The organism is Paraburkholderia sp. (assembly GCF_004298475.1).
Classification (GTDB): domain Bacteria; phylum Pseudomonadota; class Gammaproteobacteria; order Burkholderiales; family Burkholderiaceae; genus Paraburkholderia; species Paraburkholderia denitrificans.
Genome location: NZ_SCRP01000007.1, coordinates 113,484 through 154,406 on the forward strand (window position 1 = coordinate 113,484; position 40,923 = coordinate 154,406).

The window sequence follows — 40,923 nt, forward strand, 5'->3', positions numbered from 1 at the left end:
CGCACGGATGCGACCGCGGACATGCGCTCGCTGCTGACCGCTTCGCTGATCGCGCTGGTCGTGATCGCGGTGGCGGCGGCCGCGGTGGTGGTGGCGGCGACGGCGGTGACCTTCAAACGGCTCTCGAACGTGCGCGATGCGATGGACGGTATCGGCGCGGGCGAGGGCGATCTCACGCACCGCCTGCCCGACGAGGGCAACGATGAAGTCGCGCAGATCGCGCGCTCGTTCAACGCGTTCATGGACAAGATGCGCCAGGTGATGCGCCAGATCCGCGACGCGAGCGAGTCGGTGCGCACCGCGAGCGACGAGATCGCCGCGGGCAACATCGATTTGTCGAGCCGCACCGAATCGGCGGCGTCGAACCTGCAGCAGACGGCCGCGTCGATGGAGGAGATCACCTCGACGCTCGCGCAGTCGGCCAACGCGGCGCGGCAGGCTGACCTGACGGTGGCGTCGGCGTCGCAGGCGGCGTCGCGCGGCGGCGTGGTGATCGGCGACGTCGTGCGCACGATGGACGCTATCGAAGAAGCATCGGTGAAGATCGCCGACATCATCGGCGTGATCGACGGCATCGCGTTCCAGACCAACATCCTCGCGCTCAACGCGGCGGTGGAAGCGGCGCGCGCGGGCGAGCAGGGCCGCGGCTTCGCGGTCGTGGCGGGCGAGGTGCGCAGCCTTGCGCAGCGCAGCGCGCAGGCCGCGCGAGAAATCAAGGAACTGATCGAATCGACGGTGACGAGCGTGAAGTCGGGCTCGCAACTCGTGCACGATGCGGGCGACACGATGGACGAAATCCTGCGCAACGTCGCGAACGTCACGAGCATCATCTCCGAAGTGACGGGCGCGGCAGCCGAGCAGACGCGCGGCATCGAGGAGGTGAATCGCGCGGTGAACCAGCTCGACGAGATGGTGACGCACAACGCGTCGCTCGTCGAAGAATCGACGGCGGCTGCCGCCGCGCTGCGCGGCCAGGCCGCGAATCTCGCCGATTCGGTGGGGCAGTTCAAGCTCGACTGAGCGGAGCGGAGCGGCGCAGGCGGGACGGCGCACGATAACGGCGCACGATGCGCGGCCTGTCGTTCAAGACGACCATGGGCAACGTGCTGACGCTTACGCCGCCCCTGACCGTTACGCCCGGGCAGATGCTGGAAGCGCTGGCGGTGATCGAAGAAGCGATGGTGGCCGGGACATCGGCTGATGGAGGAAAACGGCAGAAAACGGCAGAAAGCCGGACGTGCGCTCGCGAAGCCGCGTGGGAAGGATCCGTGGCGTCGCGCGGAATCACGGCAAGCGCCTGGTATATGATCGCGTCCTAACGTACTGGAATGATCTTCATGCAAGTGCTGGTCGACGCCGACGCCTGTCCTGCCGTCATCAAAGACATGTTGTTTCGGGCCGCGCGGCGTGCCGAAGTGCACGTGACGCTGGTTGCCAACCAGTATTTGCGCACGCCGCCGTCTCCGTTTATCAAGTCGATCCAGGTGCCTGCGGGTTTCGATGCAGCCGATGCGCGCATCGTAGAACTTGTCACAGCGGGCGATCTGGTGATTACCGCGGATATCCCGCTCGCCGCTGCGGTAATCGAGCGCGGCGGACACGCGCTCGATCCGCGCGGAAACTGGTTCACGCCGGACAATATCCGCGAGCGCCTGACCATGCGCGACGTCATGGAGCAACTGCGCAATTCGGGCGTTGAAACGGGCGGGCCGACGCCCTTCAGTGCGCGTGACAGCAAGGCGTTTGCGGGCCAGCTCGACCGGTTTCTCGCACGCCATAGCGCGCCGCCTCGAGGGGCGGCCTAGTTTCCGCTCGGTCGTCGCTCAATTGCCACTCTGTTGCCGCGCGGTTGCTACGCAGTTGCCGCGCAGTTGCACGCAGTTGCCGCGATCAGACGCGAACGCGTGCGCTCAGGACCACGGAACGTTTATCGGCGGTGCATGCCGCTGCGCGGCTGTCCAGCCGGCGCGCGCTCGTCCTTGTGGCGGAAGTTGATCCGTCCTTTCGTCAGATCGTAGACCGACAACTCCAGCGTGACCCGGTCACCGGCGAGAATGCGAATGTGATTCTTGCGCATGCGGCCCGATGCATACGCACTGACCACCACGCCGTTTTCGAGCGTGACGCGGTATTTGCTGTCCGGCAGCACTTCGTCGACGACTCCGTCGAGTTCCAGCAGTTCTTCCTTTGCCAAATCAATGCCTCCAAAGAGCGTCGTGTCGCGTCGATGCAAGACGTCGGCGCATACGGCCGGTTACTGCATCGCTTTCGCGCAGGGTGATGTTGAGCGTTGTCCGGCGCAATTCGCCGATACGCGCCAAAGCGCACGGGCGCGAACCGGGCCAGGGAGCAACGATGTTCGTGGCGGCGAAATCCGGCAATCCAGAAGAGCCTGGGATTTTCCGGGGAATGCGCCTGAGTGATGCCGTCGATCAGTACCCGGTTCTCAGCCAGCTGGCGTGAACCCGTTATCGACCGGTAGACGCGAAGACGAGCAAACCATGAACACCACACCTTTCACCTGCAGATGCGGCGCAAACAGGAATGCCGGAGAAGAGGGATGCCTTGCCGTAGCGCGCGAGCGCCACGGCAAGGCAAGAGAATCGCGCCGCCCCAATGGGCGAACGCCATCAGACAGCTTTACAGCGGCGTGATGTTCGAAGCCTGCAGACCCTTCGGGCCACGCTTCGTTTCGTAGCTGACCTTCTGGCCTTCAGCCAGCGTCTTGAAGCCCGTGCCCTTCACTTCGGAGAAGTGGGCGAACAGGTCGTCGCCGCCCTTGTCCGGGGTGATGAAGCCAAAGCCCTTGCTATCGTTGAACCACTTAACAGTACCGGTTTCCACTAGTAAATCCTTAAACAAACGAACAAAAATTCACGCCCCGGAAAAGAAGGCGAATGAAAAATCAAAAAAGAAGAGGTCAACGAGAGCCGCATGAAGCGGCAAAAGATGAGCAATCAAGCATTTTGGCGATTTTGCCCGGTGACGGTACCCGGTGTCCAGTGGCACGTCAAGCGCTTTTTTCGGGCAGTAGGGTTAATTTCCTGCTTTTTCCGCAGCAAGCACGCGTCTTTTTATGCGCTGTGATCGCCAGGCGCTCGGGGCAACGATTGCCGGATTCGCACGCCGTGCGAGGTTGCGCGAGGTTGTGAGCAGCGAAGGCACGGCAACCGTGGCGTGCGCCTTCAGCGTATGCATTTCGCCTGTGCGATCGATCAGTCGCGGAAGTTGTTGAAGTCGAGCGGGGTGTCGGTGACGTCCTTGCGCAGCAGGGCGATCACGCTTTGCAGGTCGTCGCGCTTTGCGCCGGTCACGCGCACGGCGTCGCCCTGGATGCTCGCCTGAACCTTGATCTTGCTGTCCTTGACGAGCCTGACGATCTTCTTGGCGAGGTCGCCCGACACGCCCTTTTTGACGGTGATGACCTGCTTGAGCTTGTCGCCGCCGATCTTCTCGATCTTGCCGTAGTCGAGGAAGCGCACGTCCACGTTGCGCTTGGCCATCTTCGAGATCAGCACGTCTTTTACCTGGCCGAGCTTGAAGTCGTCGTCGGCGAACGCGGTCAGCTCGCGTTCCTTTTGCTCGACACGCGCATCCGAGCCCTTGAAGTCGAAGCGCGTCGAGATCTCCTTGTTGGATTGCTCGATGGCGTTCTTCACTTCGATCATGTTGGCTTCGCTGACGACGTCAAACGATGGCATTTGTTTCTCCCAGTAGTGCGGGTGCTGTAGCTGCGGGCAGCGGCCATCCAGACGGGCGCCGCGCCGCACACTCGCTATAATCACGGACCGACGCCATTCTACCGGCGCCATTGCGTTTGCCCAAGGCCGCGCGGCCGCGGGCGCGTTACCGGGTGTCTGGCCGGTTGGCGGCCTGGTGATGAGCCTGGTTGGTGGCCTGATCCGTCCTGCCGGCGCAGTCCGCGTTTTGTCCCGGGTTGTCCGTTTTCGTCCGTCTCGTCCGCTTTTGTCCGCTTTTGCCTGTCTCTCCGTTGGCTGCGATGTCCGCCCCTGACCCGATCACCGTCGATTTGTCCACCGTCTGGTTCGCCGCCGGATATGCGCTGCGCGCGCACAACACCTTCGGTTTCGACGTGCGCGCGCGCCTTGCCTGCCGCATCGACCGCGAAGCGGACCTGATCGAAGCCGTGCGCGACCCGCGTGCGGCGGGGCTGCCGATGCTCGTGCTCGGCGGCGGCAGCAACGTGGTGCTCACGCGCGACTACGACGGCCTCGTGCTGCTCATGGCGCTGCATGGCCGCCGCGTGGTGCGCGAGGACGCCGACGCCTGGTACGTCGAGGCCGCAGCGGGCGAGAGCTGGCACGAGTTCGTTTCGTGGACGCTCGAAGCGGGCATGCCGGGCCTCGAAAACCTCGCGCTGATTCCGGGCACGGTGGGCGCGGCGCCGATCCAGAACATCGGCGCCTACGGGCTCGAAATGGCCGATCGCTGCGCATCGGTGCGCGCCATCGAGACGGCGACGGGGGCGGTAACCGAATTCGATGCCGAAGACTGCGCGTTCGGCTACCGCGACAGCTTTTTCAAGCGCGAAGGGCGCAATCGCTACGTGATCACGTCGGTGACGTTCCGGCTGCCCAAGGCGTGGCAGCCGAACGCCGGTTATGCGGATCTGTCGCGCGCGCTCGCCGAGCGCGGCGCCGATGGCGCACCCGATGCGCGCGCCATCTACGACGCCGTGGTGGCGGTGCGGCGGGCGAAGCTGCCGGACCCGCTGCTTGTCGGCAATGCGGGAAGCTTCTTCAAGAATCCGGTGATCGACGCGCCGCAGTTCGACGCGCTCTTCGCACGCGAGCCGCAAATCGTCTCGTACCGGCAGGCGGATGGGCGCGTGAAGCTGGCTGCGGGCTGGATGATCGACCAGTGCGGCTGGAAAGGCCGCGCGCTGCGTGCGGCAGCCGTTCACGACCGCCAGGCGCTGGTGCTCGTGAACCGGGGCGGCGCGACGGGCGCCGATATTCTCGAACTCGCGCAGGCGATCCAGCGCGACGTCGCGGCGCGCTTCGGCGTGGCGCTGGAGCAGGAGCCGGTGAGCCTCTGAGCCTCTTAGCCTCTTCTGCGCAGGCTCGCCGCCGAACTCCGAACTCCGACCGCGGCGGTGCAATACCGCCCGCGCGTCACCTCACACCGTCTGGTTCCCGGCCGCGAATACTGGCCCTTGCACGAACCGCACGTCGTATTGCAGCAACTGCTCGAACTGCGCGGCATCCGCGACGCGGTTGAAAATGAGCGGAATCCGCAGCCGCGCCGCGTAGCTCACGAGCGGCTTGACCATCGAATCGCGCAGCGCCGCGCTTGCGTCCATCTTCACGAAATCGAGCCGCGCCATATCGGAGATCGACAGGATCTGCCCGGCGTTCGGCAGGTTGCCCGCCACTTTGAATCCATAGTGCTGATAGCTTTTCGTCAGGTAGCCGACGAACGTCCGGTGCGCGACCGCCGCAGCCGGCAACTCGATCACGATGCGCCCGGGGTTGAGCCCGAACGACACGAGCACGTTCGAAAAATGGTGTCCGTGGTCGTATTTCACGCTTTTCAACAGCCGTTCGTGTACGCGCAGGAACAGCAGCCCGTGCTGCTGCGCGCCGAGGAAGTTGATCGTGTGCAGCGCGCGCACCATGCGGTCGAGCGCGACGAGTTCCTGGTCGTCGCGTGAATCCTCGAACGGGTTGAACGGCACAGTGCCGCCGTTCTGCTCGCGCAGCGTCACGGCCTGGAAGCCCAGTTCGTCGCCGAAGCGCGACGCGTTGGCGAGATCGGCCGTCAGCGACTGCACGCCGCTGTGCACGGAAATGTCGTAGATCGGCTCATAGGCCGAGAGCAGTTCGATGCCGTGGCACGTCGCGACGGCCTGGGCCGCGTGCGGGCCGGTTCCCATCGCGAGATGGTCGGCAAGAAACGGATATTCGGTCGCACGGGCGACAAGCTCGGAAATGGTCGGAGCAATCATGGTGGCGTCAATGGCGGCGCTGGCCCCCAGGCGCTGGAGCGGGGCCGCATGACGCGATGTTAGCAAGTCGGCGCGCTCGCGGCTTCTACTTCCTCAGCATATCGATATGGTTGCCGCGCGCGGGCGCGGTTTTGGAGGGAGGTTCAGGGCCGCAAAAGGCCGGAGCGACGGCACGACCGTTCGGCCTTTGGGGGAGTTTCGCTGCGCAGCGCGTATCCTGCGGCGCTTTTCAAGGCTCGGCGGGGTGCGGCGCCGGATAATCGCGCGCCACGTCAATGGATGCCGTATGCGGCGAATTCCACCACACCTGGTGCAGTTCGTGTACACGCTGCGCCATCTTCGGATCACGCATCACGACTTCAAGGTTGCGCGAGTGGTCGAGATAGCCGCCGCTCCAGTTGCTTGTACCCACCCAGGCGATCTCGTCGTCGATCGACATGATCTTGCTGTGGACGACGCGCGCATACGGAATGAAACCGCTCGCCGCCGGCGGCACGGTGACGACCCGCACCTCGACATTCGGCACAAGCGCGAGACTCTTCAAGTAGCTCACGTCGGGCTTTTTCAGATTCCAGTTTGCGACCAGAAGCTGTACGCGTACGCCGCGCGTGGCTGCGGCTCGCAACGCCGTGTCGATCACGGGGTAGTACACGCGCTTGTGCGTCTCGCTGTATTCGAGCGGGGCATAGGTCATCACCTGCACCTGGATCGAGCGCTTTGCCGAGCCGATCAGTTGCGGCAGGACCTTCTCCGAATCCGCCACGCACGCGGGGTTGTAGGCAGCCGGACTCGCCACGAGGAACGATGCGCGGCTTTCGCACGCGCCGCTGCGAGCCACTGCCGGGTGCGGCGGAACGCGTCCTGCCGCGAGCGCCTCCTGTGCCTTCCAGTCTCGCTCGAAGATCGCCGAGATCTGGCGCACCGTCACGGGATCGCCGATTCGCAAGCCCGTTTCGTCGATGTGTTCCAGCGCACGCCAGTCGAAGTTCTGGCTGCCGAGGAACGCCGTACGCCGGTCAACCACGAAATACTTCGCGTGAATGATCCCGCCGCTCAGCCTGCTGAAGTCCATCGTGCGGAATGCCAGGTTCGGAATGCTCCGAATCCGCGCGAGCGTCGGCGCATCGGAGATCTTCAGACCCTTCTCGTCCATCAGGAAGCGAATCGTTACGCCGCGTCTGCCGGCGGCTTCGAGACTGTCCAGCACCTTGTCCAGCTCGCTGCCCGGCTGGCCCGCTACGTAGAACTGCCCGACGTCGATTGTCTTGCTGGCCTCGTCGAACATCCGGGTCCACACGGTGACGGGGTCGCGTAAATCCGGACTGTCCGCGTTGCTGTTCGTTGGCGCGTTGTGGACCAGTTCGAAGCCGGGGATCGTGAACGGATCGACTTGTGCGCAGTGGGCCGCGGCGCTGCATAAAAGCAGGGCGAGGCAGGACAGGTGCTTGCGCATGGGGCGTTTTCTCCAGGGCTTTCGATGGCATTGCATTCTGCATTCGGTTCTATTTCATCGAGCTATGGAACGATGTTGAATTCGTTCAATTCCGAAATGTTCGCGCTCGACTTCCAACTGCGCACTGGAAGTGCAGCACGCATAGAAATCGTCCTATCGCTGCTGCTTGCCTTTCACGCTCCTTTCATTTCCTGTTCATGGATATTTCGTTTAGCTAACGAATAATGCGGGCTGCATCCAATCCGGAGCAGCCATGATCCACTTCGAAGAGTCTCAACAGCGTCACGCCCGCATCGAAATCATCCCGATGATCGACGTGATGATGTTCCTGCTGGTGTTTTTTGCACTGCTTAGCATCAACGTGATTTCCGCGCGCGGCGTGCAGACCAACCTGCCGCAGTCGTCGACATCGACCTCCATCGATCCCGAAAAGCCCCTGGTCGTCACGGTGACGCGCGAAGGTCCGTTGCAGGTCAACGGCGCCGACACGACACTCGCCGCGCTCGCCGAGGCTGTGCGCGGCGAAGCGCGGGGCAATCCTGCGCCGGCCGTGACGCTCAGGACGGACGAGGCGGCCACGATGCAACGCGTCATCGATGTGATGGACGTGCTCAAGCACGCTTCCATCACCAAGGTCGCGATTGCCACGCGCAGCAAGCCGGAGTAATGCGCGATGTCGACGTACCGTACGCATGACGCACGGCGCGATTCGATCGCGGCCGGGCTGACCGTCATTCTCGCGCTGCTGTTTCAGGCCGGACTGTCCAGCTGGACGCTGAAGCCGCCTGCGGTCGGACAAAAGGCGGAGGAGCGGTTCGAGCTTTCGCTTGTCGATTTGCCGGAGCCGAAGCCGAAGCCCGCGCCGCCCGCGCCTGAAATTACGCGTCCGCCCGAGCCGGCGAAGCAGCCGCCGTCACCGCGGATGCAGAAGCCGCGGCCGCAGCTACAGACGCCAATAAGGACACCCGCGCCAGCGCCTGTGCCGACGGCAACGGAGGCGAACCCGCTTCCGCCCGTCACGGCGCCCGCCGCACCGTCAATCGACGCGGCGCCACAGAAGGCGGCGCAAGCTCAGCCGAGTGTCGCTGCGCGCGAGGCGCCAAAAAATCCCCATGCCGATCAGGACTACGAACAGCGTGTGCGCACGCTAATCGAGTCGAGAAAGCGCTACCCGACGAGCCGCCAGGCGTCGATCGAGAAACCCGCCGGCACTGTTGGCGCTTGCCTGACGCTCAGTCGGGACGGCGCCGTCAAGGGATCGAGCATCACCATCAGCTCCGGCTCGGTGTTGCTCGACTCAGCAGCGACACGCCTGATTGAAGGCGTGTCGTATCCGCCGTTCGACGAGGCTCATTTCAAGGGGCAACCGTCCCGTGTTTTTTGCATGAGCATCGATTACCAACTCCCATCAAGCTAGACATACCAAAGTGACCCACGCTACTTCTCGCTCCAGACGGAGCGTGCACGCGCTGCGCGTGACCGTCGTTGCTGTAAGCCTGCTTTTTGAAGTCGCCGCCGCTCATGCACAGGAGGTCAACGCTGCCGAACCGGCCGCCGCGTCGTCGTCGTCGAATATCGGCACCGTCACGATTACCGGCGAAGGCGACAAGCTCGGCAATGGCCTGCTCATCCGCGACGACGAGCCGAAAACGCGCAGCAACATCACGCGCGCGGAATTAGAAAAAGAACGTCCGACTGGCAATCCGTTTCAGTCCATGAACATGTTGCCGGGCGTCGTCGCCTGGAGTCACGACGGCACCGGTCTGTTCGGCGGCGGCCTGTCCGTGCGCGGTTTCAAAAGCGACCAGATGGGTTTCACCGTCAACGGCGCGCCGGTCAACGATTCGGGTGCCTACGAGGTTTACCCGCAGCAGCTTGGCGATATCGAGAACACCTGCTCGCAGTCGGTCACGCAAGGCGCGACCGATCTCGACGCGCCACACATCGGCGCGTCCGGCGGCAACATCAGCCTCGTGACGTGCGAACCGGAAGACAAACACCGTCTGCGCCTGTCGCAAACCGTCGGTGGCCTGAACCTCCTGAGGTCGTTTGTGCGGGTCGATTCGGGCCGCTTCGCCAACGACATGGCCAAAGTGTTCCTGTCCTACTCGCATAGCAGTGCAGACAAGTGGAAGGGGCCGGGCAAGGCCGACCGCGATCACCTGGATTTTGGCGTGCGCTTCGACTTCGACAAGGCGAACTACATCACCGGTACGCTGAATTACAACCGTGCGATCAACAACACCTTCCTGTCGCAGTCGCTCGCGCAGCTGAACGAGTACGGCTACTACTACGACTACGCGCCTACCTTCATCGGGCACCTGCCGCCGGGCAGCGGCACCGCGCAGAACGAGGGCGCACCGAAAAAGGGCGAGCAGCCGTACTACAAGCTGGCGCTCAACCCGTTCGAAAACGTGCTGGCGTCGGTCACCGGCGTGTTCCGGCTGACGCCGACCACGACGCTCAAGCTGCAGCCGTACTACTGGTATGGCTATGGCTTGGGTGGCAGGCAGCAACAAAGGTTGTGGGAACAAGGTTTCCTGCCGGTCAATCCAGACACCGGAAAGCTGGGCGGTGCGGTTGATCTGAACGGTGACGGCGATACGCTCGACACGAGAATCGTCGCCAGCGGCCGCGTGACGCGCACCGATCGCCCGGGTATAACGGCCACCGTGACCCAACAGCTTGCCAATCACCAGATCCAGGCCGGCGTGTGGGTCGAGCGCGCGGTACACCGCCAGACCGGTCCGGCAGTGCGCGTCAACGAAGACGGCACCTCGTCCAATGTGTGGCTCGACAGCGGCTTGATTACCGGCCCGACCGGCAACCCGTTCCAGTCGCGCAACTGGAACACGGTCACCACGGCGTGGGAGTTCTTCGTCCAGGATTCCGTTTCGATGCTGGCCGACAAGCTGAACGTGCAGGGCGGCTTCCGCATCCCGACCGCTCGCCGCGATTTCACCAACATCGCAAGCGAAGGCGATTTCGCCTCGCCGACCTCTCAGCCGAATTCGCTCAACTGGCGCACGTATAACGTCAACAAAAGCTACACGGCCTTCCTGCCGCAGCTCGGCGTTCGCTACTCGATCAACGACGCGTTGCAGATCTATGCCAATGGCGCGCGCAACTTCCGTGCGCCGCCCAACTTCGCGTTTTCGCCGACTAACGGCAACATGTCGCTCGTTGACGGCAACGTGGTCATGACGGGTAACGTCGAGGCCGAAACCTCGAACATCTTCGATATCGGCGCGCGCTACGAGACGAACTGGGGGATGCTGTCGGGCTCGGTGTTTTACGTCGACTACCAGGATCGTCAGGCCACGTCATTCGATCCCAACACCAATAAATCGAGCTACATGAACGTGGGGGCGGTCCGTAACTTCGGCTTCCAGCTCGAAGCGGGTATGGCGCCGATCCACGGGTTCTCGCTCTACGGCTCGCTGACGAATAACCACAGCCGGATCAAAGAAGACCTGCGCGTGTCGAAAAAGGTCACGGCGCCGACCGCCGGGAAGAAGTACCCGCTGGACCCGGACTGGATGCTGGCGCTGTCCGCGCAGTACGCGCGCGAGCGCTGGTACGCGCGTGCGCAGACGAAGTTCATGGGGCGCCAGTTCGCGACGCTGACCAACGACGAACCGGTGCCGTCGTACACCACGGTCGACCTCGATGCCGGTTATCGCTTCGACGGCAACACGTTCCTGAAGAATCCCACGCTTCGCATGAACATCAGCAACCTGTTCGACAAGCGGTACCGCAACGCGTCCAGCGTGCAAACCGGCAACGGCAACGGCACCGTGTATTACTACCTTGGCGCGCCGCGTCTGATTTCGGCGACGCTGACTGCCGACTTCTAAACGCCGACTGTTGAACGCACAAGGGTACAGACGAATTTCTCTGGAGTCAGAACATGACCTCGCAACTACTGCATGAATCGACCTTTTACCTGATGTACGGCTGCCTCGCGCTTACCGTGTTTATCAGCGTGGAACGGATCATCTTCTATCGCTACACCGGCCGCCACGCGCGCGAACTGAACCAGATGCTGTCCGGCGACACAGCATCGCTCGACGACCTGGCCATGCATCTCGAGAGCAATGACAGCGTGCCCGCAGCGGCGCTGAAGTCGCTCGCGCGGGCGCGCCGCAAGGCGCGCACGGTGGCCGAGATGGAAAACCTGTCCCAGGCGCTTTATCTCGCGATGAAGACCCGCCTCAAGCGACGCCTGTGGATCCTCGATACGATCGTCACCGCAGCGCCGTTGCTGGGTCTGCTGGGTACGATTCTGGGCATCATCGAGACGTTCACCTCGCTCGCCGCGTCTGGCATCTCCGATACGAAGGGGGTGTCGTCGGGCATCGGCACCGCGCTGTACGCCACGGCCCTCGGTATCTCGACGGCGCTCTTCGTGCTGCTGTTCCTCAACCACTTCAACGACCGTATCGAGCGCATCGGCGATCACCTCAAGATCCTGCTGCTGCGTGCGAACGTCGGATATCAGACGCCTGAGGGCAGCGGCGGGCACGACAAGGCGGCCAGCGCGCTTCGCGCCGTACACAGCACGGTCGCGACGGAACTCGCCAACTAGACACGCCAGCTTCCGTTTCGGCTGCCACGGGTGGTGACATGCATCGACCCGGCCCCGGCGCTTTCGCTTGAGAGGGCGTCGGGGCGCAGCGATGGCGCGCATTTTCAGGCCAACCCGGTAACCTGTCGCAACGACCCACCGCCAGGCATTGTCGAGATCTGCATCGGATGAAGCATGGGCCTTCACCGCGCCGTATTTCACGGATCGGCTGAATCCACCGCGTTTTGGAGCCAAACGACGATCGGCGCATACTCTCTCTTGCCCGGCCGTATCGGAAGAACAACGCGAGCGAGAAGCCAGCCATGAATGCATCCCAGCGGCACCATAACGAAGCCGTCGACGCCGAGCGCGGCGACGCGAACGACACCCGCATCGGCCACACGCACGGACAGATCAGCAGCAACACACGCGACTACATGAGCGGCTTCGCCAACGAATTCGCAACGGAAGCGCTGCCCGGTGCGTTGCCCGAGGGCCGGAATTCGCCGCAGCGCGTCGCTTACGGCCTCTACGCCGAGCAGCTTTCGGGCACCGCCTTTACCGCGCCGCGCTCGCACAATCGGCGCTCGTGGCTCTATCGCATCCGTCCGGCCGCCGTGCATCGGCCGTTCACGCCGGTTGTTGCGCCGGCTGTTGCGCCGGTCGTTTCACCATCGCCGCGCCTCGTTGCCGACTTCAGCGCCAACCTCAGCGCCGTGCCGCCGACGCCGCCCAACCAGCTCCGCTGGGATCCGCTGCCGATGCCGAAAGCGCCCACGGACTTCATCGACGGCTGGGTGACGATGGCGGGCAACGGCTCGGCTGCGTCGATGAGCGGCTGCGCGATTCACCTCTACGCGGCGAACCGCCCGATGGCCGACCGCTTTTTCTACAACGCGGATGGCGAATTGCTGATCGTTCCACAGCATGGCCGCCTCGCGATTGCCACGGAGATGGGCCGCCTCGATGTCGAACCGTTCGAAATCGCCGTGATTCCGCGCGGCGTGCGTTTTACCGTGGCGCTGCCCGACAGCGAAGCGCGCGGCTATATCTGCGAGAACTTCGGCGCGCTGCTGCGTCTGCCCGATCTGGGCGTGATCGGCGCGAATGGTCTCGCGAATCCGCGCGACTTCCTCACGCCGTGCGCGGCCTATGAGGATCGGGAAGGGCAGTTCGAACTCGTCACGAAGATGAACGGCGAACTCTGGCGCGCGGATATCGGCCATTCGCCGCTCGACGTCGTGGCCTGGCACGGCAACTACGCGCCGTACAAGTACGATCTGCGCCGCTTCAACACGATCGGTTCGATCAGCTACGACCATCCGGATCCGTCGATTTTCCTCGTGCTGCATTCGCCCACCGACACGCCGGGCGTCGATTCGATCGACTTCGCGATCTTTCCGCCGCGCTGGCTCGCAGCCGAGAACACGTTCCGTCCGCCCTGGTACCACCGCAACGTCGCGAGCGAGTTCATGGGGCTCGTGCACGGCGTCTACGACGCGAAGGCCGAAGGCTTCGTGCCGGGCGGCGCGAGCCTGCACAACTGCATGTCGGGACACGGACCGGATGCGCGGACGTTCGAGCGCGCGTCGCAGGCCGATACCACGCAGCCGCACAAGGTCGCCGATACGATGGCGTTCATGTTCGAAACGCGCACGCTGATCCGCCCGACGCGCTACGCGCTCGAATCGCCGCAGCTTCAGGCCGACTACTACGCATGCTGGCAGGGTCTCGCGAAATATTTCGATCCCGACAAGCGCTGACCAGGCCGATTGCATCGCCTGCGGCGCGCCTGCTTTTGCGCCTCTCTTGCGCCTCTTTTGAGGGTGACTTGTTCGCAGGCATCTACCGGTATCGACGCATATTGGCCTGCATCGGCAGGCTGCCCGGCCAGCGATCCTCCACGATTTCTTCAGCTTGCGTCCATGGTGCGGGCAAACGGCGCGTCGCACGATCCTCCTACGATCCAGTCCGTGCCCGCCGGGTGCGGTACGCCCCGATCGTCCGCTATGCGCATGGCGGCCGCGTTCATGCGTAACCCTTCCGGAGCGATGAGATGAACAAGTCACGTACAGCACGTATCGCGCTGGCCTGCGCGGCTGCCAGCTTCGCAGGATTTGTCTTTGCCGCCGATTCGCAGTCCGACCCGTCGCAGGCCACGAGCCCGCAGGCGGCACAGGACGTAGGCGGTGCGCCGATGTCGACTGGCGCCGCCGGCGGCCCGATGGCCGTTACCCATGCACAGGTCTATCAGGACCTTATCCGTTCCGAGCAGAACGGCGAACGCGATCGTCTCGACAGCACCATTTATCGCGGACAGTAAGTGTCGTGCCTGCGCAGCGACGCGTGTCCGAGCTCGCCGCTGCGCCGGGATGCGCGATGTGGCCAGCCACGGCTGGATACCGTGAGCACCATCGGCACCATCGGCACAATGAAACACGATGAAGCACTAAGCCTGCCCGGTGCCGATGTGCTTTTCGATCATGCGCATGCGGCCCGTGGGCCGATACGGCTGGAACCACGGATTCGAGCGTAGCTCGCACAGTCGCGAGCTGCGCTCCGCGAGCGCGGCTTCGAGCCAGTGGAACATTTCATGCGGTTGCGCGAGCCGCGCATAGGCCTCGGCAATCACGAGCGGCGACGTGTAGCGGCTGCGCCGCCGCACGAGCAGGTCGTCCAGATACCAGCGCAACACCGCGTCGTAACCGCCCGCTTCCCATTGCGCGCGAATGGCCGTTGCCCGCGTTTGCTGTCCGCAGCTTACGAGCGCTTCGACGGTTGCATCGACGGCCTCGGCAAAGAGCTTCTTCACTTCGAACGCCGTGGCGAGCAACTGATAGACGAGCGGCGGGTGTTCCAGATGTCCCGGTGACAGATATTCGCTAACGACCTGGGCATGCTTGCCGGAAAGCACCATGCCGAACGCACGCGCGCCCTGGAACGCGAGCGGATCGATTCGCTCGGCGCGCTCCATGGCAGCATCGCCCTCGGTGCGGCGGCCCATTGCGGCCAGCAGGCGCGCATAGAGGCGATGCGAGTCCGCGTAGGTCGGATTGCGTCGCAACGCTTCCTTGAAACCCGCTTCGGCCTTGCTCCAGTCCCATTCGAAAAAGTAGTGGACCGCAGCGAGCGCGTGGTGCGCTTCGGGCAGATCCGGGTCGAGTTCCAGTGCGTTTTCGGCCAGCTCGCGTGCAAGCGGCCAGCCTTCGATCGGCGCAATCAGGCCGTGAACGACCGTCGCTCCGTAGTAGTTCGAAAGGCCCGTGTAGCCGAGCGCGCAATTCGGATCGCGCTCGACAGCGGCTTCGAAATACGTGCGGCTGCGGAAGAAATCTTCGCCGTCGATGGCGTGATGTGCGCTGAAACCCGCGTCGAAGTGCACGCGGCGGTACCAGTAGAAGCGTCCGCGCAAGTAGGCGTCGTGTGCGGCCGGATCGACCGGCAGGCGGCGCGTGAGCGTGATGCGGCGCTGCTCGCATAGCGTCGGCGCGAGATCCAGTGCAAGCGCGGCGGCCACTTCCTTGGGCATGTCGAGCGCGCCCGGTGCGACGGGCTCGTGCGCGCAGCTCCAGATCTGAGCCTCGTCGACGCAGCGGATCAGGCGCGTGAGGACACGCATCCGGCTCGCTTCCTTCGTGAGCGAGCCTTCGAGCACGTAATCCAGTTTCAGCTCGTGTGCGATTTCGCTGATGCTTTTTCGCGCGTCGCGATAGCGCGCGGCCGTGGTGCGCGCAAGCAGCAGGAGCCGCTCGGGATGGAGTGCGCCGAGCGTCGCCGAAATTTCGTCGGCGAGCGCGTTGCACAGGCTGTCCTGCGCCGCGTCGCCGGTGAGGTTTGCAAACGGCAGCACGAGCGCGCGTGCCGCTGCGGGCAGCGGCGTCGCGGGATCGGCGACGGCGGGTTCGGGCGCGGCCCGCTGTGCGCCGTCGAGCCGATAGCCCTTGCCCTTCACGGTGATGAGATGGCGCGGCTGCGCCGGGTCTTCTCCAAGTGCGATGCGGATCTTGCGGATCGCCGTATTGATGCCGTTTTCGGTGTCGCGAAACAGACTGCCGCCCCACAGACGGTCGACGATATCCGTGCGCGCGACGAGTTCGCCATGGCGCGATGCGAGCATGATCAGCAGATCCATCGGCAGGCGTTCGAGCCGGATCTGCTGGCCCGCGCGCCGCAATTGATAACGTTCGACGTCGAGTTCGTAATCGGCGAACCGGATAAGTCGATCGGTCGGCATGGACTCCCCCGTGATGCCGATTCAAGAGCGCGCGATAGTGCGGTTCATGAGAGGAATGCCGCCGTATCGTGCGGTATTGCGCGCAATGCGCAAGGGCGGAGCGGCGCAAGCGTGGGCGACGTCATCCTCGTTTCAATCTAGTGGGTCGCGCGGGCGCCTTCAACCCGAATCAGTCATCGAATGCGCTGCCGTGACGGCCTTTACCCAATACGAATAATCCGGCGCCCGCGAGTCCTTCGTCGAGCACTGCGCGATAACCTGCCGCGCCTTCGCGGCGCAATGCTTCAGACATGTCGTCGAGCGCACTGTTATCGAGTGCCGAGCGGCGATCGGCGAGCAGCGCGGCCTGCGGAAAAGCCGCGATTTGCGCGGCCAGTTGTTCGGCTTGCGTGCGCGCCTCGCCGCGCGCGACGACCCGGTTCGCGAGACCGAACGCGAGTGCTTCATGCGCGTCGATGGGACGGCCCGTGAGGATCAGATCGAGCGCACGCGAGAGGCCGATCAGACGCGGCAGCCGCACGGTTCCGCCGTCGATCAGCGGCACGCCCACGCGGCGGCAAAACACGCCGAGCACCGCGTCTTCCTCCACGACGCGAAGATCGCACCACAACGCGAGTTCAAGCCCGCCTGCGACGGCGTATCCTGTAATCGCCGCGATCACCGGCTTGCTGAGCGTCATGCGTGTCGGGCCGAGCGGGCCGGGCCCGCTGCCGTCGGCGTGCATTTCGTTGCGGCGGTTCTCGTCGCCGAGCGCAGTCAGGTCCGCGCCCGCGCAGAACGTTCCGCCCGCGCCGAACAGCACTGCGGCGCGCCAGTGCGGATTCGTTTCGAAACGCGTAAAGGCGCCTGCGAGTGCGTTCGCCGTTGGCCTGTCGATGGCGTTGCGCCGCGCGGGACGGTCGAGCACGATGGTCGCGACGTGGCCGTTTGCTTCGATGCGCACCTCTGTGCCGGAATCGGCGCCGAACCTTTCGATTTGCATGGCGGGTTTCCTCGATGGCCTGCAATAGCTTCAAGTCACAATCAGGTCACACGAAATTCACGATTCACCCGTAGCGTAAGCCACTTTTAGCTCGGGAAGCTGTTCCCTCAATTGCATGCAGTCGCTGCCCATGTTCGCGCCCGCTTCCAGTCTCTCGCCGCCGTCTGTTTCCGGATCGCTGTGGGTCGTGCAGCTGCATGCCCATCCTGCTTACGATCATGTCTGCCTTCAGCGCGTCTTCACGGCGGACGGCCCGCGTCACGAGGTGGTGATCGTCGATCTCTACAGACTGCTCCAGTGCGCCGACCGCGACGACACCGACTACGTGCTGCGGCCCGTGGGCGACTGGCACGCAGGCAAGGTGCGCGGAATCCGCGAATTTCTCGATCCGCACAACGAGCAGGTGCCGCAGATGCCGTATGTGACGATCTCGACGCGCCGTGCAACCGGCCTCGCGGGCTGGCTGCGGCTCGCGCACGTGGGTGTCGTGGCGTTTCACAACGGACAGCACCGGGCGCGCTATCTGGCGTGGGCGGGCGCGGAATGTCTGCCGGTCGAGGTGGACGAGCGCGAAGCGCCGCTGCTGCGCGCGCTGTGCGGCGTGAGTGACGCTGACGAAGCCGTCACCGTGCAGTATGCGGGCGGCGTGTAAGCGCCGGATCTCGCGTACTCCTACGCGAAATATTCCGGCGCGAATGGCGGGCCTATTCGGCCGTTGGCGCGGCTGTGCTGGCAGCCAGCGTCGCTGCGCGCCGGTGCAGCGATACGGAGAGCACGACGGCGGCAGCCGCCGCGAAGGCCGCGAACAGGAACACCGAACCGAAGCCGAAGCGGTTCGCCACATAACCCGCGAGCGGACCGGTGATGCCGAGCGACAGATCGAGGAACACCGAATACGCGGAAAGCGCCGCGCCGCGGCTCGCGGCGGGCACGAGCCCCACGGCTTCGACGCCGAGCGCGGGGAACACGAGCGCAAAGCCGAAGCCGGTGAGCGCCGCGCCTGCGAGCGCGATGCTGGGTACGGGCGCGAGCCATAGCAGCAGCAGACCGGCGCACTCGCACGAGAACGAGGCGATGGCGACGCGAAAGCCGCCGAATCGTTTGATCGTGTGGGCAAAGAGGAGGCGGGCGCCGATGAACATGAGGCCGAACACGGTCAGCGTGAATGCGGCGTTGGGCCAGTGCTGCGCGGCGTAGTAGAGCGTGATGAATGTGGCAATCGAGCCGAAGCCTGCCGAGCCGAGTGCAAGGCCGAGCCCGTGCGGGAGGACGCGCGTGAACACGCTGCGGTACGACATGCGCTCGCCGTGGACGACGGGCACGGCCGGGACGGGCTTCGCGAGCCAGTAGCCGAGCGCGGCGAGCGCGATGACGGCGACGCCGAGCGTCCAGTAGCCGACGAAATGCGCGAACGCGACGCCGAGCGGTGCGCCGAGCGCGAGCGCGCCGTAGGTGGCGATGCCGTTCCACGAGATCACGCGGGCGTTGTGCGTTGCGCCGACGCGGCCGATGCCCCAGAGAATCGCGCCCGTGCCGCACAGGCTTTCGCCGCAGCCGAGCACGAGACGGCTCACGACGAGCAGTGCGAGCGAGAGCGCGGGCCAGCGGGCGACGAGCGTCGCGAGCAGGAGCAGCACGCCGCTGGCGCCGCAGCCGATCAGGCCGAGGGCCACGGTGCGTTTCGGGCCGATCGTGTCGGCCGAGCGTCCCGCGAGCGCGCGCGAGGCGAGCGTTGCGAAATATTGCACGCTGATGGCGCCGCCCGCCACGACGGTGCTGAAACCGAGGTCGGTGTGCACGAAGCCCGGCAGCACCGCAAGCGGAATGCCGATGGTGAGGTAGCAGAGGAAGGTGAAAAAGACGACCGGAATGATCTGCAGGGTCGCGGCGAATGTGCTGCGCTCAGGCGCCGTGTCAGCGGACATGGGGAAAATGCGGGTGGAAGACGGCGAGGCGTGATTCTCCCACGGAACCGGCGTTTGTGCAGATGCCCATCAACCGGTTCGCGCAGCAGCGCGGCCCCGAGCGGTGCGCCGCGCCGGGCCGGGTTTCAGTCAGTCGGGAAATCAGGACATCATGCTGCGTCGGCGTTCGCGAGTCCCGAAGGCAGCGCGCTGATGCGCTCGACCTCGTGCGACTCGAGCCAGCTTGGCGAGCGCGCACAGTAGAGCACCATCGGCAGCGCGTCTTCGCCCCAGAACAGTTGCCTGTTCATCAGGAAAGTCGGTACGCCGAACACGCCGAGCGTAATGGCGTCGTTGGTGTTGCGGCGCAACTGGGCCCGCACGGCTTCCTGCTCGATCAGCGCTTCGCCGTGCGCGATCCCCACGTGCGCACACAACTGCTCGAAGCCTTCGTCGGTCGACGGATCGCGGCCATCGCGCCAGATGAAACGGAATATCTCGCGCACGAACGTGATGTCCGCGCCGCCCGCGACGGCGAGCAGCAGCGGCTTGACCGAATCGAACGGATGCGCGGGCGGCATCTTGAACGGAATGCCGAGCTGTTCCGCGCGAAAGAGCGCATGACGGTACGTGAAGACGCGCTTCGCGCCAATGCGATAGCCGAGCGGCTGGCCCCAGTGGCGGTACAGGTCGGTCAGCAGCACCGGGCGCGGTTCGAAGTCGATCCCCGGCCACTTGTCGTACTGCTCGAGCAGCAGGTACGAGAAGGGCGACACGAAGTCGTAGAACCACGTCGGCTGGTTGGCGTCGATGCCGCTGATCATGTTGTTCCTCCCGTTCTGTTTTTCATGCGGGCCGCCTGGTGAGCGGCCCTTCGTTTCGATTGTGTTGTCGCCTGCATGCGGGTGCTCTGCCGGGTGCCCGGGTGCACAGCCGGGTGCGGATGCCCGATCTTGCGCGTGCTTCGCGGCGTGCGCCATCGGTGTCACTCCGGGCTGCCCGCGCCTGCGTGCCCGCTGGCGGATTGCGTCGCCTCGCCACCGTGTTCGCCGTGCTCGCCGTGTCCCCCGTCTGCCGCGGCTTCGTCGCGCTCGCTCCTGCGCACGCGCGCGTGGGCCAGCCGGGCGCGCACGAAACCGATGTGCTCGCGCAGCACGTAGAACTGGTCCGCGTAGGCGAGCGGCATTTTCATGGCGTTCACCGAGTCTTCGATCGCGTCGACCTGGCGTACGAGCGCGTGGCGCTCGGCTGACGTCGGGTCGTTCATCGAGGCCCGTTCCAGTGCGATGAGCGAGCCGTACCAGCGGTAGATCCGCGATTTGACCCGCCACGCATAGAGCGACGGCACGAGCCGCAAGCCCGGAATCAGCACGACGATGATCGGCACCAGCAGCACGATCAGGCGGTCGGCGAGGCTCGCGAGCCAGAACGGCATCATGCGGTAGAGGAAGCTCTTGCCCGACTTGTAGTAGCGCGCGGCGTCGTCGCCGATCGGGAAGTCGTGCGAGCGCGGTGCGGGGAATTCGCCCGCTGTCTGCAGGAGCGTCGCGCCGCCGTGCACTTCCTTCGCCGCCTCGATCAGCAGATCGGACAGCGCCGGATGCAGGGAGTCGCGTGCGATCAGCTCGACCGTGGGGGCGATGATGCGGATCGGCGCGGGCGGCAGGTTGTGGCCGAAATCGAACGCGCCCATCGGGATCGTGAGCGCGGTGAGGTAGGCGAAGCGCCGCGCGTAGGCATCGGCCTGGGTGAAGTCGAAGAAGTGCACGCCGGGCATGTGCACGAGGCGCGCCATCACCGGCGGCTGCGCCGAGTCGCCCGTGAGGAACGCCGCGTCGATCTCGCCTTTGACCAGCGCACGGGCCGCGTCGTCGCCCGAAAGCGGCAGGAGCGTGGTCGCGCCGCCCGGCTCGATGCCGTTGGCCTTCAGGAGCGCGAGCGCCAGCTCGCGCGTGCCGCTGCCTTCCTGGCCGATGGCAAGACGCTGGCCTTCGAACTTCGAGAGGCGTGTCACGACCGGCCCGTGATAGAACACGGCGAGCGGCACATACGCCACGCTGCCAAGCGATACGAGCCCTGCGGGCGCCTTGCCCGTCTTGGTCGCGAGGCCGTCCTGCACGAACGCGACGTCGACCGTCGATTTCGGATCGGCGAGACGCTGAAGGTTCTGTACCGAGCCTTGCGATTCGAGCACGTCCAGCGTGATGCCGTTGCGCGCGAGGATTGTCTTGTACTGCTGTGCGGCGTTCCAGAAGGTGCTGCCCTGCGGCCCCGCGCTGATCGTGAGCGTTCCGGGCGGCGCGGGCTGGATGAGCCGCACGGCGACCCAGATGGCGGCGATGCTCACGAGCAGGATCGGACCAAACGATACCGCCAGGTCGCGCCACGAAATCGCGACGAATCGCGCGACGAGACGGCGAGGAGGTTTGCGGCCGGTGCGTGGCTTCATCTGCGAAATGCGTGCCTCGGAGTTCCGTGGGTGGGCGGCGCGAGCGCCGGATTTGAGTGCAAGTCCAACTGCGGATCTGACAGCCGATGGTACATGAGATTGGCCGTGGCGGCGCCGCGTCACGGGCCGCTGCGCATGGCCGCCGGGCTGCCGCAGGGCCGTCTCGTTAAAATTTTTGCGCTTGGTGTCCTGCCAGGCTAAATTGATTTTCGCCGCCGCGGTAAACGTAGAAGCACGTAAAAGCAGGTAAAAGCACGTAAATGCGCCGCACCGTCACGCGGACTGCGGGACTGGCTCGCCTTGCCGGCCCGCGCTCTTGCGCGTGTCTCTCATCTTTGTCTCTCGCACGTCGTGTCCCGACCACGGCAGTCCGCCCGCGCCGCGCGCGTGCCGGACGCGCTGGCGGAAGTCGTAACGAAGCCGCCACACCGTGACCGGCCGGCGACCCTTGTGTCGTCCGGCGGCACCGGCAGGCGGTCCTATCCAGAGCAACGAGGAGGGAACATGAGATCGGTCGATTTGCTGAAGGTGCTGGGGATGGCGGTATGCGTCTCGGTGGCATGCAGTGCGTATGCGCAGGACAACGCGGCGCAGAGCGCCTCGCCTGCCGCCGCCACCACAGCGCAGGCCAAGCCGGCCAGGGCGGTGAGGCGGGCGGATCGCAAGCTGGGTTTCCAGGTGCGCCACGCGCTCTCGCGGGCCCAGGGCCTCAACGTCTCGAACATCGTCGTGCGTGCGCGTGGCGGCGCTGTCACGCTGACCGGTTCGGTGCCGAGTCAGGGCCAGGTCGATGAGGCGGGGCAGGTCGCGCAGGGCGTGGCAGGCGTGACCTCGGTGACGAACAAGCTCACCGTGGTTCAGCAATAACGGACGCCGCACTCGCTGGATGGCGTGCGGCAGCAGGACGAACGGGCTGCGGCCGAGCGCCGCAGCCCGTTTTTTCGTCTGCATCGCGCACCGCGCGTGTGGATTGACACACAGATTTCTGCGGAAACGGCGTATACCTTAAGGGTGCTGTGCAAGAACCCGAGGCCGCCGTTGGCCTCACTGCCGGACTACTGCCATGGCCATCCGCACCTACACCGATCTGCCGCTCGACGACCGCGCCGCCTTCGAGCTTGCCTGCGCCCGGCACGGCTTCACGCCGGTTCACTTCGACATCAGCGGCCTGGCCGATCCCGACGATCCCGCGCACAGCGAATTGCTGGTCGTGCGCCGTGGCGCCTGGGCCCAGGCTTACCGTGTCGACTCGCGCGGGCAATGGCTGCGTCAGTTCGAGGTCGATCTGAACGGCCGCTTCTTCCGTCTCGCGCCGCACGCATAAGCGGAATTAAGCGGATATAAGCAGCGGATCGCCGCAGCGCCGGGCGCCGGGGCGAATGGCTCAGGCCATGACGAGGCGCACGCCGACGATCGAGAGCGTTGCCGCGAGCAGCATGCGCAGCAGCCGTTCGGGCGCGCGCGTGGAGAGCAGGCTGCCTGCCACGACGCCCGGCAGCGAGCCGCACAGGAGCGAGATCAGCATCGACCAGTCGATCGAACCGAGCAGCCAGTGGCCGGCGCCCGCGAGCAGCGTGAGCGGCACGGCGTGCGCGACGTCCGAGCCGACGATGCGCACGGTCGGCAACGCGGGATAGAGCAGCAGCAGCACCGTCACGCCGATCGCACCGGCTCCGACAGAAGTGAGCGAGACGAGCACGCCGAGCACGGCCCCCGTGAGCACGGTCAGCAACAGCGTGCGCGCCTCGCCCGGCGCGTGGCGGTGGCGCGTCGCGAAGGCCGTGAGCTGCTTGCGGAAGATCAGTGCGGTGGCGGTGACCAGCAGCGCGATGCCGAGCACCAGCTGGATCAGATGACCGGCGCGCGGCGTGTCCATGCCATAGCGGTGCAGCAGGATCAGCGTGATCGTGGTGGCCGGCACGCTGCCGGTCGCGAGGCGCAGCGTGACGCCCCAGTCCACCGTTTTCTTGAACCCGTGCACGAGCGTGCCGACCGACTTGCTGGCGGCTGCGTAGAGCAGGTCCGTGCCGACGGCTGTCGCCGGGTGAACGCCGAACAGCAGCACGAGGATCGGCGTCATCAGCGAGCCGCCGCCGACGCCGGTCAGCCCGACCAGGAAGCCGACGAACAGGCCGGAAAGCGAATACAGCGGGTCGATATGAGGTAGAGACATCGCTTGCACACCGGGCCGGTTCAGAGTTGTTGTCCGCCACGACGGATGCACAACGATCGCAACGATCGTATATGCGCCACTCGATGCACCTTACGGTGGACAGCGGCAAAGTCGGACGGCGAAAATCGGCTATTGTCGCAAAACCGGCGAATCGGCGCAGCGTCAAACAAATCCGGATTCGTCGCGAATTGCGTTTCGAGGCTCGCGGCGATCCGTTTGTCCCGTCACGGAGAATCATGAATCCCGGCATCCTCTACGCCTTTTTCGCCTTCGTCATCTGGGGCCTCTTTCCCGTCTACTTCAAGACGCTGCATCAGATTCCCGCACTCGAAATGCTTGCGCACCGCATGGCGTGGTCGCTGCTGTTCGTGCTCGCCGTGCTGCTCGTGCGCCATCACTGGCGCTGGCTCGGGCCGGTGCTGCGCGACCGGCGCCTCGTCGGCCGTTTTGCGGCGAGCGCCGTGCTGCTCTCGGCGAACTGGGGCACCTATATCTGGGCCGTCAATGCCGGACACATCGTCGAAGCCAGCCTCGGCTACTTCATCAATCCGCTCATCAACGTACTGTTCGGCTATGCGTTTCTCCACGAACGGCTGCGGCCGGTGCAGTGGACGGCCGTCGGCATCGCCGCCGCCGGCGTCGCGTGGCTCACCTGGCAGAACGGCGCGCCGCCGTGGATCAGCTTCGCGCTCGCCTTGACCTTCGGCGGCTATGGACTGCTGCGCAAGACCGCCCAACTGGGCGCGCTCGAAGGCCTCGTGCTCGAAACGCTATTGCTCTTTCCCGTCGCGCTGATCTATCTGACGATGCTCGGCATGAGCGGCGCGAGCCACTTCATGCATGCCTCGCTGCCTCTGCAACTGCTGCTGGTCGCCGCCGGTCCGGTGACCGCCATTCCACTGCTTCTGTTCGGCTCGGCGGCGCGGCGCATCCCGCTCTCGACGCTCGGACTCATCCAGTACGTCACGCCCACGCTGCAACTGCTCACGGGCGTGCTCGTGTATCGCGAGCCGTTCGGCGCGGCGAATGCCGTGGGTTATGGCGCGATCTGGGTTGCGCTCGCGCTCTATTCGCTCGAAGGGCTGCGCAGGTCCGTGGCCACGCGCCAGGTGCGCGGCGCGCCCTGATTGCTGGCTTCCGCGTAAGTGTTGCACCGACGGTGGCCCTGAGAGTGGCTCTGCCGATTATGGCGCGGTAGCATGTTCGGACGACTGGCGACGGGCTTCGCGATGACCTGTAACCGCAGGCCGCGCCCTCAAGCGCGCGCGGCTGCGGCTGCACGCTGTTGTGCCGTTGCGCTGTCGTGCCGTCGTGCCAGCGTGCTGGTGACGACCGTCCCGGCCGGAACGATCCGTGGAGTGAGTCACGCATGAGCCATGAGGTTGTCCACCGCTTCGAGGTGGAATTCGCCCCGCGCATCGCGGCGAAGCTTGCGAGCCAGTTCGGCCCGGCCGTGCGGGTGGAGGTCGTGCCGCGCGAAGGACGCGGACATCCCACGCGTGTGCGCCTCGTCGGCGCGACGCACGGGCCCCGGCATGTCTATCCGTATGCGCTGAACGTCTCGCTGACGTGGGATGTCGACGAAATCGAGCGTCTGATGGAGCCTGGCGGCGAGGCGCGTTTCGAGCACTATCTGGAGGCGACGGTGCGCAAGATGGCGTCGTGGGAGTCGGCCCGTTCCGTGGATTTCGCTTCGTGCACGCAAAACGAGCCGGAAGTACTGATCGGCGGGCTCGATTTCGAAGGGTAAGTTCGGCGCTGTCGCGCCTGGGTACGCGCCCCAGGCGTCCATCGCGAATCCAGCAAGGGACGGTTTGAACCGCGCGCCGCCGATGGCCCGGCGGCGCGCTTCACGCTCTGCGCGTGTCAGTTCCGCGTTAATCCCGCATTAATCCCACGTTAATCCCACGTTAATCCCGTCCAGCCCGCGTGAGCCACTCGCGGCCCTTGAGCACGCCGAACCAGTAGAAACGCGGCAGCACGCTGGCCTTGAGGAACCACATGAGCCGGCTCGGGCGCGCCGGGTTCAGCGGGAACGTGGGCAGCAGCTTGCCGCCGTAGCCGAATTCGGCCAGCACGACCTTGCCGCGCTCGACCGTGAGCGGGCACGCGCCGTAGCCGTCGTAGCGGTACGCGAGCGGCTTGCCGCCGCGTGCGGCGAGCAGGTTCTCGGCGACGATCACGGCCTGCTTGCGTGCCGCCGCGCCCGTCTTCGCGTTCGGCGCGGAACACACGTCGCCGAGCGAGAACACATTCGAAAAGCGCGGATGCTGCAGCGTCGCGTGATCGACTTCACACCAGCCGCCGTCATCGGCGAGTTCGCTGTCGCGGATGAAATCGGGCGGCACCTGCGGCGGCACGACGTGGATCATGTCGAAGCGTTTCTCGACGCGCGCGACCTTGCCGTTTGCGTCCTTGGTCTCGAACGTCGCCGTGCGCGACGGGCCGTCGATGGCTACCAGGTTCGACGAGAACGCGAGCTTTGCGTTGTAGCGCTCCACGTATTTCATGAGCGGCGGCACGAAGACCGCGACGCCGAAGAGAACCGCGCCCGCGACATTGAACTCGACATTCACCTTCGACAGCACGCCGGTGCGCCGCCAGTAGTCGCACGCGAGATACATCGCCTTTTGCGGCGCGCCCGCGCATTTGATCGGCATGACGGGCTGCGTGAAGAGCGCGGTGCCCGCCTTCATCTGCTCGACGAGCTGCCACGTATAGGGCGCGAGGTCGTAGCTGTAGTTCGACGTGACGCCATGCTTGCCGAGTGTTTCCTCGAGCCCCGGAATGCGCTCCCACGCGAGCCGCAGCCCCGGCGTGACGATGAGGTCGCGGTAGGCGACGGTCTCGCCGTTGTCGAGGCGCACGAGGTTGTTGTGCGGCTCGACGCGCGTCGCCGCCGCGCGGATCCATTTCACGCCCTCGGGAATCACGCTCGCCATCGGACGGCGCGTCTTCTTCGCGTCGTAGACCCCGCCGCCGACGAGCGTCCAGGCCGGCTGATAGTCGTGATGGTCGGCCGGCTCGACGATCGCGATATTCAGGTAGGGCTGGCGGCGCAGCAGGCTCGCGGTGACGGTGATGCCCGCGAAGCCCCCGCCGATCACGACGATGTCGAATCCCGCGCCGTCCCAGTCGCAGGCGGGCACGACGGCCGGCGCGCTCGGCGCCTGCGCGGCCGCTGGCGAAGCTGCGAGTTGATAGAGCGTCGTCGCCCGGTTGCCGCTGCGGCAGTACGCAAGGATCGGGTCCGGCAGATCGTCGAGCAGCTGTGCGAAGCGTTCGGCATCGCTCGCCGTGATCTGGCCCGGCTTCACCGGCAGATAGGCGAACTGCAGGCCGTGCTTCAGCGCGGCGGTGCGCAGATCCTGCGACGTGGGCTGATCCGCGCCGCTTTCGCCATCCGGGCGGGTGCAGATGATCGAACGGTAGCCTGCACCGGCAATGCGGGCGACGTCGTCAGGGGTGATCTGGTCGGCGCTGGCGAACCGGTCGCTGTGCGGGACGATTTGCATGGTGGGGAAGGCTCCTGATCGAAACGAAAGCTAGGATCGGTGACGACGGCGTTCGAGGACAGTGTAGAGCGCCATCCCGGCGAGCATGGCGGCCACGAAGAGCCACGCGCCGGGCTGACCGCTGCCCGCGTTGACGAGCGCGGGGCCCGGACAGAAGCCCGCGAGTCCCCAGCCGGCGCCGAATAGCAGACTGCCGCCGACGAGGCGGAAATCGACGTGGGTGGCCGTGGGCAGATGCATGGGCGCGCCGAGCACGCTCATGCGGCGCGTGCGCGCGAAACGAAAGCCGAGCGCGCCGAGCGCGATTGCACCCGCCATCACGAAGGCCAGCGACGGGTCCCAGTGACCGGCCAGATCCAGAAAGCCCAGCACCTTCGCCGGATTCGCCATGCCGGAGAGGATCAGGCCGACGCCGAACACGAGGCCGCTGACGAATGCGTTGACGACCTTCATTTCAACCTCCAATCAGGTGGCGCACCACGAAGACCGTGACGAAACCGGCTGCCATGAAGCTGCTGGTCGCAACGAGCGAGCGCAGCGAGCCGCGCGACAGACCGCACACGCCGTGGCCGCTCGTGCAGCCCGAGCCGTAGCGCGTGCCGACGCCGACCAGCAGTCCCGCGGCGATCAGCGTGACGGGCGTGGATTCGATCACGGGCGCGGGCAGCGGGGCGGCGAGCCGCCAGAGCCAGGGCGCGGCGACGAGGCCGGCGATGAAGGCCGCCCGCCACGCGCGCTCGCCGCGCACGGCGTTCAGGAGGCCGCCGACGATGCCGCTGATGCCCGCCACGCGCCCGTTGCCGAGCACGAGCAGCACGGCGGCGGCGCCGATCAGCAAACCGCCCGTGAGCGAGGCGACTGGTGTGAAGTGTGCCAGATCGAGACTGAAATTCATGAATTCCCCTTGGGCGGGCTGCAATAGAGGTCCGAGAGTGTTTGCATGATGCGGACGATGTCGGAGCCGGCGAGGCTGTAGTAGATGTACTTGCCTTCGCGGCGCGTCTGCACGAGGCCTTCTTCGCGCAGCACGCCGAGGTGCTGCGAGAGGCTCGGCTGATGCACGCCGACAAGCGCTTCCAGCTCGCCGACGTTGCGCTCGCCTTCTGTGAGCTGGCAGAGCAGGACCAGACGGTCTTCGTGTGCGAGCGCCTTCAGGAGCGCGCAGCATTTTCCGGCGGATTCGCGCAGGGCGCCGAGGGCGTCGGGTGTGAGCTGGGGGGGCTTTCGTTGCACGGATCGATCACAGAGTACTTTGTCGGCAAACATTATATATATTTATAAAATGTTGCTCAATTTCGCCCTGGCGGCGGCACGGGTACAGAACCGCATCGCCGCATCTGAAGTCCGCTCCGCGCCATTCAACGCGCCTGCGCGCGCGTTTGCCCTGCCGGCCCGGCACGCGAAGGCAGCCTGCCTGCACGGCTAGCGGCACTCCGTTTAGACTTCGTTGCAGATCGACGCTGCAGTTCGACGCCCATGCGAGTGCGTCGCCGCCGCGTGCAATCCGCCCTCGAGGAGTCGTGCCATGAAAGCCATCCAGTTCAAGTCCTTCGGCAACCCGGACGTGCTCGAATACGTCGATCTGCCCACGCCTGTCCCGGCCGCGGGCAATGCGCTCGTGCGCGTGCTCGCGGCATCGGTGAATCCGAGCGATGTGAAGAACGTGTCCGGCCACTTCGAACACACGGTCCTGCCGCGCGTGCCGGGGCGCGATTTCAGCGGCGTCGTCACGGCGGGCCCCGACGACTGGATGGGCGCCGAGGTCTGGGGCACGGGCGGCGACATCGGCTTCACGCGCGACGGCACGCACGCCGGGTTCATCGAGATCCCGGTGGCCGCGCTGGCGCGCAAGCCCGCGTCGTTGAGCCACGCGCAAGCGGCGTCGATCGGCGTGAACTTCGTCGTGGCGTGGCTGGGCGTCGTCGACTATGCGCGCGTCGCCCAGGGCGAGACGGTCGCGGTGATCGGCATTTCGGGCGGGGTGGGCGGCGCTGCGGCGCAGATCGCGCATGCTCGCGGCGCGCGCGTGATCGGCATCGGGCGCGAAGCGCCGCACCCCGAGTCGCCCGCGGCGCGCGTGATCGACGCGTTCGTGCCGCTCGACGGCGGCACCACGGCGCGCGTGCGGGAACTGACGGGCGGTGCGGGCGTGGAGGTCGTCTACGACGCGGTGGGCGGCGTCGCGTTCGAGCTTGCGCTGTCGCTTGCGAAGCGGCGCGCGCGCGTGATCGAGATCAGCGCGACCGGCAAGCGTCGCGTGGAGTTCGATCTGATCGACTTCTATCACAACGAAACGCAGCTTTTCGGCGCGGACAGCGCGAAGCTCGGCGTCGCGGACTCTGCACCGATGATGGCGGCCATCGCCGAAGCGTTCGACGCAGGCCACTTCGAAGCGCCGGTCGTCGCGCTGCGGTTCCCGCTCGAACGTGCGCGCAAGGCCTACGAGGCCGTGGCGGGCGGCACGCGCGGACGTGTCGTGATCGAGATGGCCTGACGTGATGGTTTGAACGCACGACGGCCCGTGCGGCGGCATCGGTCGTGGATGCGCGCCGCCGCCGATCCTGCTTGCCGGTCTATCAGGTTTCTCTGCGCACGAGCCGCTCGGGCAGGCGTGCGCGCAATGCGCGCGCGTCGAGGTGCGCGAGATCCTTGTCGAGTTCGAGCGTCACGGTGTTCTGCGTCTGCGCATCGAGCGCCTTGCGCAGCACGCCGAGAAATGCGGGCGGCGCCGCGATCACGAGCGTCCCGTAGCGCGCTTCAGTACGTGCCCGCGCGAGCGTCGCCGCGATTTCGGCGGCGAACAGGGCGGCTTCGCGCGCGTGCTGTGTGGTGTCGGGGTCGCTCGATTGGCGGCCCGGGCCCGCGCGGTCGGTCGTGCGGCCCGGCTTGTCGCTCACGAGGCTCTGCTCGGGCACGCGGCTTTCGGGGTGCAGCAGCGTCTCGACTTCATCGATTGCGCCGAGCGGATTGTCCGCCGCGAAAATGCGCGCCGTCACGCGGTTGGCGACGACGATCCAGATCGTTTTCGACATGGTTTCCTCCCTGCCTCGGCTCGCTTGCATGTTCCGTGAACACGCGCCGCTGCGCGAATTTAAAGGGTAGCGCGATCGGGTCGCACGCGTTCAGGAAGGTGCGGGAGGCTCGCCGTGCGCCCTTCGGGCAGGCCTCCCGAAAACCAGGAGCATGATTCCCCGCTTTGACGGATATCGAAGCGCAGACCCGCGTGTTCCTTGCCACCGCGAATGCCGGGAGGCAGCCGGATATCCAGGCATCGCGGCGGCCCGGCTGGCTTCCTGCCGGGGCGCTTCAGCCGCGCCGATGGGACTTGCGCACGACGAGCCACTTCGGCGAGCGAAAGCGCACGATGCTCACGTAGAGCCAGACGTAGGTGATCGCGAACACCACCACGAAGCAGAACAGATGGAGCGTGTGCCGCCAGAAGAGCGTCGCGGGGATGACTGCGAGCAGGCACAGCAGCCACAGGTAGGGCGACGTGAGCGAGTTGCGGCGCGTGAGTTCGTGTGCGGTGCGCGCGCCCACGGCCCAGCGCATCAACCGCTTGTAGACGAGCATGTGCAGGTGCACGCCATCGGGAATGCCCGGCGACATGCCGCGCACGAACTTCTTCCGGTAGATCGAGAAGCAGGTCTCGAAGATCGGGTACATGAAGAGCAGCACGGGATACCAGGCCGACACGTCGCGGTTGCGCATCACGAGCAGGATCGACAGCTCGGCGAGCATGAAGCCGATGAAGTACGCGCCGCCGTCGCCGAGGAAGATCAGCCCGGCGGGGAAGTTCCAGATGAAGAAGCCCATGACCGCGCCCATCATGATGAGCGACGCGGAGAGCACGACCGGATCGTGGACCTGGAACGCCACGTAGGCGAGCGAGGCGAACATCATGAAGGCGACCATCGAGGCGAGGCCGTTGAAGCCGTCGATGATGTTGACCGCGTTGGCGAGCGCGGCGACCGCGAGCACCGTGACCGCGAACGAAACCGGCGCGTAAGAGAGGAGAAAATCGAGCGGCGGCACGCTGATGCGCATGACTGCGATGCCGAGCAGGAACCAGGCGAGCGCCGCGGCAGCCATCGTGCAGATGAGGCGCGCGAGCGGCGAAACCCGCTTCGTGAGGTCTTCGGTCAGGCCCGACGCGAACGCGGGAATGCCGCAGGCGGTGATGCCGAGGATGCCGCCCGAAACGGCCGGATAGGCGCCGTGCAACTGCACGGCGGCCACGATCAGCCCCGCGACGATGCCGGTGCCGCCAATGCGCGGCACGGGTCGCGCGTGGAATTTCTGCACGCCCGCGAGATCCGAATCCACGGAAAATTTTTCATGCAGGTGCGCGTACCGCACGATCAGCAGCGTGACCAGCAAAGAAACGAGGAAACCAAGCGCGAAGCTAAGCATGAAAGCGGGCCGGGCACGAAGAAGGGATGCGCGATTATACAAAGCTGGCGGGGCGTCTTTGCGGCGCGACGGGCTCATGCCATTACAAAACGCCGACATTCGCGCCGGATTGCAGTGCGCCGGTACGGTTTCCGTGGAGCGTTGCTTGAATAGCGTTTGGCGCCCGCGCGTGCGGCGTTGTGCCATGATGGCGATGCGGCGCGCCCGATGGTTCCGGCGCGCCGCAAATCGTTTGCCGGTTGTCCTGCCAGTTCAAGTCGGGAGTTTCCATGCCCCACAAAGAATGGATCCGCGACGCGATCCGCAAGATCGACGCCGACTTCAACCGCTCCGCCGATACGCACCTCATCGCGCTCGATCTGCCCGGTTTTCCGGGCATCCGCTTTTACCTCAAGGACGAATCGAGTCACCCGACCGGCAGCCTCAAGCACCGGCTCGCGCGCTCGCTCTTTCTCTACGCGCTGTGCAACGGCTGGCTCAACGAAAAGAGCACCGTGGTGGAGGCGTCGAGCGGTTCGACCGCCATTTCCGAGGCGTATTTCGCGCAACTGCTCGGCCTGCCGTTCGTGGCCGTGATTCCGGCCAGCACGTCGCGCATGAAGATCGAGGAAATCGAGTTTTACGGCGGCCACTGCCACCTCGTCGCGAACCCCGCCGAGATTTACGCGGAGTCGCACCGCATCGCGCAGGCGTCGGGCGGGCATTTCATGGACCAGTTCACTTACGCCGAACGCGCGACCGACTGGCGCGCGAACAACAACATCGCCGAATCGATCTTCAAGCAGATGGCCGACGAAGCGTATCCGGTGCCGACGTGGCTCGTCTCGAGCGGCGGCACGGGCGGCACGATCGCGACGCTCGGCCGTTATGTCGCTTATCGGCGGCACAAGACGCGCGTGATGTGCGCCGATCCCGAGCACTCCGTGTTTTTCGATTACTTCAAAAGCGTGCTCGCGGGACATCCCGATAGCGGTCTCACGCTCGACGTCGGCTCGCGCATCGAGGGGATCGGGCGGCCGCGCGTCGAGCGCTCGTTTATCCCGACGTGCATCGACGCCATGGTGAAGGTCCCCGATCCGCTTTCGTTCGCGGCGATGCGCTATCTGGCGGCGCGGCTCGGCAAGCGCGTGGGCGGCTCGACGGGGACCAACTTTGTCGGCGTGCTGTTTCTCGCCGGGCGCATGAAGGCGCAGGGCGAATCGGGTGCGATCGTGAGTCTGCTGTGCGACAGCGGCGAGCGCTACAGGACGACTTACTATCACGAAGCCTGGTATGAGGCGCAGGGCATCCGGATTAGCGAGGCCGATGCGCTGATCGCGCGTGCCGTGCGTGGCGAACCGATTTTTGCGGCGCCTGAAGCGGGCGTGCTCGTGGCGCAACGGTGAGATGCGCCGCGGCGCGTTGCGTGCTGCGGTTCACGTGCTGTGTTTCATGTGCCGCGCTTCACGTGCTGTGCTTCACTCGAGCGGCTTCACTGCCGCCGCGCGCGGTGCGACGTATCCCGGATCGGATCTTGCACGCTTGCGGGCACGGCCTGCGCGGCGCGGCGCTTCGCATCGTCGAACATCTCGCGTAGTTGCTGCCGTTCGTTGCCGGTGAGAAACGCGGCAGCGTCCGGAATCGTCAGCACCAGTTGCAGCGTCAGGGTGCCGCGCGTGCCGTGACGGTCCGCGAGCCCAAGGCCGGGCAGCGTGATGGCGGTTCCAGGTCGTGCGTTCGGTGGAATCGTCACCTGCAGCGTGTGGCCGGGCAGGTTGGCTTCGATGGTGCCGCCGAGCGTCGCCGTCACGAAATCCACCTCGAATTCACGGGCGAGATCCAGTCCGTTGCGGCTGAACGCCGAGCCGCAGACGATGGCAACCGAGAAAATCGCGTCGCCCGCCGGGCCGCCATTGACCCCCGGTTGACCGCCGCCTTCGACGACGAGCCGCTGGCCGTCCCATGCGCCCGCAGGAACCGGAACGATTTCGGATTTGCGCCAGGTCCGCATGCCGGTGCCGAGACATCGCGCGCACTGCAAGTTCCCTTTCGTTTTCTCGCACGGATGACACGGTCCCTTCACGGGGAAGCTCGCATCGACTTCGCCGCCATCGATCGCAACTTCGAGCGGCACGAAGAGTTCGACCAGACAGTTTGCGCCGCGCATCGGCGGCGCGCTGCGGTGTTCGCGCGGCGTGGTGTCTTTGCCGTGATTGCCGTTCTGTGCCGCTGCCGAAGCGGTCGCAGCCGGACCCGATGCGGACGGCGTGCGCTTGCCGGTCAGAACCTCGAACGCCTCCTGAATCCGCTTGAACACCGGCTCGACCGCCTCTTCGCGCCCCTTGTTGCGATCCGGGTGGTACTTCGCCCTCAGTCGCCGGTATGCGCGCTTGACCTCAGTCAGCGACGCCGTGTTCGGCAGTTTTAGCTGGCGGTAGTGTTCGTCGAAGCTCAAGCGTTTTCCCGTTCGTGATTATTCAGCCCGAATTTCTGCTGTGATGCCGCTGTGTCGCGGCTGTGTCGCGGCTGTGATGTATTAATCGCCGCGCGTCAGCTTACGCAATCGCGTTCTGAAGCGCCATGATTTCCCGCGTTAACCTGGGCGTTTTAATTCTGTTTGCTACAGGCACGCACGATGTTGCGACTCGATGGTGGTTTTGTCTTGAGCGGTAAAGCTTTTGCGCAAACGGTGTTGCGCAAAAGTTGAATGCGCAACTGAGCGTTACGCGTTGCGCATCGACTGAATTCACGCCGCCATCAAGACCAGAATCCAGCCATCGCGCCCACGAAGCCCGCGATGCACACCAGCGCGGCGGTTGCGCACAGCAACTTGAGGTAAGCGCCGGTCGGGCGTCGCCCGGGCGGGAGCGCCTTGACGCTGATGATAATCAGCAGCCCGATGACAAGCGGCAGCATGACGGCGTTCACGACCTGGGCCGCCACGTTCAACCACACGAGATCCGGAACGAACCCGACCACGAGTGCGCTGAATGCCACGGCGAGCGCATAGACGCCATAAAACCAGGGCGATCTCGACCGGCGTCCATCGAGCGACCGGCTGCGGCCTGTCACTTCGCACAGTCCCCACGCCAACGCGAGGGAACAGATAATGGCCGCAACAAGTGAAGCGCCGAGCACCCCGGCGCCGAAGATCATTTGCCCTGCGCGCCGGCCCAATTCACTGGTCAGCGCGTTGCTGATTTCGCCCACGCTTTGCAGGCTCTGCTGCCCATGCGGTCCCGACAATCTGGCTGCGGCCGCAACGAGTACGGCGGCGGTCAAAAGCTGTGTCAATACCGCGCCGACTGCCGTTTCGATCCGCGCTGCCCGGTAGTCGCGCGTGGTCAGCTTTTTATCGGCCACGGCGGCCTGCTGATAAAACAGCATCCACGGATTGAAAGTCGCGCCGATGAGCGCCGCCGCGAGCCACCCGAACTGCGGCGTTCTGAACGGCATGTCGCGCAACTGGTAGCTCATGGCGCGCAGATCGGGCCGGGCATGCCAGGCGACAACGAAAAAAGCGAGTTCGAACGCGCCGATAAACATCGCGACGCGGTCCACCCGCTTGTGCGAACCCGTGAGTATCACGAACATCAACAGGCCGACCGCTGCGGAAAGCGTCATGCCGCGCGGCACGCCATACATCTCGCCCACGCCCGCCACGCCCGTGAATTCGGTGACGAGCGAGCCCAGCACGGCAATCACGAGGCCGGCTGTCGCGACCCACGCCCAGGCGGGGCCAATGCGCGCACGGATCAATTCGCCGTGTCCTTCGCCCGTAAAAATGCCGAGCCGGACAGTCAGCTCCTGCGTCATGTAGAGCAAAGGAATCAGCGCGATGAGCAGCGGCAGGAACCGGATTCCCCACTGCGCACCGCTTTGCGCCGCGGTCACGACGTTGCCTGAATCGCAGTCCGCGAGCATGACGAGCAACCCCGGCCCGATTGCGGCGGTGCGGGCCAGAACCCCGAGCGTCTTCTGCCTGAACGATATCGAATGACGCATAAACCGCAAATCGGATGCCATTTGGAAAACAAGCTCCCATTATCGCCTGAGGTCGTGCCGTGCTTTCCAGTCATCGACTCGTTTTAAATGCCAGGCCGCGAGCCGGGCCCGCGCGTCAGCGGTACTCGCTGGTGCGCGACACTTTTTCGCGCGCGTCGACATCCGTAATGTTCGCGTTCGCCAGTGCGTGCGGCGCTGCGCCCGAAGGCGTTTCGGCAGCAGGCATTTCGCCTTCGCGCATGCCGTCCTTGAATCCCTTCACTGCGCCGCCGAGGTCGCTGCCGATATTGCGCAGCTTCTTCGTGCCGAACACCATTGCGACGATCAGCAAAACGATCAGCCAGTGCCCGATACTCAACTCACCCATGATATTTCCTGGACTTCGCCGTTGCCTTGAGAACCGGTGAAAAAAACGATCTCTCGACTCGGCAAAAAAATTAAAACTCGCGAAAACCGTTCGCGCGACGGTTACTCTGCACGCACCCGCGCGAAATGCGCAGGCGGATGTTACGGAAAACTATCTATTCACGTTCTAAGTATTCCTTTGCCGAACGTCAATGCGCTTAGGCGTCGCGGCGGCTGATCCGCCACACCACGAAAACACCCGCCACGGCGAGACACGCTGCGAGCGTCGCCACCGAGCGTACCGGTGCTATCGCATATTGCATCGTCAGCGCGCCGCGCATCAAGTCGACGCCGTAGGCGGCGGGATCGAATGCGGCGGCGAGTCGAATCCAGCCCGGCGCGAGATCGAGTGGATAGAGGCCGCCCGACAAGAAAAACATCGGCAACAGCAGCGTGTTCGACACGACCGGAAACACGATCACCGAGCGGAACGGCAACGCGAGCGCGAGCCCGAGTGCCGAGAAGACGAGCGCGGCGAACGCCATCGCAACGACGACGAGCACGAGATTCATCGCGCTCAGTCCGATCCCGATCGTCGGTGCGAACGGCAACAACAACAGACTCTGGATCCAGGCGACGACAGCGCCCGCGCCGATCTTGCCCGCCGCGATTTCGACGCGGCCCACGGGCGAGACGAGCAGTGCCTTCAGAAAACCCGTTTGCCGGTCGTGCACGATGCCGACCGCGGCCGAAATGGCGGTAAACATCAACGACAGGCCAACGACGCCGGGAAAGATGTACGCCTGATATCCGCTGACCTCGGCGTACGTGCCGCTTCTGAGCGCCGCGCCGAGCACGAACAGATACAGGAGCGGCTGCGTGAGGCCGAACAGGATGCGCAGCGGCGACGCCCAGAACCGTTTCAGGTCGAACCAGACGATGGTCAGCGCGTTGCTCATGCGGCCGCCTTTCCCGTCACGTTCGCGGTCACTTTCCCAGCGAGATGCGCGTCCACGCGCGTGGCGTCGCCCGCTTGCGCGGCAATCCAGTGGCCGACCACGTCCATGAGGTCGGGCGCTGCAATGTCGGCGCCGAGCACGCGGCACGGAATGCGTTGCAGCAGCGCCGGCAATACGGCCTGCGGGTCCGTGCCCGAGACGATGATGCTGTTGTCGTCGCCGATCTCGACGGGATAGCCGTGCGCGGCGAGCCAGCGCTGTGCTTCGGCGATATCGGGCACGCGCAGCCGGATCGTGCCGGGCACGCTCGCGTGCATCGCGGGCCACGGGCCGCCCGCGAGCAGGCGGCCTTGATGCAGCACGACGACGCGGTCGGCGTCGCGCGCCTCTTCGGTATGGTGCGTCGAACAGAGGACCGTGTGGCCGTCGTCGACGAGCGTTCTGATTTCCGCCCAGAACGCGCGGCGCGCGGCGATATCGAGGCCGAGCGTCGCTTCGTCGAGCAGCAGTACCGGCGGACGCGCAATCAGTGCGCGCGCGAGTTCGAGCCTTCGGCACTGGCCGCCCGAGAGCCATTGAACCGGCGTTTGCGCTTGCGCCTCGAGGCCGAACGTCGTCAACAGTTCGTTGATCCGCTGCTGCACGGCGCGCCCCTTCAGTCCCTGGCAACGCGCGATGAACCACAGGTTGTCGCGCGCGCTCAGGCGCGGTTCCAGCGCCGAAGTCTGAAACACGACGCCGATGCGTGTGCGCGCAACGGCCGGGTGGGCAACCACGTCGACGTTGTCGACGAAGATGTGCCCGCTTTCCGGCACGGCGAGCGTGGCAAGCAGCGAGAGCAGCGTGGTCTTGCCCGCGCCGTTGAGCCCGACCATCGCGACGAGTTCGCCGCGTCCGATCGACAGGCTGATGTCGTGCAGGATCGTGCGGCCGCCGCGCTTGAAGCTCACGTTGCACAGATCGATGCTGGACTTCTCCGGCATGGCAGTCGCCTCAGGTCGCTTATTAGTTGCTAATCAGATTGCTAATCGGGCCGCTTATTGCAGCAGCGCGGGTTTCACGGACGGATCCGTGAAGTGGACGCGCGCCGCCATCGGCGCAGACACCCACACTTTCCCGTTGCTATCGACCATCAGCAGCGACTCGACGCCGGCCTTGCGAGCCATCGCGAGTGCTCGTGCAGGACCGGCGACGAACGGCGGCTTGCTCGCGCCATCGGACAGCGCGCCCGCGCGCGGCCCGGGTTTCACGAGCACGGTCACCGACTCGCTGACTTCGACGGGAAACCCGGTGCGCGGATCGATGATGTGGCAATACCGCACGCCTTTGGACTGGTAGAAGCGTTGGTAGTCGCCGCTCGTGCCGATCGCTTCGCCGTCGTGCAGTTCGAGCGTTGCGAGCGCACCGGGTTTGCGCGGGTCCTGGATGCCGACTTGCCAGGGCCTGCCGCCCTTGCTGCCGATCGCGAGCAGGTTGCCGCCGACGTCGATCAGCGCGTTTTCGACACCGCGCTGCTTCAGAATGGCCGCCGCTTCGTCGAGCGACCAGCCCTTCGCATAGCCGCCGAGATCGAGCGAGACCGCGCGGTTCGTGCTCGTGACGACACCCGATGGCGAGATCGCGAGGTCGGCAATACGGGGACGCAGCGCCGCTTCGCGCAGCACCGCGTCGCGCGGCGGCGGCTTCACGTCGAACTGGTCGGCCTGAAAGCCCCACAGCCGGATGAGTCTGCCGATGCCGGGCTCGAAGAGGCCCTCGCTTTCGATCGACAGCTGCTGCGCCGCGCGCAGGATCTGTGCAAGCTCGGGCGACGCCTGGAACGGCTGGCCGGCCGCGATGCTCTGATTCAGGCGCGTGACTTCGGACGGCTGCCACGCGTGCAGCTCGCGGTGCATCGACTGGAAATGGGAAAACACGGCGTCTGCGTCCTGCTGCGCGTCTTTGAGCGGCACACCGTAAAGCACCAGTTGCACGCGGGTGCCGAACACGTAAGTGCCCTGAACGTACACCTCGGGGGACCTGAGCGTGAGCCACAGCCCGACTGCAATGGCGGCGGCGAGCACCAGCACGATTCCCGCGGCCTTTCTGTAATTAGACAATTTTCTGGTACTCAATCAGCTTCAAATCAGAGTGGCCTGCGGATCAGGTGCACACCGGTCGATGAAGAAACATACATAAAAAAATCATGTTTTGAGGTTATCTGTATATCTGATATCCATCAACGAGGCGGGGAGCCGCAGTGCGACATTTGGACTGCGTCAGACCGCCGCATTCGGGTATCGAGTTTTGTTGCGACATTTTGTCCAAAAGCTTGAATCAAAGAGTTATCGGGCGGAATCGTATTGCTGCGTCAATTTGCCGGGAGTTGTCACACGAAATAAAGCGTAAAACGCATCTGCTGCAACGTGCTTCGCCTGGCCTTATCTGGCGGGCTGTTGCCGTAAGTAGCTGTCATAAGTAGTTGTAGTAAGTGTCTGTCAACAGTTGGCAAGGCGCAGATCAACGTCACCTCGTTCACCAGTTTGTGCAAAAAGGCCCCTATGTTATGCTTTTTTATGCGGAATAAGGCTGGCTGACGAGTAGAGAGTAGACCAACCAACTACGCGGACTGAACCTTTCAGTTCAATTACAAAGAAGGACGAGGATAAAACTTCATACACGTGACGAAGGGTTGTTATCCGGAATCATTTTCGGGGCTGCAGCCGTGGATTTACTGCGCGACATTGTGCCGCATTGCGGTGACGGTCCCGGAGCGTATTGCGTTATTCCCCTCCAGCGCAAGAAAGCCATTGGTTGCCTGGCGTTGAAACGAATCGATGAGTGAGATTGTCATGACGAATGCAAAAGGAAAAACTGAAGAAACCGTAGTCCCGGGCCGTCGCCGCTTCCTGGCGTCGTCCGCAGTGGCGGGTCTCGCGGGAGCGAGCCTGTCGCTGGGTCTGGCTGGTTGCAACAAGGGCAGCAGCGATGCCGCCCCGGCAGCAGGCGCCGCGAGCGCAGCAAGCGGCGCGGATCCGCAGGCGAGCATCAACTGGGAGAAGTATGAAGTGCATCCCGGCAAGCTCGACACGTACTACGGCTTCTCGAGCGGCGGTCACTCGGGCGACCTGCGCATTCACGGCCTCCCGTCCGGCCGTGAAATCCGCCGCGTTCCGATCTTCAACGTCGACTGCATGTCGGATTGGGGTATCACGAACGAATCGCGCGCGATCATCGGCACGAAGCCGAATGGCCAGCTGAACTACACCACCGGCGATACTCACCACGTCCACCTGTCGTACACGGACGGCGTCTACGACGGCAAGCACCTTTTCGTCAACGACAAGCTCAATGGCCGTATTGCACGCGTGAAGCTCGACACGATGGAGTGCGATGCGATCACGCAACTGCCGAACGTGCAGGGCTTCCACGGCATTTTCCCGGACAAGCGCGACCCGGTCGACGACAAGATCAACTACACGACGCGCGTGTTCTGCGGTAACGAATTCCATATTCCGCAGCCGAACGACGGCCGCGACGTCAACGATCCGTCGAAGTACTTCTGTCTGTTCACCTGCGTCGATGCGGTCACGATGCAGCCGCGCTGGCAGGTCAAGATCGACGGCAACATGGACCTCGTCGCGACCTCGTACGACGGCAAGCTCGCGTGCTCGAACCAGTACAACACCGAGAACGGCGTCCACTACGAAGAGATGATGGCCGCCGAGCGCGACTCGTGCATCTTCTTCAACGTTGCGCGTATCGAAGAAGCAGTGAAGGCAGGCAAGGTCACCCACCTCAGCAATTCGAAGGTGCCGATTGTCGACGGCACGAAGGCCGGCAACACCGACCCGAAGACGGCGCTCGTCGTGTACGTGCCGGTTCCGAAGAACCCGCACGGCGTGAACATCTCGCCGGACGGCAAGTACTACGCGTGCTCGGGCAAGCTGTCGCCGACCGCCACCCTGATCCAGCACGATCTGGTGCTGAAGTGGTTC

The 40,923-nt window shown here is 65.0% G+C and carries 42 protein-coding genes and 1 pseudogene (1 of these 43 cut by a window edge); 20 read left to right on the forward strand and 23 right to left on the reverse strand.

Going from position 1 to position 40,923, the window contains the following annotated elements; genetic code table 11:
• The 3 genes in view from EPN59_RS04155 to EPN59_RS04165 are tightly spaced (at most 47 nt apart) and all read left to right on the forward strand, a layout consistent with a single transcriptional unit that may run on beyond the window.
• Positions 1–1,020: the 3' portion of a methyl-accepting chemotaxis protein gene (locus EPN59_RS04155; RefSeq protein ID WP_293036954.1), read on the forward strand. Its footprint begins 780 nt before the window's first position; the window shows 1,020 of its 1,800 coding nt (coding positions 781–1,800); the start codon falls outside the window, past its left edge; the stop codon is at positions 1,018–1,020.
• Between the two features lie 47 nt (positions 1,021–1,067).
• A complete protein-coding gene (locus EPN59_RS04160) occupies positions 1,068–1,319 on the forward strand; it encodes a hypothetical protein (RefSeq protein WP_293036953.1) in 252 nt (83 codons plus the stop codon).
• An 18-nt stretch (positions 1,320–1,337) separates the two neighbouring features.
• Positions 1,338–1,805: a YaiI/YqxD family protein gene (locus EPN59_RS04165; RefSeq protein WP_293036952.1), complete on the forward strand. Its 468-nt coding sequence runs from the start codon at positions 1,338–1,340 to the stop codon at positions 1,803–1,805.
• A 122-nt stretch (positions 1,806–1,927) separates the two neighbouring features.
• Here EPN59_RS04165 and infA read toward each other — a convergent pair whose 3' ends face one another.
• The gene (gene infA, locus EPN59_RS04170) at positions 1,928–2,194 is read right to left on the reverse strand and encodes a translation initiation factor IF-1 (protein ID WP_293036950.1); all 267 of its coding nucleotides are present in this window, start codon (positions 2,192–2,194) and stop codon (positions 1,928–1,930) included.
• Between the two features lie 86 nt (positions 2,195–2,280).
• On the opposite strand from infA, the gene EPN59_RS04175 reads away from it, so the two are divergent.
• Positions 2,281–2,463 (forward strand): hypothetical protein, encoded by a 183-nt coding sequence (locus EPN59_RS04175; protein WP_293036948.1) that lies wholly within the window; start codon positions 2,281–2,283, stop codon positions 2,461–2,463.
• Between the two features lie 177 nt (positions 2,464–2,640).
• On the opposite strand, the gene EPN59_RS04180 is transcribed toward EPN59_RS04175, so the two are convergent.
• Positions 2,641–2,844, reverse strand: coding sequence for a cold-shock protein (locus EPN59_RS04180; RefSeq protein ID WP_293036946.1), 204 nt, complete (start codon positions 2,842–2,844; stop codon positions 2,641–2,643).
• A gap of 90 nt (positions 2,845–2,934) precedes the next feature.
• Between EPN59_RS04180 and EPN59_RS04185 the strand changes: the two genes are divergently transcribed.
• On the forward strand, positions 2,935–3,087 hold the full coding sequence (locus tag EPN59_RS04185; RefSeq protein WP_293036944.1) for a hypothetical protein: 153 nt from the start codon (positions 2,935–2,937) through the stop codon (positions 3,085–3,087).
• Positions 3,088–3,215: 128 nt separating this feature from the next.
• Here the strand turns inward: EPN59_RS04185 and EPN59_RS04190 are convergent, their stop codons facing one another.
• Positions 3,216–3,701: a YajQ family cyclic di-GMP-binding protein gene (locus tag EPN59_RS04190; protein WP_293036942.1), complete on the reverse strand. Its 486-nt coding sequence runs from the start codon at positions 3,699–3,701 to the stop codon at positions 3,216–3,218.
• Positions 3,702–4,000: 299 nt separating this feature from the next.
• Here EPN59_RS04190 and murB point away from each other — a divergent pair, with 299 nt between their 5' ends.
• Positions 4,001–5,059: a UDP-N-acetylmuramate dehydrogenase gene (gene murB / locus EPN59_RS04195; protein ID WP_293036940.1), complete on the forward strand. Its 1,059-nt coding sequence runs from the start codon at positions 4,001–4,003 to the stop codon at positions 5,057–5,059.
• An 81-nt stretch (positions 5,060–5,140) separates the two neighbouring features.
• Here murB and EPN59_RS04200 read toward each other — a convergent pair whose 3' ends face one another.
• Both EPN59_RS04200 and EPN59_RS04205 read right to left on the reverse strand, forming a co-directional pair.
• Positions 5,141–5,968 (reverse strand): EAL domain-containing protein, encoded by an 828-nt coding sequence (locus tag EPN59_RS04200; RefSeq protein WP_293036938.1) that lies wholly within the window; start codon positions 5,966–5,968, stop codon positions 5,141–5,143.
• Positions 5,969–6,197: 229 nt separating this feature from the next.
• Positions 6,198–7,421, reverse strand: a complete 1,224-nt coding sequence (locus EPN59_RS04205) for a phospholipase D-like domain-containing protein (protein ID WP_293036936.1) — start codon at positions 7,419–7,421, stop codon at positions 6,198–6,200.
• Between the two features lie 253 nt (positions 7,422–7,674).
• On the opposite strand from EPN59_RS04205, the gene EPN59_RS04210 reads away from it, so the two are divergent.
• The 6 genes from EPN59_RS04210 to EPN59_RS04235 all read left to right on the forward strand — a co-directional run bounded on the left by EPN59_RS04210 (position 7,675) and on the right by EPN59_RS04235 (position 14,311).
• On the forward strand, positions 7,675–8,088 hold the full coding sequence (locus EPN59_RS04210) for a biopolymer transporter ExbD (protein WP_293036934.1): 414 nt from the start codon (positions 7,675–7,677) through the stop codon (positions 8,086–8,088).
• Between the two features lie 6 nt (positions 8,089–8,094).
• A complete protein-coding gene (locus tag EPN59_RS04215) occupies positions 8,095–8,838 on the forward strand; it encodes an energy transducer TonB (protein ID WP_293036932.1) in 744 nt (247 codons plus the stop codon).
• 58 nt (positions 8,839–8,896) lie between these two features.
• On the forward strand, positions 8,897–11,278 hold the full coding sequence (locus tag EPN59_RS04220; RefSeq protein ID WP_293036930.1) for a TonB-dependent receptor: 2,382 nt from the start codon (positions 8,897–8,899) through the stop codon (positions 11,276–11,278).
• A 53-nt stretch (positions 11,279–11,331) separates the two neighbouring features.
• Positions 11,332–12,009 (forward strand): MotA/TolQ/ExbB proton channel family protein, encoded by a 678-nt coding sequence (locus tag EPN59_RS04225; protein ID WP_293036928.1) that lies wholly within the window; start codon positions 11,332–11,334, stop codon positions 12,007–12,009.
• 416 nt (positions 12,010–12,425) lie between these two features.
• Entirely contained in the window at positions 12,426–13,751 is a 1,326-nt protein-coding gene (gene hmgA, locus EPN59_RS04230) for a homogentisate 1,2-dioxygenase (RefSeq protein WP_293037010.1), read from the forward strand.
• 293 nt (positions 13,752–14,044) lie between these two features.
• A complete protein-coding gene (locus tag EPN59_RS04235; protein ID WP_293036926.1) occupies positions 14,045–14,311 on the forward strand; it encodes a hypothetical protein in 267 nt (88 codons plus the stop codon).
• A 126-nt stretch (positions 14,312–14,437) separates the two neighbouring features.
• Here EPN59_RS04235 and EPN59_RS04240 read toward each other — a convergent pair whose 3' ends face one another.
• A complete protein-coding gene (locus tag EPN59_RS04240; protein ID WP_293045595.1) occupies positions 14,438–16,222 on the reverse strand; it encodes a winged helix-turn-helix domain-containing protein in 1,785 nt (594 codons plus the stop codon).
• A gap of 169 nt (positions 16,223–16,391) precedes the next feature.
• Positions 16,392–17,204 (reverse strand): crotonase/enoyl-CoA hydratase family protein, encoded by an 813-nt coding sequence (locus EPN59_RS04245; RefSeq protein WP_293033382.1) that lies wholly within the window; start codon positions 17,202–17,204, stop codon positions 16,392–16,394.
• A 130-nt stretch (positions 17,205–17,334) separates the two neighbouring features.
• On the opposite strand from EPN59_RS04245, the gene EPN59_RS04250 reads away from it, so the two are divergent.
• Positions 17,335–17,856 (forward strand): hypothetical protein, encoded by a 522-nt coding sequence (locus tag EPN59_RS04250; RefSeq protein WP_363928540.1) that lies wholly within the window; start codon positions 17,335–17,337, stop codon positions 17,854–17,856.
• A 52-nt stretch (positions 17,857–17,908) separates the two neighbouring features.
• Here EPN59_RS04250 and EPN59_RS04255 read toward each other — a convergent pair whose 3' ends face one another.
• From EPN59_RS04255 to EPN59_RS04265, 3 genes are all read right to left on the reverse strand, one after another.
• Positions 17,909–19,129 carry an MFS transporter gene (locus EPN59_RS04255; protein WP_293033386.1) on the reverse strand — a complete coding sequence of 407 codons (1,221 nt, stop codon included), beginning with the start codon at positions 19,127–19,129 and terminating at the stop codon, positions 17,909–17,911.
• 149 nt (positions 19,130–19,278) lie between these two features.
• On the reverse strand, positions 19,279–19,932 hold the full coding sequence (locus EPN59_RS04260) for a 2-hydroxychromene-2-carboxylate isomerase (protein WP_293033388.1): 654 nt from the start codon (positions 19,930–19,932) through the stop codon (positions 19,279–19,281).
• A 161-nt stretch (positions 19,933–20,093) separates the two neighbouring features.
• On the reverse strand, positions 20,094–21,557 hold the full coding sequence (locus tag EPN59_RS04265) for a TAXI family TRAP transporter solute-binding subunit (protein ID WP_293033390.1): 1,464 nt from the start codon (positions 21,555–21,557) through the stop codon (positions 20,094–20,096).
• Positions 21,558–22,061: 504 nt separating this feature from the next.
• Between EPN59_RS04265 and EPN59_RS04270 the strand changes: the two genes are divergently transcribed.
• Both EPN59_RS04270 and EPN59_RS04275 read left to right on the forward strand, forming a co-directional pair.
• The gene (locus EPN59_RS04270; protein WP_293033392.1) at positions 22,062–22,424 is read left to right on the forward strand and encodes a BON domain-containing protein; all 363 of its coding nucleotides are present in this window, start codon (positions 22,062–22,064) and stop codon (positions 22,422–22,424) included.
• A 196-nt stretch (positions 22,425–22,620) separates the two neighbouring features.
• A complete protein-coding gene (locus EPN59_RS04275; RefSeq protein ID WP_293033394.1) occupies positions 22,621–22,881 on the forward strand; it encodes a hypothetical protein in 261 nt (86 codons plus the stop codon).
• A gap of 60 nt (positions 22,882–22,941) precedes the next feature.
• Here EPN59_RS04275 and EPN59_RS04280 read toward each other — a convergent pair whose 3' ends face one another.
• The gene (locus EPN59_RS04280; protein ID WP_293033396.1) at positions 22,942–23,730 is read right to left on the reverse strand and encodes a sulfite exporter TauE/SafE family protein; all 789 of its coding nucleotides are present in this window, start codon (positions 23,728–23,730) and stop codon (positions 22,942–22,944) included.
• Between the two features lie 236 nt (positions 23,731–23,966).
• On the opposite strand from EPN59_RS04280, the gene rarD reads away from it, so the two are divergent.
• The gene (gene rarD, locus EPN59_RS04285) at positions 23,967–24,857 is read left to right on the forward strand and encodes an EamA family transporter RarD (protein WP_293033398.1); all 891 of its coding nucleotides are present in this window, start codon (positions 23,967–23,969) and stop codon (positions 24,855–24,857) included.
• 242 nt (positions 24,858–25,099) lie between these two features.
• On the forward strand, positions 25,100–25,480 hold the full coding sequence (locus EPN59_RS04290) for a DUF5594 family protein (RefSeq protein WP_293033400.1): 381 nt from the start codon (positions 25,100–25,102) through the stop codon (positions 25,478–25,480).
• A 160-nt stretch (positions 25,481–25,640) separates the two neighbouring features.
• Here the strand turns inward: EPN59_RS04290 and EPN59_RS04295 are convergent, their stop codons facing one another.
• Genes EPN59_RS04295 through EPN59_RS04310 form a run of 4 tightly spaced genes read right to left on the reverse strand, consistent with a single transcriptional unit; the run spans position 25,641 to position 28,478 of the window.
• Positions 25,641–27,245, reverse strand: a complete 1,605-nt coding sequence (locus EPN59_RS04295) for a bifunctional protein tyrosine phosphatase family protein/NAD(P)/FAD-dependent oxidoreductase (RefSeq protein ID WP_293033402.1) — start codon at positions 27,243–27,245, stop codon at positions 25,641–25,643.
• Positions 27,246–27,275: 30 nt separating this feature from the next.
• On the reverse strand, positions 27,276–27,698 hold the full coding sequence (locus EPN59_RS04300) for a YeeE/YedE family protein (protein ID WP_293033404.1): 423 nt from the start codon (positions 27,696–27,698) through the stop codon (positions 27,276–27,278).
• 1 nt (position 27,699) lies between these two features.
• A complete protein-coding gene (locus tag EPN59_RS04305) occupies positions 27,700–28,140 on the reverse strand; it encodes a YeeE/YedE family protein (RefSeq protein ID WP_293033406.1) in 441 nt (146 codons plus the stop codon).
• Positions 28,137–28,478 carry a metalloregulator ArsR/SmtB family transcription factor gene (locus tag EPN59_RS04310; RefSeq protein ID WP_293033408.1) on the reverse strand — a complete coding sequence of 114 codons (342 nt, stop codon included), beginning with the start codon at positions 28,476–28,478 and terminating at the stop codon, positions 28,137–28,139. Before EPN59_RS04310 ends, EPN59_RS04305 begins: the two co-directional genes overlap by 4 nt.
• Positions 28,479–28,770: 292 nt before the next feature.
• Here EPN59_RS04310 and EPN59_RS04315 point away from each other — a divergent pair, with 292 nt between their 5' ends.
• Positions 28,771–29,739, forward strand: coding sequence for a zinc-binding alcohol dehydrogenase family protein (locus EPN59_RS04315; RefSeq protein ID WP_293033410.1), 969 nt, complete (start codon positions 28,771–28,773; stop codon positions 29,737–29,739).
• An 82-nt stretch (positions 29,740–29,821) separates the two neighbouring features.
• On the opposite strand, the gene EPN59_RS04320 is transcribed toward EPN59_RS04315, so the two are convergent.
• The gene (locus EPN59_RS04320) at positions 29,822–30,277 is read right to left on the reverse strand and encodes a host attachment protein (protein WP_293033412.1); all 456 of its coding nucleotides are present in this window, start codon (positions 30,275–30,277) and stop codon (positions 29,822–29,824) included.
• 274 nt (positions 30,278–30,551) lie between these two features.
• The gene (locus tag EPN59_RS04325; RefSeq protein WP_293033414.1) at positions 30,552–31,658 is read right to left on the reverse strand and encodes a glycosyltransferase; all 1,107 of its coding nucleotides are present in this window, start codon (positions 31,656–31,658) and stop codon (positions 30,552–30,554) included.
• Positions 31,659–31,927: 269 nt separating this feature from the next.
• Here EPN59_RS04325 and EPN59_RS04330 point away from each other — a divergent pair, with 269 nt between their 5' ends.
• Positions 31,928–33,043, forward strand: coding sequence for a PLP-dependent cysteine synthase family protein (locus EPN59_RS04330; RefSeq protein ID WP_293033416.1), 1,116 nt, complete (start codon positions 31,928–31,930; stop codon positions 33,041–33,043).
• 86 nt (positions 33,044–33,129) lie between these two features.
• Here EPN59_RS04330 and EPN59_RS04335 read toward each other — a convergent pair whose 3' ends face one another.
• The 6 genes from EPN59_RS04335 to EPN59_RS04360 all read right to left on the reverse strand — a co-directional run bounded on the left by EPN59_RS04335 (position 33,130) and on the right by EPN59_RS04360 (position 39,018).
• Positions 33,130–34,092 (reverse strand): DnaJ C-terminal domain-containing protein, encoded by a 963-nt coding sequence (locus tag EPN59_RS04335; RefSeq protein ID WP_293033418.1) that lies wholly within the window; start codon positions 34,090–34,092, stop codon positions 33,130–33,132.
• 302 nt (positions 34,093–34,394) lie between these two features.
• Positions 34,395–35,642, reverse strand: coding sequence for a divalent metal cation transporter (locus tag EPN59_RS04340; protein ID WP_293033420.1), 1,248 nt, complete (start codon positions 35,640–35,642; stop codon positions 34,395–34,397).
• A gap of 115 nt (positions 35,643–35,757) precedes the next feature.
• A complete protein-coding gene (gene tatA / locus EPN59_RS04345) occupies positions 35,758–36,009 on the reverse strand; it encodes a Sec-independent protein translocase subunit TatA (RefSeq protein WP_293033422.1) in 252 nt (83 codons plus the stop codon).
• A 196-nt stretch (positions 36,010–36,205) separates the two neighbouring features.
• Positions 36,206–36,946, reverse strand: coding sequence for an ABC transporter permease (locus EPN59_RS04350; RefSeq protein WP_293045598.1), 741 nt, complete (start codon positions 36,944–36,946; stop codon positions 36,206–36,208).
• Positions 36,943–37,929 (reverse strand): ABC transporter ATP-binding protein, encoded by a 987-nt coding sequence (locus EPN59_RS04355; RefSeq protein WP_293033426.1) that lies wholly within the window; start codon positions 37,927–37,929, stop codon positions 36,943–36,945. Before EPN59_RS04355 ends, EPN59_RS04350 begins: the two co-directional genes overlap by 4 nt.
• A 54-nt stretch (positions 37,930–37,983) precedes the next feature.
• Positions 37,984–39,018: an FAD:protein FMN transferase gene (locus EPN59_RS04360; RefSeq protein ID WP_363928541.1), complete on the reverse strand. Its 1,035-nt coding sequence runs from the start codon at positions 39,016–39,018 to the stop codon at positions 37,984–37,986.
• 744 nt (positions 39,019–39,762) lie between these two features.
• Here EPN59_RS04360 and EPN59_RS04365 point away from each other — a divergent pair.
• A pseudogene (locus EPN59_RS04365) lies at positions 39,763–40,923 on the forward strand (TAT-dependent nitrous-oxide reductase); the annotation flags it as partial.

Excerpts from the sequence above, each read along its gene's own strand:
- EPN59_RS04240 (WP_293045595.1), bottom strand. The coding sequence starts at position 16,222 with ATGCCGACCGATCGACTTATCCGGTTCGCCGATTACGAACTCGACGTC.
- EPN59_RS04295 (WP_293033402.1), bottom strand. The coding sequence starts at position 27,245 with ATGCAAATCGTCCCGCACAGCGACCGGTTCGCCAGCGCCGACCAGATC.
- tatA (WP_293033422.1), bottom strand. The coding sequence starts at position 36,009 with ATGGGTGAGTTGAGTATCGGGCACTGGCTGATCGTTTTGCTGATCGTC.
- EPN59_RS04215 (WP_293036932.1), top strand. The coding sequence starts at position 8,095 with ATGTCGACGTACCGTACGCATGACGCACGGCGCGATTCGATCGCGGCC.
- murB (WP_293036940.1), top strand. The coding sequence starts at position 4,001 with ATGTCCGCCCCTGACCCGATCACCGTCGATTTGTCCACCGTCTGGTTC.
- EPN59_RS04275 (WP_293033394.1), top strand. The coding sequence starts at position 22,621 with ATGGCCATCCGCACCTACACCGATCTGCCGCTCGACGACCGCGCCGCC.
- EPN59_RS04290 (WP_293033400.1), top strand. The coding sequence starts at position 25,100 with ATGAGCCATGAGGTTGTCCACCGCTTCGAGGTGGAATTCGCCCCGCGC.
- EPN59_RS04350 (WP_293045598.1), bottom strand. The coding sequence starts at position 36,946 with ATGAGCAACGCGCTGACCATCGTCTGGTTCGACCTGAAACGGTTCTGG.
- EPN59_RS04225 (WP_293036928.1), top strand. The coding sequence starts at position 11,332 with ATGACCTCGCAACTACTGCATGAATCGACCTTTTACCTGATGTACGGC.
- EPN59_RS04355 (WP_293033426.1), bottom strand. The coding sequence starts at position 37,929 with ATGCCGGAGAAGTCCAGCATCGATCTGTGCAACGTGAGCTTCAAGCGC.
- hmgA (WP_293037010.1), top strand. The coding sequence starts at position 12,426 with ATGAGCGGCTTCGCCAACGAATTCGCAACGGAAGCGCTGCCCGGTGCG.
- rarD (WP_293033398.1), top strand. The coding sequence starts at position 23,967 with ATGAATCCCGGCATCCTCTACGCCTTTTTCGCCTTCGTCATCTGGGGC.
- EPN59_RS04250 (WP_363928540.1), top strand. The coding sequence starts at position 17,335 with ATGTTCGCGCCCGCTTCCAGTCTCTCGCCGCCGTCTGTTTCCGGATCG.
- EPN59_RS04280 (WP_293033396.1), bottom strand. The coding sequence starts at position 23,730 with ATGTCTCTACCTCATATCGACCCGCTGTATTCGCTTTCCGGCCTGTTC.
- EPN59_RS04255 (WP_293033386.1), bottom strand. The coding sequence starts at position 19,129 with ATGTCCGCTGACACGGCGCCTGAGCGCAGCACATTCGCCGCGACCCTG.
- EPN59_RS04300 (WP_293033404.1), bottom strand. The coding sequence starts at position 27,698 with ATGAAGGTCGTCAACGCATTCGTCAGCGGCCTCGTGTTCGGCGTCGGC.
- EPN59_RS04210 (WP_293036934.1), top strand. The coding sequence starts at position 7,675 with ATGATCCACTTCGAAGAGTCTCAACAGCGTCACGCCCGCATCGAAATC.
- EPN59_RS04245 (WP_293033382.1), bottom strand. The coding sequence starts at position 17,204 with ATGCAAATCGAAAGGTTCGGCGCCGATTCCGGCACAGAGGTGCGCATC.
- EPN59_RS04340 (WP_293033420.1), bottom strand. The coding sequence starts at position 35,642 with ATGCGTCATTCGATATCGTTCAGGCAGAAGACGCTCGGGGTTCTGGCC.
- EPN59_RS04325 (WP_293033414.1), bottom strand. The coding sequence starts at position 31,658 with ATGCTTAGCTTCGCGCTTGGTTTCCTCGTTTCTTTGCTGGTCACGCTG.
- EPN59_RS04305 (WP_293033406.1), bottom strand. The coding sequence starts at position 28,140 with ATGAATTTCAGTCTCGATCTGGCACACTTCACACCAGTCGCCTCGCTC.
- EPN59_RS04160 (WP_293036953.1), top strand. The coding sequence starts at position 1,068 with ATGCGCGGCCTGTCGTTCAAGACGACCATGGGCAACGTGCTGACGCTT.
- EPN59_RS04235 (WP_293036926.1), top strand. The coding sequence starts at position 14,045 with ATGAACAAGTCACGTACAGCACGTATCGCGCTGGCCTGCGCGGCTGCC.
- EPN59_RS04265 (WP_293033390.1), bottom strand. The coding sequence starts at position 21,557 with ATGAAGCCACGCACCGGCCGCAAACCTCCTCGCCGTCTCGTCGCGCGA.
- EPN59_RS04315 (WP_293033410.1), top strand. The coding sequence starts at position 28,771 with ATGAAAGCCATCCAGTTCAAGTCCTTCGGCAACCCGGACGTGCTCGAA.
- EPN59_RS04185 (WP_293036944.1), top strand. The coding sequence starts at position 2,935 with ATGAAGCGGCAAAAGATGAGCAATCAAGCATTTTGGCGATTTTGCCCG.
- EPN59_RS04320 (WP_293033412.1), bottom strand. The coding sequence starts at position 30,277 with ATGTCGAAAACGATCTGGATCGTCGTCGCCAACCGCGTGACGGCGCGC.
- EPN59_RS04205 (WP_293036936.1), bottom strand. The coding sequence starts at position 7,421 with ATGCGCAAGCACCTGTCCTGCCTCGCCCTGCTTTTATGCAGCGCCGCG.
- EPN59_RS04330 (WP_293033416.1), top strand. The coding sequence starts at position 31,928 with ATGCCCCACAAAGAATGGATCCGCGACGCGATCCGCAAGATCGACGCC.
- EPN59_RS04165 (WP_293036952.1), top strand. The coding sequence starts at position 1,338 with ATGCAAGTGCTGGTCGACGCCGACGCCTGTCCTGCCGTCATCAAAGAC.
- EPN59_RS04175 (WP_293036948.1), top strand. The coding sequence starts at position 2,281 with ATGTTGAGCGTTGTCCGGCGCAATTCGCCGATACGCGCCAAAGCGCAC.
- EPN59_RS04260 (WP_293033388.1), bottom strand. The coding sequence starts at position 19,932 with ATGATCAGCGGCATCGACGCCAACCAGCCGACGTGGTTCTACGACTTC.
- EPN59_RS04190 (WP_293036942.1), bottom strand. The coding sequence starts at position 3,701 with ATGCCATCGTTTGACGTCGTCAGCGAAGCCAACATGATCGAAGTGAAG.
- EPN59_RS04200 (WP_293036938.1), bottom strand. The coding sequence starts at position 5,968 with ATGATTGCTCCGACCATTTCCGAGCTTGTCGCCCGTGCGACCGAATAT.
- EPN59_RS04270 (WP_293033392.1), top strand. The coding sequence starts at position 22,062 with ATGAGATCGGTCGATTTGCTGAAGGTGCTGGGGATGGCGGTATGCGTC.